Source organism: Arthrobacter oryzae (assembly GCF_031454875.1).
GTDB classification, from domain to species: domain Bacteria; phylum Actinomycetota; class Actinomycetes; order Actinomycetales; family Micrococcaceae; genus Arthrobacter; species Arthrobacter oryzae_D.
Window position 1 is genome coordinate 55,241 of sequence record NZ_JAVDRQ010000013.1, and the last position, 57,671, is coordinate 112,911.

51 protein-coding genes and 1 pseudogene are annotated in these 57,671 nt (G+C 62.7%); 21 read left to right on the forward strand and 31 right to left on the reverse strand.

Translation table 11 applies throughout. From position 1 onward, the window contains the following. Positions 1 to 128: 128 nt before the first annotated feature. Positions 129 to 1,073 (reverse strand): LysR family transcriptional regulator, encoded by a 945-nt coding sequence (locus J2805_RS20320; protein ID WP_309979508.1) that lies wholly within the window; start codon positions 1,071 to 1,073, stop codon positions 129 to 131. A 128-nt stretch (positions 1,074 to 1,201) separates the two neighbouring features. Here J2805_RS20320 and J2805_RS20325 point away from each other — a divergent pair, with 128 nt between their 5' ends. Both J2805_RS20325 and J2805_RS20330 read left to right on the forward strand, forming a co-directional pair. Further along, complete coding sequence (locus tag J2805_RS20325) at positions 1,202 to 2,554, forward strand: MFS transporter (RefSeq protein WP_309979509.1); 1,353 nt, start codon at positions 1,202 to 1,204, stop codon at positions 2,552 to 2,554. Between the two features lie 15 nt (positions 2,555 to 2,569). Beyond that, positions 2,570 to 4,030 carry an amidase gene (locus J2805_RS20330; RefSeq protein WP_309979512.1) on the forward strand — a complete coding sequence of 487 codons (1,461 nt, stop codon included), beginning with the start codon at positions 2,570 to 2,572 and terminating at the stop codon, positions 4,028 to 4,030. Positions 4,031 to 7,021: 2,991 nt separating this feature from the next. Here the strand turns inward: J2805_RS20330 and J2805_RS20335 are convergent. The 12 genes from J2805_RS20335 to J2805_RS20390 all read right to left on the reverse strand — a co-directional run bounded on the left by J2805_RS20335 (position 7,022) and on the right by J2805_RS20390 (position 17,058). Beyond that, entirely contained in the window at positions 7,022 to 7,453 is a 432-nt protein-coding gene (locus J2805_RS20335; RefSeq protein ID WP_309979514.1) for a hypothetical protein, read from the reverse strand. A gap of 5 nt (positions 7,454 to 7,458) precedes the next feature. Then, on the reverse strand, positions 7,459 to 7,716 hold the full coding sequence (locus J2805_RS20340; RefSeq protein ID WP_309979516.1) for a hypothetical protein: 258 nt from the start codon (positions 7,714 to 7,716) through the stop codon (positions 7,459 to 7,461). Positions 7,717 to 8,261: 545 nt separating this feature from the next. Next, the gene (locus J2805_RS20345) at positions 8,262 to 8,435 is read right to left on the reverse strand and encodes a hypothetical protein (protein ID WP_309979518.1); all 174 of its coding nucleotides are present in this window, start codon (positions 8,433 to 8,435) and stop codon (positions 8,262 to 8,264) included. Positions 8,436 to 8,512: 77 nt separating this feature from the next. After that, positions 8,513 to 8,791, reverse strand: a complete 279-nt coding sequence (locus tag J2805_RS20350) for a hypothetical protein (RefSeq protein ID WP_309979520.1) — start codon at positions 8,789 to 8,791, stop codon at positions 8,513 to 8,515. A gap of 103 nt (positions 8,792 to 8,894) precedes the next feature. Beyond that, the gene (locus J2805_RS20355; protein WP_309979522.1) at positions 8,895 to 9,044 is read right to left on the reverse strand and encodes a hypothetical protein; all 150 of its coding nucleotides are present in this window, start codon (positions 9,042 to 9,044) and stop codon (positions 8,895 to 8,897) included. 299 nt (positions 9,045 to 9,343) lie between these two features. Continuing rightward, positions 9,344 to 10,111 (reverse strand): SCO1664 family protein, encoded by a 768-nt coding sequence (locus J2805_RS20360; protein ID WP_309979525.1) that lies wholly within the window; start codon positions 10,109 to 10,111, stop codon positions 9,344 to 9,346. Continuing rightward, complete coding sequence (locus J2805_RS20365; RefSeq protein ID WP_309979526.1) at positions 10,111 to 10,665, reverse strand: DUF3090 domain-containing protein; 555 nt, start codon at positions 10,663 to 10,665, stop codon at positions 10,111 to 10,113. Before J2805_RS20365 ends, J2805_RS20360 begins: the two co-directional genes overlap by 1 nt. A 24-nt stretch (positions 10,666 to 10,689) precedes the next feature. Further along, complete coding sequence (locus J2805_RS20370; protein ID WP_309979528.1) at positions 10,690 to 11,382, reverse strand: histidine phosphatase family protein; 693 nt, start codon at positions 11,380 to 11,382, stop codon at positions 10,690 to 10,692. 963 nt (positions 11,383 to 12,345) lie between these two features. After that, positions 12,346 to 13,389: an alcohol dehydrogenase catalytic domain-containing protein gene (locus tag J2805_RS20375; protein ID WP_309979530.1), complete on the reverse strand. Its 1,044-nt coding sequence runs from the start codon at positions 13,387 to 13,389 to the stop codon at positions 12,346 to 12,348. A gap of 54 nt (positions 13,390 to 13,443) precedes the next feature. Beyond that, positions 13,444 to 14,742, reverse strand: a complete 1,299-nt coding sequence (locus tag J2805_RS20380; protein WP_309979532.1) for a four-carbon acid sugar kinase family protein — start codon at positions 14,740 to 14,742, stop codon at positions 13,444 to 13,446. 1 nt (position 14,743) lies between these two features. Beyond that, positions 14,744 to 16,039, reverse strand: a complete 1,296-nt coding sequence (locus J2805_RS20385) for a RuBisCO large subunit C-terminal-like domain-containing protein (protein WP_309979534.1) — start codon at positions 16,037 to 16,039, stop codon at positions 14,744 to 14,746. An 8-nt stretch (positions 16,040 to 16,047) separates the two neighbouring features. After that, positions 16,048 to 17,058 (reverse strand): 2-keto-3-deoxygluconate permease, encoded by a 1,011-nt coding sequence (locus J2805_RS20390; protein ID WP_309979536.1) that lies wholly within the window; start codon positions 17,056 to 17,058, stop codon positions 16,048 to 16,050. Positions 17,059 to 17,208: 150 nt separating this feature from the next. Here J2805_RS20390 and J2805_RS20395 point away from each other — a divergent pair, with 150 nt between their 5' ends. The 3 genes from J2805_RS20395 to J2805_RS20405 all read left to right on the forward strand — a co-directional run bounded on the left by J2805_RS20395 (position 17,209) and on the right by J2805_RS20405 (position 19,963). Continuing rightward, a complete protein-coding gene (locus tag J2805_RS20395; RefSeq protein ID WP_309979538.1) occupies positions 17,209 to 18,069 on the forward strand; it encodes a GntR family transcriptional regulator in 861 nt (286 codons plus the stop codon). Positions 18,070 to 18,514: 445 nt separating this feature from the next. Then, a complete protein-coding gene (locus J2805_RS20400; RefSeq protein ID WP_309979539.1) occupies positions 18,515 to 19,162 on the forward strand; it encodes a hypothetical protein in 648 nt (215 codons plus the stop codon). Positions 19,163 to 19,177: 15 nt separating this feature from the next. Then, positions 19,178 to 19,963: a substrate-binding domain-containing protein gene (locus J2805_RS20405; RefSeq protein ID WP_309979541.1), complete on the forward strand. Its 786-nt coding sequence runs from the start codon at positions 19,178 to 19,180 to the stop codon at positions 19,961 to 19,963. Between the two features lie 380 nt (positions 19,964 to 20,343). Here J2805_RS20405 and J2805_RS20410 read toward each other — a convergent pair whose 3' ends face one another. The 10 genes from J2805_RS20410 to J2805_RS20455 form a co-directional block, all read right to left on the reverse strand. After that, positions 20,344 to 20,916: a heme-degrading domain-containing protein gene (locus tag J2805_RS20410; protein WP_309979543.1), complete on the reverse strand. Its 573-nt coding sequence runs from the start codon at positions 20,914 to 20,916 to the stop codon at positions 20,344 to 20,346. A 64-nt stretch (positions 20,917 to 20,980) separates the two neighbouring features. Then, positions 20,981 to 22,003, reverse strand: a complete 1,023-nt coding sequence (locus J2805_RS20415) for a LacI family DNA-binding transcriptional regulator (protein WP_309979545.1) — start codon at positions 22,001 to 22,003, stop codon at positions 20,981 to 20,983. A gap of 61 nt (positions 22,004 to 22,064) precedes the next feature. Beyond that, positions 22,065 to 23,678 (reverse strand): GMC family oxidoreductase, encoded by a 1,614-nt coding sequence (locus tag J2805_RS20420; protein WP_309979546.1) that lies wholly within the window; start codon positions 23,676 to 23,678, stop codon positions 22,065 to 22,067. After that, positions 23,675 to 24,892: a glycoside hydrolase family 88 protein gene (locus tag J2805_RS20425; RefSeq protein ID WP_309979549.1), complete on the reverse strand. Its 1,218-nt coding sequence runs from the start codon at positions 24,890 to 24,892 to the stop codon at positions 23,675 to 23,677. The genes J2805_RS20420 and J2805_RS20425 overlap by 4 nt, the downstream gene beginning before the upstream one ends. 27 nt (positions 24,893 to 24,919) lie before the next feature. Continuing rightward, the gene (locus J2805_RS20430) at positions 24,920 to 26,437 is read right to left on the reverse strand and encodes an aldehyde dehydrogenase family protein (protein WP_309979551.1); all 1,518 of its coding nucleotides are present in this window, start codon (positions 26,435 to 26,437) and stop codon (positions 24,920 to 24,922) included. Positions 26,438 to 26,477: 40 nt separating this feature from the next. Continuing rightward, complete coding sequence (locus tag J2805_RS20435; protein WP_309979553.1) at positions 26,478 to 27,302, reverse strand: enoyl-CoA hydratase/isomerase family protein; 825 nt, start codon at positions 27,300 to 27,302, stop codon at positions 26,478 to 26,480. After that, positions 27,299 to 29,566, reverse strand: a complete 2,268-nt coding sequence (locus tag J2805_RS20440) for a GMC family oxidoreductase (protein ID WP_309979555.1) — start codon at positions 29,564 to 29,566, stop codon at positions 27,299 to 27,301. The genes J2805_RS20435 and J2805_RS20440 overlap by 4 nt, the downstream gene beginning before the upstream one ends. A 32-nt stretch (positions 29,567 to 29,598) precedes the next feature. Continuing rightward, entirely contained in the window at positions 29,599 to 31,233 is a 1,635-nt protein-coding gene (locus tag J2805_RS20445) for an acyl CoA:acetate/3-ketoacid CoA transferase (RefSeq protein WP_309979557.1), read from the reverse strand. Between the two features lie 17 nt (positions 31,234 to 31,250). After that, positions 31,251 to 32,261 (reverse strand): Gfo/Idh/MocA family protein, encoded by a 1,011-nt coding sequence (locus J2805_RS20450; protein ID WP_309979559.1) that lies wholly within the window; start codon positions 32,259 to 32,261, stop codon positions 31,251 to 31,253. 9 nt (positions 32,262 to 32,270) lie between these two features. Continuing rightward, positions 32,271 to 33,290, reverse strand: coding sequence for a LacI family DNA-binding transcriptional regulator (locus J2805_RS20455; RefSeq protein WP_309979561.1), 1,020 nt, complete (start codon positions 33,288 to 33,290; stop codon positions 32,271 to 32,273). A gap of 272 nt (positions 33,291 to 33,562) precedes the next feature. Here J2805_RS20455 and J2805_RS20460 point away from each other — a divergent pair, with 272 nt between their 5' ends. The 7 genes and pseudogenes from J2805_RS20460 to J2805_RS24070 form a co-directional block, all read left to right on the forward strand. Next, positions 33,563 to 34,855, forward strand: coding sequence for an ABC transporter substrate-binding protein (locus J2805_RS20460; protein ID WP_309979563.1), 1,293 nt, complete (start codon positions 33,563 to 33,565; stop codon positions 34,853 to 34,855). 80 nt (positions 34,856 to 34,935) lie between these two features. Continuing rightward, entirely contained in the window at positions 34,936 to 35,937 is a 1,002-nt protein-coding gene (locus tag J2805_RS20465) for a carbohydrate ABC transporter permease (RefSeq protein ID WP_309979565.1), read from the forward strand. 2 nt (positions 35,938 to 35,939) lie between these two features. Further along, a complete protein-coding gene (locus J2805_RS20470; protein WP_309979567.1) occupies positions 35,940 to 36,848 on the forward strand; it encodes a carbohydrate ABC transporter permease in 909 nt (302 codons plus the stop codon). Further along, positions 36,845 to 37,807: a sugar kinase gene (locus tag J2805_RS20475; RefSeq protein ID WP_309979569.1), complete on the forward strand. Its 963-nt coding sequence runs from the start codon at positions 36,845 to 36,847 to the stop codon at positions 37,805 to 37,807. The genes J2805_RS20470 and J2805_RS20475 overlap by 4 nt, the downstream gene beginning before the upstream one ends. A 55-nt stretch (positions 37,808 to 37,862) precedes the next feature. Then, positions 37,863 to 38,501 (forward strand): bifunctional 4-hydroxy-2-oxoglutarate aldolase/2-dehydro-3-deoxy-phosphogluconate aldolase, encoded by a 639-nt coding sequence (locus tag J2805_RS20480; protein WP_309979571.1) that lies wholly within the window; start codon positions 37,863 to 37,865, stop codon positions 38,499 to 38,501. Between the two features lie 72 nt (positions 38,502 to 38,573). Next, entirely contained in the window at positions 38,574 to 38,744 is a 171-nt protein-coding gene (locus J2805_RS20485) for a hypothetical protein (protein ID WP_309979573.1), read from the forward strand. 1,306 nt (positions 38,745 to 40,050) lie between these two features. Next, positions 40,051 to 40,251, forward strand: a pseudogene (locus tag J2805_RS24070) (IS1380 family transposase); the annotation flags it as partial. Positions 40,252 to 40,720: 469 nt separating this feature from the next. On the opposite strand, the gene J2805_RS20490 reads toward J2805_RS24070, so the two are convergent. The 5 genes from J2805_RS20490 to J2805_RS20510 form a co-directional block, all read right to left on the reverse strand. After that, positions 40,721 to 41,512, reverse strand: a complete 792-nt coding sequence (locus J2805_RS20490; RefSeq protein ID WP_309979575.1) for an SDR family NAD(P)-dependent oxidoreductase — start codon at positions 41,510 to 41,512, stop codon at positions 40,721 to 40,723. A 173-nt stretch (positions 41,513 to 41,685) separates the two neighbouring features. Continuing rightward, positions 41,686 to 42,507 (reverse strand): sugar phosphate isomerase/epimerase family protein, encoded by an 822-nt coding sequence (locus J2805_RS20495; RefSeq protein ID WP_309979577.1) that lies wholly within the window; start codon positions 42,505 to 42,507, stop codon positions 41,686 to 41,688. A 160-nt stretch (positions 42,508 to 42,667) separates the two neighbouring features. Continuing rightward, entirely contained in the window at positions 42,668 to 44,080 is a 1,413-nt protein-coding gene (locus tag J2805_RS20500) for an MFS transporter (RefSeq protein WP_309979579.1), read from the reverse strand. Between the two features lie 320 nt (positions 44,081 to 44,400). Continuing rightward, a complete protein-coding gene (locus J2805_RS20505; RefSeq protein ID WP_309979581.1) occupies positions 44,401 to 44,946 on the reverse strand; it encodes a P-loop nucleotide/nucleoside kinase family protein in 546 nt (181 codons plus the stop codon). Then, complete coding sequence (locus tag J2805_RS20510) at positions 44,943 to 45,590, reverse strand: bifunctional 4-hydroxy-2-oxoglutarate aldolase/2-dehydro-3-deoxy-phosphogluconate aldolase (protein WP_307051457.1); 648 nt, start codon at positions 45,588 to 45,590, stop codon at positions 44,943 to 44,945. The genes J2805_RS20505 and J2805_RS20510 overlap by 4 nt, the downstream gene beginning before the upstream one ends. Before the next feature lie 146 nt (positions 45,591 to 45,736). Here J2805_RS20510 and J2805_RS20515 point away from each other — a divergent pair, with 146 nt between their 5' ends. From J2805_RS20515 to J2805_RS20555, 9 genes are all read left to right on the forward strand, one after another. After that, positions 45,737 to 46,723, forward strand: a complete 987-nt coding sequence (locus J2805_RS20515; RefSeq protein ID WP_309979584.1) for a Gfo/Idh/MocA family protein — start codon at positions 45,737 to 45,739, stop codon at positions 46,721 to 46,723. After that, a complete protein-coding gene (locus J2805_RS20520; protein ID WP_307051459.1) occupies positions 46,716 to 47,711 on the forward strand; it encodes a LacI family DNA-binding transcriptional regulator in 996 nt (331 codons plus the stop codon). The genes J2805_RS20515 and J2805_RS20520 overlap by 8 nt, the downstream gene beginning before the upstream one ends. Beyond that, positions 47,708 to 48,274 (forward strand): VOC family protein, encoded by a 567-nt coding sequence (locus J2805_RS20525; protein ID WP_309979587.1) that lies wholly within the window; start codon positions 47,708 to 47,710, stop codon positions 48,272 to 48,274. Before J2805_RS20520 ends, J2805_RS20525 begins: the two co-directional genes overlap by 4 nt. 3 nt (positions 48,275 to 48,277) lie before the next feature. Continuing rightward, positions 48,278 to 49,177: a sugar phosphate isomerase/epimerase family protein gene (locus tag J2805_RS20530; protein WP_307051461.1), complete on the forward strand. Its 900-nt coding sequence runs from the start codon at positions 48,278 to 48,280 to the stop codon at positions 49,175 to 49,177. After that, complete coding sequence (locus J2805_RS20535) at positions 49,177 to 50,169, forward strand: Gfo/Idh/MocA family protein (RefSeq protein ID WP_309979589.1); 993 nt, start codon at positions 49,177 to 49,179, stop codon at positions 50,167 to 50,169. Before J2805_RS20530 ends, J2805_RS20535 begins: the two co-directional genes overlap by 1 nt. A gap of 196 nt (positions 50,170 to 50,365) precedes the next feature. Further along, the gene (locus tag J2805_RS20540; protein WP_309979689.1) at positions 50,366 to 51,646 is read left to right on the forward strand and encodes an MFS transporter; all 1,281 of its coding nucleotides are present in this window, start codon (positions 50,366 to 50,368) and stop codon (positions 51,644 to 51,646) included. A 74-nt stretch (positions 51,647 to 51,720) separates the two neighbouring features. Beyond that, positions 51,721 to 52,731, forward strand: coding sequence for a Gfo/Idh/MocA family protein (locus J2805_RS20545; protein ID WP_309979591.1), 1,011 nt, complete (start codon positions 51,721 to 51,723; stop codon positions 52,729 to 52,731). A gap of 34 nt (positions 52,732 to 52,765) precedes the next feature. Continuing rightward, complete coding sequence (locus J2805_RS20550; RefSeq protein ID WP_309979594.1) at positions 52,766 to 53,608, forward strand: SDR family NAD(P)-dependent oxidoreductase; 843 nt, start codon at positions 52,766 to 52,768, stop codon at positions 53,606 to 53,608. 224 nt (positions 53,609 to 53,832) lie between these two features. Beyond that, on the forward strand, positions 53,833 to 54,297 hold the full coding sequence (locus J2805_RS20555) for a VOC family protein (RefSeq protein ID WP_309979596.1): 465 nt from the start codon (positions 53,833 to 53,835) through the stop codon (positions 54,295 to 54,297). A 168-nt stretch (positions 54,298 to 54,465) separates the two neighbouring features. On the opposite strand, the gene J2805_RS20560 is transcribed toward J2805_RS20555, so the two are convergent. The 3 genes from J2805_RS20560 to J2805_RS20570 are packed head-to-tail and all read right to left on the reverse strand — an operon-like array spanning position 54,466 to position 57,467. After that, a complete protein-coding gene (locus J2805_RS20560; protein WP_309979598.1) occupies positions 54,466 to 55,326 on the reverse strand; it encodes a carbohydrate ABC transporter permease in 861 nt (286 codons plus the stop codon). Then, a complete protein-coding gene (locus tag J2805_RS20565; RefSeq protein WP_309979600.1) occupies positions 55,323 to 56,255 on the reverse strand; it encodes a carbohydrate ABC transporter permease in 933 nt (310 codons plus the stop codon). Before J2805_RS20565 ends, J2805_RS20560 begins: the two co-directional genes overlap by 4 nt. Before the next feature lie 54 nt (positions 56,256 to 56,309). Further along, on the reverse strand, positions 56,310 to 57,467 hold the full coding sequence (locus J2805_RS20570) for an ABC transporter substrate-binding protein (RefSeq protein WP_307051469.1): 1,158 nt from the start codon (positions 57,465 to 57,467) through the stop codon (positions 56,310 to 56,312). Positions 57,468 to 57,671: the final 204 nt, after the last annotated feature.

Genomic DNA, 57,671 nt, shown 5'->3' on the forward strand with positions numbered 1-57,671 from the left:
TGGTCAGGATTCCGCTGTCGTTGATCCTCATCATGGACGCCGAGGCCGACTCCGGCCAGGTGGCATTGTTCAGCAACGCCGGTGTTCGGGCGGGTGGAGCTGGTGCTGCTTAAGGGCGAGGTGCCGGCCTAGCTCCTCCCGGCATCCAGCAGACTGGCCGCGGCGTACTGTTCCACCACCCTGCCGAGAACCTCGATCAGGCGCACCGTTCGTGCCGGCGGTTGATCCCGGGCGGGGGTCACCGCGCACAGCAGCGAGGCAGGGACGTCCTCCTCGATCCGCAGCGGGACCAAACTTCGACCACAGTGTGTCTGGTGTGTCAGATGCTGGTGGTGCAGCAGTGAATATCCGAGCCCGGAAGCGACATAGGAGCGAATCACCTCGTAACTTGGCGAGGTGTATTTGATGCGCGGTGTGATGTTCAATGTGCGGAAGAAGCTCATATAGCGGCTGAAGGAATGGGGAATCGAGAGGAATGCCGCTGGCTCATCAGCCAGTTCGTGTAGTGATACCGAGGTTCGGCCCGCACGAACCAGCCGGTGGTCCTCGGAGACGACGACGTGGGGTGCGATGGCGCGGAGCGGTGTTGCCCCATACTCCTCTGTGAGCTCATCGGCATACATCAATGCCACGTCAAGCTGCCTTCGATGCAGCGCCTCCGGAAGCGCGTCCAGATCGCCCTCTATCAGCGTGAGTACGACACCGGGCATGAGGCGGGCAGCCTCCAACAAGATCGTCGATGAGTAGAACGGGGCCAGCGGAGCATAGATTCCCACGCTCAGCTCACCCTGCAGTGGATCATCCGTACCTCTTGCGATGGATCCCAAGCGCCCGACCGAATCCAGCAGTGGTTCCAGTGCCGCCAGGAGACGGCTACCCGCAAGCGTCGGTTCGACGCCCTTGCGGGGGATCCGGGTGAGAAGTTGGATGCGGTACTGCCGCTCAAGACGAGCGATTGCCGTCGACAGAGTGGGCTGGGTGACGCTGAGGGCTTCTGCCGCGCGCGTCACACTTCCAAGTCGGACCACTGTGCGGAAGTACTCCAGTTGGACGAGGGTTGCGTCGTCGATCACGGCCCCGATCTCCTTGTATTGATTTTGACTATGCTAGCGCGAGAAAGCATTGATTCGACGCACGTCCAATATCAGGGCAAGCTGTGAGCGTCATCACAGCAAGATACTGAGATACTTTGGAGGCTTTAGTGGGTCAATCACCCTCCCGATATGCCGATCCCCGGGCCGGCCGGGCCGGTTCGATGCAGAAGCGGGTCCTGGCTGGCGGCGCGGTCGGCCAGTTCATCGAGTTCTACGATTTCAGCCTGTACGGGCTAACCGCCCTGATTCTGGCGACGCATTTTTTCCCCTCGGGATCGACATTCACCGGACTGCTGGCCACCTTCGCCACCTTCGGCGTTGCCTTCCTGATCCGTCCTCTCGGCGGCCTGTTCTTCGGGGCGCTGGGCGACCGCATCGGCCGGAGGCCCGTCCTGTTCATCACCCTGATGGGCATCGGCCTGGCGACAGTCGGCATCGGCCTCATGCCCTCCTACTCCGCCATCGGGCTCGCCGCTCCAGTCCTGTTGGTCCTGTGTCGGCTCGTCCAGGGATTCTCTGCCGGCGGCGAATCCGTTGGGGCGCCGGCCTTCGTGCTGGAGCATGCGCCGCTGGAGCGGCGCGGACTATGGCTCTGCATCACCATTGCGGCGACGGCGCTGCCCGGCGTCTTCGCCAGCGGCCTGATCCTGTGGCTGAACATCGTCTTCGGTCCGGAGGGATATGAACAGTGGGCCTGGCGCGTCCCGTTCCTGCTGGCCCTGCCATTGTCGGTGTTCGGATTCTGGATCCGCAGCCGCACCGAGGAATCACCGGAGTTCCAGCAGGTGCTCCGGTCCGCCGAAGCCAAGGAGTACAGCCCCATCCGCGAGGCCTTCCGTACCAATGGGGGACGCATGGTGCAAGTAGCGCTGGTGTGCGGTATGACGGCACTGTCCTTCTACTACCTGGCCGGCTACTTCGTCTCCTTCCTCCAGACCGCCGGTGGACTGAGCCGCGGGGCTTCGCTGGGGCTGAACGCGGTGATCATGGCCATCTTGGCGTTATCCACCCCGCTAGCCGGTCTGATCAGCGACAAGGTCGGACGGCGGCCGATGCTGCTGTTCGGCTCATTGGGCATGGCCGTCCTGGTCATTCCCGCGTTCCTCCTGATCACCAGCGGCAACGTCTGGGCGGCTCTGCTCGGTCAGGTGGTATACATCCTGCCGCTAATCATCTTTAGCTCCGGCAGCGCCACGATCTTCGTGGAAATCTTCCAGACCAAAACCAGATTCACCTCCGCGGCAGTGAGCTACAACGTCGGCTATGCGCTTCTCGGCGGCACCGCCCCGATCATCGGCACCTGGCTGGTTGAGACCACCGGTTCACTGATATCGCCCGGCGTGTACCTGGCCATCTACGCCGCAATCGTCTTCCTGGTGGTCCGCTTCGGCGGGGTCCCCGAAACCCACCCGCTGCTCAGAAACCGCGACGCGGCAGTACCAACTCTCATCAATCAGTGAACGGAAATCTTCCTCATGACCACCCCAAGCACCGATACGACCGTATGTTTCGCAACCGCCAGTGACCTGTTGGATGGATACCGGCGCCGTGAATACAAGCCCAGCGAGGTCCTCACGGACCACTTCGCGCAGATTGACCGCACCAACCCGGCCACCGCGCTGGGGGTCAATGCACTCACACAGGAGATGCGGGAAACGTCCATGAACTCGGCCCTCGCGGCCGACGAGGCCTACGCCCGCGGCGGACAGTTACCTCCGCTGCTCGGCGTGCCACTGGTGACCAAGGAGAAGCACGCGATCACAGGGCTCCCTGTCACCCAAGGACTGGGCACCGAGCGGGCACAGGTACCCACAGCCAACCAGGCCATCGTCCAGCGCGTGCTGGACGCAGGAGTCGTGCTCCACGCACGAACCACCACCCCGGAATTCTCCTGCGCTTCTGTCACCCATTCCAAGCAGTGGGGTGTGACACGAACCCCGTGGAACCTCCAAGCCGGTCCCGGTGGCTCCTCTGGCGGTGCGGGTGCGGCACTTGCCGCCGGCATGAGCACGCTGGCCACGGCCAGCGATATCGGAGGCTCCACCCGCATTCCGGCGGGATTCAACGGACTGGTCGGCTACAAGGCCCCCTATGGCCGCGTTCCCGGGGCGGCGCCGTTGAGCGCCGACTGGTATCGCAGCGATGGGCCGATGGCACGCAGCGTCGCCGACGTGGCCCTGCTGCAATCGGTGATGGCCGGGCGCCATGCCTCTGACCATGCATCCTGGGGCGACCACGGATCCGACTACCTCAGTCATATCCTGGCCGGGAATGTAGAGTCGATCCGCGGCGTGCGCATCGCCTACAGCCCCACACTCGGAGGGTTCCCCGTTGCCGCAAGCATCCGCGCGAACACCGAGGCGCTTGTCGCGCGGCTGATGTCTGCAGGCGTCCACGTCGACTTGGTCGAGCCACAATGGAGCGTGGAACAGGTCCTTGACGCGATCTTCTCGCACTTCGGTGCCATCATGGGCAGGGCACTGCTCCAGCAGGTCGGGGGAGATCCGGAAGAGCTATCCGGATATGCGCAGCTGTTCGTGGCGCAGGCCGCGGATGCTGCCGGGCGTGGAACCCTGGTGGATTCACTGGCCAAGGACGCGGTGATTCAACAGGAGCTGGCGGGCATCATGGAAGGATACGACGTGCTGCTGACCCCGACCCAGGGCGCGGAGATGCTCCCGGCGGACGGAAACTTCACCGATGGCATCACGCTCGAGGGGCGCCACTTTGAGAACTACATGGCCGCCCACATGACGATGCCGTTCAACGTGGCCAACCGCTGCCCGGTCATGGCGCTGCCCACCGGCTTGTCGGGCGTGGGCGTGCCCACCAGCGTCCAAGTCGTCGGACACCCCTTCGACGAGGCCATGGTCTTCAGGATCTCTGCGGCGATCGAGGCGATCAGCGAGCCACTGGGGCGCCCGGACGGATTCTGACACCCAGTTCTGGCCCTTCAGCACCGTCATGAACTCGATGCCCCTGACGCTTGGGATGGGGATGTTCGGTATCCAGGCCGTCGCCAGCACCGGGGCGCTGAGTTTACAGTCGCGCATGGTGGCACCGAGGACACCGAATTCGCCCCCGTTTCCTCCCCATATATCTCCCCTTATATATAACCCATATATAAGGAGAAGAAACCGGGCCTATGCCAGCGCCCGAGCCACGTCGTGGCCGGCAGACTTCGTCGGCTTGTGCCGTGATCTGTCATAGCGTGTGGTGGTCCGGGATCCGCTCCTGAAAGTCGTCGACGTTTGCTTTCCAAAACCGGCGACGGGGGGTTTTGGAGATGTCTTCCACGACAGTTCGGGCAGAGGTTCAGGTGCGTCGGGTTTTAGCGCCTTTCATTGTTCTCTAGTGAAGGGATGCCCGGCCGTGATGCGGACCAAGAGAGGCATGGTACAAGTGGCATGCCACATTGGCCGGATCGGTGCGGGTGGCTTTCGGAACTGCGATGCCGGCGCGCCTGGACCATCGCCTGGCTGCTTTTAACCAGTCCTTTGGTGGCACAAAAAAGCCGGACAACGGTGACTGACGCAGCCTCTTCTGCGGGCCCCCTGCCGAGTTTCAAACGCCGATAACGGATGTTTTGTCACAACGGGGAAGCCCCTCCTGACGCCCGCTTTCTGGAGCTGGAATATGGCAAAAAGAAAGTGTGGACAATGTCCACACTTTTAGCTTCGGACTGGGCCGTACATCGGTCGGATCGGGTCGGATTCCGCATGTTTCCGCCGGATCCCCATGATGGCAAGGGCTGGAAGGTAGTTGGAGTCCCACCTCGGGCACGCATGACCCCTCGTCAGAGGGGTTTTTGCTTTAATGTGTGGACATTGACCCTCGGCGGGTCCCTCTGACGTTGGCCGCGGTATGTGCCTGGCGCCGCGGGGGCTGTTCGGTTGTGTGTGGGGGCGGGGTCAGGGCTTGGCTGGTGGCCCTTCCGCCTGCTGGAATCTAGGGTGTGTGTCGTCCCTTGGTGCTGTTTCCGGTGGCCAGTCGTTGGCCGTCACTCATTCATGGCCCAAGAGTTGTGGTGACGACATGACGAAGCTGAATTTTCTTCGAGGATTTTCCTCGGATAGCTGCTTGCGGCGGACCAGGCAGAGGAAGCTCACCGGGTATTTGTCCGGCCAAAGCGGGCGTGCACATTGTGCACACGTTTGTGCACGGGCAGCTTTTCGAACTGCATTTTGGTCCCTTCCGCCTGGCTCTGCCTTCACTACTTCGTGAAGTCCTTTGTTTCAGGCGACGTGATTTTGCGCCTGGATCATCGGCGTCGTTGGACGTTCCTGTCAGGGGGAACCTCTATCTGTGGCCGGCGTGCGAGCCATCGACAGCGTGAAGGTGTGTGGGATCCGGACTCTTCTTCCGGGCAGCCCTGGTTTGGTTGATCCGCCTTACTTTGGCGCCCCGAGGGCAACGCTGCTTACTTTCCCATCCGCGGAGCACATGCAGGCGTGCAATTCCGATCCGGGCGGACGGGACGCGGCGGTGGAGAACTGGCTCCGAAACGAGCCCGCCGTCGTCGTCCCTATCCCTAAGACCGCGGGCCTATGACGTTTCGAGGCCCAGGGCCTGAGGGCCCGGCCCTTGTCCATGTTCCAGCCGGCGACCATTCCGGAGCCGATCATTAGGTCGCTGAGCCTGGCCAGTTGGTCGGCCCCGGACGTGTCTGTCAGATTTGTGCGTCGTTCTGATAGCGGAGCCACCGCTGGGTTTGAGGGTCCGGAATGCAACTTGGGGAACCGGGAGCGATCCAGAGTTTCGGGAGGAAATAAGCGACGGAGGAGCGCCGAACGAAACTCTGGATCGAGGTCGGCGCGGAGCGCCCTGGTTGCGTGGAGGACCGGCCCAGCGATGATGGGGATCAGAAAAGACAAACAGCGAAGTTGCTTCAGGTGGGGGGAAGCCTCTCACATACTGGTCTCTGAGCCCGAGGGTTATGAAACGATGAAGGCCACTTCAAGCACCAGCAGTAAGCGATCGGCCATGGAGGAGTGGCCGCGCCGGGAGGCACCGGAGCGGCCAGGGGGCTCAGCGTCTGGGCATGGGCGCCGTCGTTGATCACTCTTTCGTAGCTCAGACCGCCGGGCTCAGATGGATCACTCCAGGCGCGTATAAGACTACTGGGGAAGAAGCCAAATCGTATGCTTCTTGGGGAGCCCTCTTACGACTCGTCAAGGCGACAATCTCTTGTTCGATCGAGTGCCCTTATCCTCCACTCGGACCTACCCATGCGCTGAAGTCGCCCCTCCTTCCTTCGCCGCGTTCGTCGTCATCCTTGCCACATCGACGACAGCGTCTATAGACCGTTCCGTCGTCGGCATGTTCGAGATGCCATTCGTGTCGAATGTTGAGTTTGCACAGCAGGGCCTGGATCATGGCGGCCTCCGATTCGAATCGCAGGGCTCTGTACTCCTAATGATGGCCTTCCCGCCCGCCCGGGGGAATTGGCACATGTTTCTTGACCGGCACACGACGATCATCAGCCAGCCCCCAAAGCGCTGCAACGGTTCAGGGGTGCACCGCCGTGCAGCGGTCGGGCTATGTTTCTCGGATCACCGGCGGTGACCCAGATGGACTCACCATGAGGTGCCGCGTCGAGCCTTTCGGACTACCGACGCAGTTGCTGCGTCTGTATCATGGCGTTCACATTCGACCTCGACACCAACGCGATCATCGCGTATTCCCTCGACGGCAAGGTCTTGGCAGACGACTGCGCTGTGTTGGCAGGAGAAACTAGGTCGAAGGCCCCTGCAGCGTCACATACCGGACTGACATCTCGTCATGAAGGGTGTTCCAGTTCCTAGGAACTTCGTGGCCACACTCTCGCACTGGGCCAGCCATTTGCCGCCCGTAGCACTCCTATGACCGAACTACGGCCGTACGGTGCGGACACCGCAAGACTCTTTGGACGTCCCGCGAACCGACCGTCATTCGGGCAGTTCCATTTGGAATCCGCAGGCACATCTGAGGACTCGGGTGGAGAGATAGACCTCCAGCTCGTCTTCGGCTGTATCTTCGGTGGACAGGGGTGCTGCCAGCCGGCGGAGTTCCGAGTGCCTTCGTTCCATCGGTTGCCCGCAGTGCATGTAGTGGCCGCCCAGTATGAGCACGTCGTCTGTTTGTCCCAAGCGGGCCAGGACGAGGGACAGTTCAGCCACCCATGCGGGATGCTCACTGAATTGCCCGCACCGGCTGCAGGTGTGGGACACCACGACGACGTCGGCCGGTTGGTCCGGAGGGTGTGTCACCGAGGTAATGGTGAGGTGGCGGTCGGTGTTGCAGGCGGTGCACATTACCGGGAGCGCGCGCGGGGGCAGGTCCGCGCCGTCCGGGCGGAAGGCTGAAAGGTCGAGTGACATGATGATCAGCTGGTGTACGGGTAGCTGGCGAGGATGTAGTCCGCGGCTGCCCGTCCTTTCGTTTTCAGCCGACTGTGGTGGACATTGATCCCGCAGAGGCGCATGCCAACCCGGAAGGAGGCACTGGTTTTGGGCGCCATTCCTTGGAGCAGGCACCAGCTCGTGTACAGCCCGTAGAGGCAGTCGGCCCCCAGCGGGATGTCGGTATCGGGAGCTGGGGAGGTGGCATCGTTCAGGAACTGCTGAAAATGCGAGGTGGCCATGGCAGGCTCTTTCCTCAGGGTGCATGGAGGGCTGCCGCGAGGCAACAGCAGCGTTGCCGCCCGGCCGCGCACAAGGCCGGGAGGAGTTCATTCCTAGGGTTAGGGTCGGGAAGTAGCGTTTCCTGCATCGAATTTACCCCCGCGGAGGAGCGGCCGTAAACGCCTTGCCGGTCACGATCGAGACTCAATTGCCGGGCCTCACCCACGCTTGGCGAGGTGGGCGTCCTCGGTCCCCGGGCGTTGTTGGACGGCAGGAGCCGTAGCCGGGTGATCATTTCGCCGTCACGTCGGGAGGGGAGCCTGGGCAGTAGTCTCGTATGGCGTCCAATGCAGCGGGAGCTGGGGAGTTAGGTCGTATTTGTCCCTGAGGAGGTCGTCGATCGACAGTTGACCGGCAAGGGGATGAATGCCTCCCGGCTCAATTTCCGTTCGTCCCCGTGGCATGCCTTGACAGTACGAACATTGCCCACGGAAAACGGGGCAGACACGCTGAACCGGGTGTGAGGAGCGGCATTAGTTCTGCAGTCCGGGTGGGTTGAGAGTTCCTACGTCCGGCGCCATCCCGTAATGATGCGACCGGTCCATGCCAGAAGGCTGAGGGACCCGGCGAGGACCAGCAGAGTGGCGAATACGACGGCCTGTCCGAGGAATATCAGCAGGGCCACCCCAAGAGTGCCTGCATAGGTCAGGGACAAGCTCAGCGTCGAGAGGTCGTTCACGGCTGTTCTTCTTCTTCCTGACCGGCATAGGATTCGTGCGCGGGTTGCGGGCTGTCAAAGTCCCTGGCGTGCGGTCGTCACGGTGTGAAGAATGCTTTCGGATCCTCGGAGCCCAGAAGGTCCCGGTGGAATGTGATGGCGTCGACCGGATCGGTGTCGACGAAAAGGATGGCCACTGCCATGGAGTGCACCACCGTGTACCTGGTCGGGCCCTCCACCCAGGACGACATCCCGGTGTACTCTCCGACGTCCAGACCTTCGCCGAGCAGGCCCCTGCCCGCAAGCAGTTCGTACACTGCGTGCCACGCCCAGTCCAAAAGGTCGTTGATCGCTGCATCCACGGTAGGAGCGCTCATATATTGATGGTGGCACTGCCCGCCCCGTTCGGGTGCGCACACGCCGCGCGTGTCGGGCACGGCCAAGGTAAATGTCATATAGGTCCCGTCTTTTTGGATTCGATCAGGCGTCCCGGGCAGGCTTGCGGCAGACGAGGCGGCTGGCGCGGCTCTCAGAGACGGGCCCGTCACCGACGGTCATTCCGCTGAACACGGCGACGAGCACACTGGCGGTGCTGGCGTCGTGGACGAGGTAGTCGGGGCTGGCCGGCACGGGATGTGTCTGTCAGATGTGTGCGTCGTTCTGATACATGGAGTCACCGCTGGGTTTGAGGGTCCGGAGTGCAACTTGGGGAACCGGGAGCGGTTCAAAGTTTCGCGAGGAAATAAGCGACGGAGGAGCGCCCGCCCAGATGCATTTCTGAAGCGTCCTGTGTACGGTGCGGCTGTTCATTTCGAGCTGTCCAGCTACGCCAACAATTCTCCGGGCTCTGGGATGACGAGCTCCGTCGCTACCGTTAGATCCATACCATCAACGTGACACAGCCTGCGAAGCCCGTAGCCGTAATTCCCTTAGAACAGCGGCCAGGGCACCGCCGACATCTCACCGCTCGGAGCCGGAAACCGCCCTGCCAAGCGCAACCGGGCGCACCGCGCGGCGAGCGATGCGATTTCTTCGGCGCTGAGCAAGTCCGCCAGGTCTCGACCCAGCCCACCGTGCAGTCCGTCGCTGACACGATCGATGCCGTCGCGTTCCTCGGCGGTCAGAGCGTCTCCCAGCCATCCCCACAACACCGTGCGCAGCTTGTGGTCACGGTGAAAGGTGAGCCCATGGTCCACACCGTGCCGGTGTCCGTCCGTCATGGCAAGAATGTGGTCGCCTTTGCGGTCGGCGTTGTTGACGACAATGTCGAACACCGCCATGCGTCTGAGCGCTGGGGAGTCTTCGTGAACGAGGGCGAGCATCCGTCCGTTCTCATCTCGTCCCTCGAGAACGTGTTTCCAGCCCGTCTCCGGCACGTGGTCCGCCGCGACCAGGTTCACGGCGCTTTGGGCGGGGTCCTGCTCCTGCCAGAGCTGGACCATTCCTTCGCCCAGCGGACCATCGCGCAGCCAAGTCTGCGGCACGACGTCCCAGCCGAGGACCTGCGAGACCAGGTAGGCGGCCACCTCCCGCTGAGCCAGGGCGCCGTGCGGAAAATCCCACAGCGGACTTTCGCCTGCTATCGGCTTATAGACGACCACCACGTCGCCGATGCTGCCCAGAAATGTAGCGTTTGAAGCCGTAGTGATGCGGCCGGTGAGCGTCAGCTCGGCGGTCACTAGGTCCGGCGCTGGCATCAGACCTCGGGAAGCGTGCAGATGTGCCCGTCGGCGTCTATGGGGTAACCGCAGAGCGAGCACGTCGGACGCCCGGCGCCCACGATCTCACGGGTGCGCATGGCGAATGCGCGGGCGGTGCCGACCGGCATGCGCACCAGCAGCATTTCGGGCTCGTCAGCGCCGTCCTCATCAAGTGATTCGTCGTCGTCATCAGCATTGACATCGGTGATGGGGTAGGCCTCTACTACGACCTGGGCCGTGGTCGGGTCCCAACCTAAGCTCATGGCTCCGGCGCGAAACTGCTCCTGAACGGCCTCGAGCTGATCATTGTCGACAAGTTCAATGGGAGTACTCGTGGGAACGCTGAAGGGGTTGCCCTCGACGGTAATGAGCTGGTCGAGAATTTCGTCGATCTTCTCCGCGAGCAGAGCCGACTGCTGCTTCTCCAGGGCAATACTCACGATCTGCGTCCCTGCCCGCACCTGCAGGTAGAAAGTGCGCGCCCCCGGAAGACCAATGGTGCCAACGACGACCCGATCAGGCCAGGCAAACTCGTGAACACGTGTAGGCATGTCAGTATTCTAGGCACATGAGGTTCATGGCGCCTTTTGCCCTGCACCGCCGCCCACCGGCGCATCGCCAGAATGGATGCCGTTCGACAGCCACGACAGATCACCCGCGTCGGTGTTGGTGGCGTAAACGCTCGGCCGACTAGCGCCGTAGCGCACGATCGATACGGAGGCGGGGCCTACGTTAATTCGCTGGAACAGGTCAAGGTGCATGCCGAGCGCGTCGGCAAGGATTGACTTGATGATGTCACCGTGACTCACCGCCACCCACACGGCCCCTGGCCCGTACTCGGCTTCGAAGGCCGCATCATGGCGCCGAATCGCTGCCACCGACCGAGCCTGCATCGCGGCCATGGATTCACCGCCGGGAAAGACGACGGCCGACGGTTGCGACTGCACAACCGGCCACAAATCCTCGGTCGCGAGATCACTGAGCATGCGGCCCTGCCACTGGCCGTAATCGCACTCGGTCAGACCGAGATCGACCGGCGCGTACGGCGAGCCAGCCTGGCGATCGAGGATGAGCTGGGCGGTCTCCTGACAACGCTCAAGAGGGCTCGACACCACCCCGACTACAGGCACGGCCGCGAGCCGCTCTCCGGTCAGAGCCGCCTGGTCGCGCCCGACCTGGTCCAAACTGACTCCGGCCACCCGACCCGCCAGCAGTCCAGTGGCATTGGCTGTGGTGCGGCCGTGCCGCACGAGAAGAACTGTCGCCATCCACCCAGCCTAACCACCCCGCTCGATGTCGGTTGAACTGTACCGGGTCGCGCGTCGAACAGGCAGATAAAGCACTGGCGGAACCCTTCAAGCACGCCGACGCGCTCAAAGCCGCCCAGACGGACCCGGCACGCATTGACCAGCTCATGGCCGGCGCAGCAAAACGGGAAGAATCCCCGGTTGAACTCGACCCCCCGCATGGAGGATGTCCTGTACCGGGCTTGAGGCCTTCATCGATTTCGCCGGCATCAGTACCACCAGTGCAGCCATCGCCGCCGCAGGCTACGCCGCACGCATGGTCCAGGTGGGTGCCCGCCGAGCGCAGTCGGGGTTCGTGCTCACTGACCTGATACGAAAGGAGTTGGAACTCCTCGGGTCCTCCGGAACGTCGCTGGACGACGCGGTTGGGGTGTTCGGGTGCCTGAGGGCGAATCCAAATGTCGATATATCGCATGACACCGCCCCAGATTGCGACAAGTCGGCAGCGGCCTATCTTCTGCCGGCAACATCTTCCCTGCGATGTTAAGAGAGAAATCCGTAAGTCACTGTACCGTCACCATGAAAAATCAAGATTCGACTTGGGCCGTTAATCCAAACCCAGAAGTATGTCGCGTCCTCGCTGACGTTGTCCACAGGGCCGTGATTCGGTTCGAAACCGTTGCCTGTGACGGTAACCCGGTCGCCCGGATCCAGGTGGACCCAATAGTGATAGTCAATGGGTCGAGCTTGGGCCGCAAGCGGTCCCGGGGTTGCCAGAGTGTCCCCGTTCATGTGATTCCTACCGATTGGCAGCTTTCAGCGTTCCCTGGGGATTGCTTTAGCGGCGTATTGCGCCTTGGCCGGAGGGACACCAGCGTCGGCCGTTACAGGTGGCGTCCGTATATGAAGAGAAAGCGGGGGTGTGCACACCCCCGCTTGATCACCTTGCCCGGCCCTGTAGAGCAGGTGCGATTTGGGTATCGGTCAGCCGAGGTCCGGGATCAGCAGTACCTTGGAGGCATCCCCGGTGAGCAGCTCTACGGCTTCGTCGATCTGGCTGAGTTTCATGCGGTGCGTGATGAGCCAGTCGAGTTCCAGTTTTCCGGAGTCAAGCAGCAGCAGGCTTTGTTCCCAGGTTTCCCAGAGCCGGCGGCCGAAGATGCCGCGCAGGGTGATGCCCTTTTTGTTGATGTATGCCGCGATATCGACTTCCGCCGGCCGGCCGGGGTGTCCGACGGTGATGACGGTGGCTTCGCGGCGGACTGCTTCGAAGAGTGTCGTCAGGGTGCCGGGTGCTCCGGAGCATTCGAAGCCGACGTCGAAGCCACCGCGACGGCCAGTCAGCTCGCGGCAGCGATCAACGATGCCGTCGTTGGGGTGCAGTGCGATCGCGCCGAGTTTCTCGGCCTGGGCACGTCGGTAGGGGTTGGGGTCCACGGCGATGACGTGGGAGGCTCCCATGAGCAGTGCCAGGTTTACGACCACCAGGCCGACGGGTCCGGCACCACTGACGAGCACGGCCCGTCCTGCGACGGAGTAGTTGGCGCGCTGGATGGCGTGGACTGCGACGCCGGCTGCTTCGAGCAGGGCACCGGATTCGAGGGACAGGCCGGTGGGGAGTTTGACGCAGATGTCCTGGGGAACGGCGGCGTATTGGGCGAAGACGCCGTCGATGTGCATGCCCAGGATGCCGGTGCGTTCGCAGGTGTGGGCGTCCCCGGTGCGGCAGGGGAAACACTGCCCGCAGGTGAGGTGGCTTTCAAGCGCCACCTGGTCGCCCACGCGCAGCCCGGTGACACCGGCGCCGACCTCGACGACGGTGCCTGCGCCTTCGTGGCCCAGGATTACCGGGAGGTTGAGGTTGAAGGCCTGCGCGGAGGGGGTCCATTCATACAGTTCCCGGTCGGTGCCGCAGAGGGATGCGGCGCCTACTTCGATGACGACTGTGCCTTCTGTTGCTTTGGGGTCTCCGGCGTCGGTGACGTATGTAACGCCTCGTTCGGCCGCTGTTTTGACTACTGCCCGCATTGGGGGCCGCCTTTCATTGGTTCTGGTGATGCGTGGGGAATGTCTGGATGGGTATCAGTCGGGGAGTTGGCCGGCGAAGCGGCGCAGGATGTTGGTGGGGCCGACCTGCCCGCCCTTGAGCAGCAGACGACATCCGGCGACGGCGGAGGCGCCGTCGGCTTGCAGGATCGGCCCTGCCGTGACGAACTGGTCCGAGACGCGCAGTTCGCGCACGCCCATGGCGATGAGTGCGTGGCTGGAGGTGTCTCCGCCGCACACGGCGATGTCCCGGGTGAGGCCGGCTGTGGCCATGCGGGCGGCGATGCCTCCGATCAATGCTCCGACGTAGCCGGCATCAGCCGGTTTGGCGGCTCCATAGCGAGGATCCCCAGGTCCCCGGGTGGTGTGGACGATGACGTTCCGGCCCTTTTGAAGGGCTGCTGAAACCTTTCTGTCCAGGGCGGCTACGGCCGCGGCGTCGTGTCCTTGCAGCAGCTCGGAGGATACGGGCACATCCTCCCAACCCTGGGAGATGGCGTCGTTGATTTGCTCTGCCGTTGTGCTGGAAGCAGATGCGCTGATGGCCAGTACGGGTCCTGATGGCTGCTGCGGCCCGGGTGTGCGCGGAGCCTGGTCCGAGATGGACCGTGCCAGTGCTGCCATGATGCCGCCGGAGCCAACAACGACGGAAGGACCGTGCCCGTGTTCCTCCCGCGTCAGCGCTTCGGCGACGGCATCCATGTGCCGTTCGTCCACGGCATCCACGACGAAGGCCCGTGCTCCCAGTTCCCGCCGACGCTCGGCCCAGGCGTCCTTGAAGGTGCCGTCCTCGTAGGCGGGCAGGTGGATGGAGCCGGGAACTTCCCCGGTGCCGAGCTGTTCAGCCACAACCTGGCGCAGGTCCGCCTCGGCCATGGGGGTGGACGGGTGGCCCGACATGACCGGGTGGCGGTCCAGCCGGTAAGTCTGGCCGGCATGGGTCGCGTAGTGGTTACTGAAAGCGGTGTAGCGGCCGAAGGCCGGCTGGGCCGGGACCACGGCGATTGGGCCGTGCAGGGGAAATTGCTCATGGAGAAGCTGGATTCCGCGGCCGATGCTGCCGACCGTGGTGGAACTGTCGAAGGTGGAGCACACCTTGTACAGCAGTACCTCAAGGTTCAGTGGCGCGATGCCGGCCAGATCTCTGCGTACCAGGGCGTCGAATGCTTCCCCGGCCAGGGACCTGGAGGGTCCGGCGATTCCGACGACGTCAGCATCGGCGGGCAGGGGCGCGTCGCCAATGACGAGGACCGCTTCCAGGCCGTAGCGGTGGGACTGGGCCAGGACGTCGGCGGCTCCGGTGAGGTCGTCTGCGACGAAACCGAAAGCGGGCATGTCAGGCACCTTTTCCGAAGGTTTGGACTGCGTGCAGGAGTGCATCGTCCCCGGTGTGGGACTGCTTTTCCGCTGCCGCCTGGAGGGGCACGCCGGCCACGGCCGCTTCCCAGGCCTGACGCAGGCTTCGCACCCCGGCGCCGGGACCGTCCGGATGGGCGGCGACGCCGCCGCCGGCGAGCATCATCAGGTCCGTGGATCCAACCGCGTCGAAGGTGGGTCCGGGGGTGGTGACGTTCTGCCCGGAGGACAGGACGGGCAGCGGTGCGGTGGTCTGTCCGAGGGGTTCGAGGAGGCTGCGGATGTTCGCGGCGACCTCTTCGTCCAGTTCGTAGAACTTGCTGCCGAGTCCGCTGGCGTGCAGGTGGTCGGCGCCGGCGAGGCGGGCCATCTGCTGCCAGACCCGGTAGTCCATGCCCAGTGCCTTGGACCGCATCGAGGCCGCCAGGCCCGCCCGGTGGCCGTGGATCGGTACCTCGGCGAAGCTGCGCAGCAGGGCCAGGGCGGGCAGACCCATCACCGGGATGTTCAGCATCACACACGTGCCGCCGGCTTCAACGACCAGGTCGTGGCGCTTGCGCAATCCGGCGAGGTCACCGGTGATGTTGAAGGCGTACATAGTGGAGTGGCCGGTGACCTGCTCGGCCGCGCGGATTTCTTCGGTGGCGACCGCGACCCTGCGCTCCAGGGGCAGGTACGCGGGGTCGGTCATCAGTTCGTCGTCCTTGATCAGGTCGATGGAGGCCATCGCCAGGTCCCGGACGACCAGCCGGAATTCCTCTTCCGAGAGTCCGACGTTGGGCTTGACGATGGTGCCGACCATGACGCCCTGAACGTCGCTGATGAGTTTGCGCGTCCCCTCGATGCCGAAGGCCGGTCCGGGGTGGGCGGCGATAAAGTCTTCGGGCAGGGCTATGTCCTGGAGGCGGCAGGCGTAGAGGTCGCCCAGTTCGAAGAGGTTCCCGGCGATGGCGGTCTGCAGGGTGGCCAGGTCCGTGCCGACGTTCTCCATGGGAAAATCGACGGTGACAAGGGCAGCCCGGACCTTTTCCGGGTTGGTCCGGGAGGGCAGGGAGGGCCGGCAAAAGCCGAGCTCCTGAACATTCGAGATGCGCGCGGCGTGCCGCTCCCGGATGCGGGCTGATTCGCCGGGGACCGGCAGGAAGGTTCCGCTGGACTGCTCGCCCGCCATGATGGCTGCGGCTTTTGCAGGGTCGATTTCGGACTCTAGGTAGTAGGTGCATCGCACCGAGCGCGGGTCGCGCATGAGTTCTCCGTCCAGGAAGGGGATGTACAAGGAAAGGTTCAGACTGCGGTGGGGACCGGGTCGGCCGGCTGGAGGCCTCCGGCCCGCTTCAGTGCCCAGGATGCAACGATCGGGGCGAGTAGCGCTGTCACGAGGACGGCTGTGGCGGCCTGGGCTGAGGCGGAGGCGACAAAGGGTTCGAACCGCGGGTCGGCGACGGCTACTACCGCGGGTACGGCGACGGCGTTGCCGGCGGTGGTGCCGGCGGCGAACCCGATGCCGCTCTTGGAGCCGCGCTTGAGGACGAACCGGTACCCCAGGTAGGTCAGGCCTCCGGTGAAGATGACTACTATCAGCCCGAGGAAGATCCCGGCGAATCCGCCGGTGAGCACGGTCTTCAGGTTGATGCCGGTGCCAACAGCGAAGGACATGAACGGGATCACGATGTTCGGCACGTGGTCCAGGGCCTTCGTCCACTCGCGGTCCACTGCCCCGATGATGAGGCCGATGATGAACGGAATCAGTGCCGCGGCAAAGGCCAGTACGGGGATATCGCCCAGTCCGGAAGCGCCCAGGAAGATCAGTGCCAGGAACGGTCCGTCATCGAAGGCGCTGGCGACGTAGGCGCCGGTGTCCCGTTCGTCACCGTACTGGCCCGCGAATGCCAGCCAGAGGGCGCCGTTGCTATTGCCAAAGATGGCCAGCATCGCCAGGATCGATACCCCTGCGATGCCTTCGATGCCGACCACCAGGCCAAGGATCACCGCAATCGTGGCGGGGATCAGGGTCTTGCAGACCAGGACAACGGTGGTGGTGGAGGCGGCGGCCTTGCCGCTGTGGCTTCCGGTGATCTGCGCGCCGGTGGCGAGGATCAGCACCGCGATCAGAGTCAGGGCCCCCTCCTTGAAGAGTGCCGTGGTGAAGCCGCCGATTTTCAGGGCTTCGGGCGCAAAGGTGTTCATGAGCACGCCCAGCATCAGCGGGATCAGCATCATGCCTGCGGGGACCTTTTGGAGGAAGGCAAACATCGGTAGGCGTGAGCGCCCAGTCCTCAAATGCAGCTGCGTCATTACATCGACCTTTCCTACGTCATTGTATGTTTCAGTCGTCGGAACTAGTCCGTACAATTAGTACGTACATTACCTGTGGTTTGGATCACCCGTCAAGTAGGAGGCGTCACACCTGCGGGCTAAGATGTGTCAAGCGGCAAAGGAGTCAGTGTGAGTGTTCAACCATCCGGGGCAGAGCCCCGGGAGCGGGCCAACAGCCTGAACCGGGAGGAGGGCCCGCCCCTTCATGCGCAGATCCGGGACATCCTGCACCGGCAGATCCTCGAACGGCCGCTGCTCCCCGGCTCCCCCCTTCCCACCGAAGAGGAACTCCAAAAACAGTTCGGTGTCTCCCGCAGCGTCGTACGCCAGGCATTGTCCGGGCTGTCCGACCTCGGGCTGATCCGCCGCCAGCGCGGCCGCGGCAGCGTCGTGGCCGCCGCACCGGTCCTCCGCCGGCATCTCCAGCGCGCCGGCGGGCTGGACGAACAGGCCGCCGCGCACGGCCAGCGCCTGCGCACCCATGTCATCGCCGTCGAACATGCAGCCCCGCCCGAGTCGGCCATAGAGGCGCTGAACACCACCAACACGTGGAAAATTGAACGGATCCGCTATTTGGAAGAGGTCCCGGTAGCCTTCATGCGCACCTGGGTGCCCCGCGACCTCTTCCCGCACTTCACCAAGGAACTTCTGGAAAACGCCTCACTGCTCGGTCTCATGCGGGAGCACGGCTACCATCCGGCAGGCGGACCCAGACAGGTCCAAGCCGTGGCCGCAGATGCCGATCTGGCTCACAAACTCCATACCAGCACCCGAGAACCCCTGCTCCTGCTTCAAGGCGTGACCCGCGACGCGCTCGGCCATGGCCTTGAGTGGTTCAACGTCTGGCACAGCCCCAACACCGTCTTCGACGTCGACGCGCAGGTGACATCACAACCCGGAGGCGTATCCCAAGAAAACATCCGGCGCCTGCGGAACCTGACGCAGCAGCTTGAATCCGAACTAGCGGATCTTGAACGAGGCGCACGATAAAGGAAATCCCAAGCAGTGCAGATGACTTCTGACACTGAGTGTAGGTGGCTTCTGAAAACGACAGAAGAATTCTGAAGAATGCCGATTTCTAGGGATGCATATGGGAGTCTGAGACCACTCTTGGTTCCTAGAAGTGGTCAGAACTCGCGTCCGCAATCAACGAGCGTCAAAACTCCACGCGGACGGTTATTGGAAGATGAGGAACTGGCCGCTCGGGAGCCTGTTGCTGATTGCAAAATTGGTGGCAAATGTGTTTCGTACCCAAGGATTTACCACACTCAACAATCGCCACTGCACTCACGTTCAACGTTGACCGAATGTACATTGCGGCGGATCAAGTACTCGGGAGCCGCAATCTGTTGGATCTCATAGCCAATATCTTCATGGTTGTCGGTATCACTTCCTGTCCCGTGCGATCCTGCGCGCCGCCGATGTCAGCGAGGCGGTGGACAATCACAACAGAGCAGGGCTTTCGGTGCTCGGGATCGTCGTTGTGGCCTTGATAGTCAGCTTCGGCATGGTTGATGCTCCACGGACTTCGACTTCCTTCATGAGGGATTTTGGAAGCCAGTGGCCAGCGGCCGTGTACTCAAGTGTTCAGTTCCTCTACATCGGCGCGGTGGTGGCCATCACCGGCTTTACCTGTTTCAGATTCCGCGGCGAGATGGCAAAGCCGTACTTTCGCGTCGCCTTCGTGTTCATCGGCCTCGGGTGCGCGCTGGCTGTGGTGTTGGTCCTTGCGGTGCTGGGGATGGACGTTCTTCATCTCATGGGTGAGCTCGAGGCAATGAGGCGTCTCTCCTACGTCTACGACGCCGCCGAAGTGGGCGCCATGGTTTTCCTCTGCGTGGGCCTGGCCTTGCCGCCCGTCGCACGTCGGCTAGAGCGTAGGTCTGATGCCCGGGCCGCAGCTGTACTTGTCGAACGACTGGCTGGTCCCTGGGACCGAATCACGTCTGAGCGATCCGAGATCCGACTAAATTTGGCTCAACTGCGATCGACCGCCACGATGCCCCCAAGCGCCGACTGCATCGGATGTTGGTGGAGATCCAGGACGCCCTGTTCGTGGACCCGCACCTTGCCCAAGTACTGAGTCAAGATGATTTGAATGTTCTCAGAGAAGCGGAGCAGCATCTCGGAGCCCGGTTGGCAGGATCCGGACATCGACGACCGAGGTTGTCACGGAAAGGGGACACGACGCCGTGACCGACAGCGACGCTGGGTTCCCCGAACAGCCGCAGGCGAAATCGCAACACTTCCGGGAGCCAACGAGGCCATCGACCTGGGCGGCCCAGCCGAGTTCCTGACCGCCAAGCTGCTGCCCCACACGCCGGAACTCACTACGGCGATCGGGGCCCGGTTGCGGATCCGTTTCGGCCTGGTTGATGGCTTGCTCGAAGACCTCCGGACCGGCGACTTGGACCTTGTCATCAGCTCGGTCCGGCCACGCGTTCAGGGCGTCACGGGAATGCCCCTTTATGACGAGGAATTTGTCCTGGTCGCGGCACCGTCGTGGCGATCGAGGTTGCCGGGAGATGCTCCCGACGATGTCGAGTTGGCAGCCATCCCTGTGGTCGCCTATGCCGAAAATCTGCCCATCATCCGGCGCTACTGGCGCAGCGTGTTCGAACGACGCCCTGACGATCTGCGGACGATCTGCATCGTTCCTGATCTTCGCGGTGTGCGTTCTGCAGTCGTTGCAGGCGCTGGGATGTCGGTGCTGCCCCGCTACTTCGCGGAAGACGATCTGGCGTCCGGAGCCCTCGTCGCGCTGCACACGCCGGAGGTTGCTCCCCTGAACACCGTGTACCTGGCCACGCGCACCGGGGACCTCGACCGCAACCACCGGCTGCGCGCCCTCGCTTCCGCCATCCAGCGGCTGGCCGGTACCTGAAGGCCATCCCGCGGGTAACTATGAACGACTGCAACGTTCACGTTGTCCGGTTGTTTCCTCACGACACCGCCCGTTCCTTCCAGCTTGCCTTTTCGTTTCCCTGCTCCTTCATGCAGTCTGCCGGGGATCGGACATGACTGGTGGGCTGGCAAATGGATCGTTAAGCAAGGAAAGCGCATGAGATCCGACCGTACTCGGTGGCATCCTCATCACCAGCTGACCGGGGCTTAGGTACGGCCGCCATCGGTGGTGAGCCGGTGGTGACATTGTCAGCGGATTCGTGGGCATGCCGAGTGCATTCCTTCATGCTGCGGGTTGGGGACACGCAGGCTAGCTGTCCTCGACGGCGTACATGCCAGACGTACACCTCTGTCAGCCGCTTAACGAACGCCCGGAACGCTTTCTGACTCGTGCCCAAGGAACGCGGTCAGCGCCTCGACGACGAAGTCGTGATCATCCTTCTGCGGCAAGCCGGACACCGTTACGGTTGCCACGTGCCCGGTGCCTTTCACATACACAGGGAATGCCCCGCCGTGAGGTGCATAGCGAGTCTGGTCGAACCAGCCGTTGTCTTCAATGCTTCCTCCGCCGACGCGGCTCTTGAGGCCGACCAGAAGCGACGGTTCGGCATACCGCTCCGCCGTTCTGCTCTTTTTCTCCACCCAGATTTCGTTGTCCGGTGTGGCGCCGGGCAGGGAGACGTGGAAGAGGACGTGCTCGTTCCGGCGGATGTCGATGGCGACCGGGAGCTTCCGCCCTGTGGCCATCTCCACCAGCAACAGGCCAAGGGTGAGGGCGTCGGACTGGTTGAAACTGCCAAGCTGCAAAGTGCGGACTTCGTCTTCGATGCGTGCGATCAGCGAATGCAGGGCAGATTCGGATTGTTCGGCCTGTGAGTCCGGGTCGAATTCTGCCTCTGATGCGGCCGAAGGAGCAGCGGGTTCGGGATCCATAAAATCATTTCCTGTCTGTTAGCTGTCCCGGGCGGTTCCCAGAGGGACTTACCGCACGGTGTGGTTACGTCCGGGGCCGCCAGGTGGCCGTGGAGGACCGGATCTTGAGCTGGGGCTGAATGAGGGTCAGTTGCGTTGGCATGTTCGCGTTCCCGTCGGAGAGGCGGGTCATCAGCATCTCGGTGCCCTTTGCCCCGATCTCCTGGGGGAATCCGGCCACGGATGTCATGGGAGGAACCTGGCTTGCGGCGATGCGGGTGTCATCGAAGGATGCCACCGCGAGGTCACGGCCCGGTTCCAGCCCGCGGCGGCGCATCTCGTCGTAGACGCCCTGGGCGACGGCGTCGTTATAGGCAATGATCGCATCGGGCAGTTTTCCCTGGTCGAAGAGCCGGCCGACAGCGGCGGCGCCGCCTTCCGGGGTGATGGGACTGCGGAACTCGTCCATGCTCCACACTTCGCAGCCATTGGGTTCCAGCGACGTCCGTAGGCCTTCCTCCCGTTCGGCGAGGGATGACGCCGCCAGGCCGCCGAGGAACGCCACGCTCCGGCAACCCAACGCCGAGAGGTGCCCGCCGAGCATGGTTGCGCCCTTGACGTTCTCACTCCCAACGTAATCGAAGCCGGCGAACCGGCGTGCGAGCAGCACCACCGGGACACCGGCGGCATTGACCTGCTTCGCGAGTTTCTCCGGGTCTGTGTCCGGCGCCGGAAGCAGGAGGATCCCGTCGACCTGGCGTTCGATCATTGAGGAGATGATTTCGTGCTGGCGATCAGCATGGTCTCGGCTGTAGCCGATGAAGATGGTGTAGCCGGAGTCGTGGGTCATCTCGTCGACAGCCATCGCCAGTTCGGCGAAGTAGGGGTTGATGATCTCAGTGACGATGAGCCCGATGGTCATGGACCGGCTCTGCCGCAGGTTGGCGGCCTGCCGGTTGTACACGTAGCCCAGCTCGTTCATGGCTTCGCGTACCTTCGCCGCCGTGGACTCCGGGATACGGGAGCTGCCGCGAACGACGAGCGAAGCCGTGGAGCGGGAGACGCCGGCAGCCTTGCTCACGTCTTCGAGGGTGATGCGCGGGGCCATGCTGTAATCCTGCCGGTGGGTCGATAGGCGGAGAAGCGACGCTCCCCGCGTCTCGACTTTATCAATCCTTTCCCGCGGGCAGGCGTTGGAGGCCCGGGTCGCGGGTGGCGAGGATGGTGTCTGCGACCCGGAGGGCGTTGGCCGCGATGGTCAGGGCCGGATTGAGGGCAGCGGATGAGGGGAAGAAGGAACTGTCCACGATCCAGAGGTTGTCCAGATCATGGGTGCGGCAGTCCGGCCGGAGAACGCTGCTGGCGGGATCATGTCCTGCCACAGCTGTTCCGCATTGGTGGGAGTTGGTTTCGATGCCCATGCGCTCGCTGAAGATGACCGGATACCCGGCCTTCCGGACGGCCTTGCGGATCCGGCGAACCAGTTCCTTGTGGGGCTCGAGGTTGTTCGGCTCCCACCAGACGTGGATGTTTCCGTTGACCAAGCTGATGCGGTTGCTCTGTCGCGGCAGGTCCTCGGTGGTCAGGTAGATGTCGATGCTGCGGTCGGACAAGGCCTTTAGCAGCCAGGTTGGCGCCCAGGGTTTGGCCATCTTGAGCATGCTGGCGCGCAGCTTTCCGAGCATCTGCAGGTTCCCCAGCGGGTATTTGTTGGTGGGTCCGGCTTCATACCAGTCGTTGAGCCCGAGCGTCTTTTGCCATAGGGTCCGGTTGACCCTGAACGGGTTGATGCCGATGAAAAAGGTGCTGTTGTGCACCATGTAGTTCCGGCCCACGAGTCCGGAGGAGTTCGCCAGGCCGCGGGGAAACTCCGGCGTGGCCGAGCCCAGCAGAAGTGCTGCCGAGTTCACGGCCCCGGCGGCGAGGATGAACTTATCGGCTTCGATGCGGATGAGGCGGTCGTCCCGTTCGGCTAGGGCTGCGACGATGGTCCGCCCGTCCGGTCCCGCGATGAGGCGGATGACCTTGGCGCCCGTCATGAGATCTACCCCAGCCGCGAGTGCCGGGTCGATGGCGATCTTTTCGGCATCGGACTTCAGCCCGGCTTGGTTCGGGGCGCCGTCGCTGGTGGCGCAGAGGGCGCGCTTCTGAGGAGTGTCGGCGTCGAGGCCGTTGGCCATCCGGAATGGGTGCAGGCCTTGCCGGCGGAAGGAGGCGGCGAGGTCCTGGATGACCGGTTCGTGGTCCAGGGCCGGGAAGGGGTAGGCCTCGGAGTGGGCGGGTTCCGTAGGGTCTTCGCCGATCTGGCCACGGACCCGGAACAGCTTCTCGGCCTTCGCGTAGTAGGGCTCGAGGTCCTCGTAGCTGAACGGCCATGCCGGGGATGTCCCGTCCTGGTGTGTCGTTTCCTTGAAGTCGCTGGCGCGGAAGCGCGGCAGGCAGGCACCGTAGACCTTGGTGCAGCCTCCCACCCAGTAGTAGACGCCGGGCTTGAAGGCTTCGCCGGTGCGGCCGTTGTACCACTTGTCGGCATTCTTGTATCGGCCTTTGAGGTACACCTCGTCCAGGTCGGAGTTCTGCGGCTCCGCGGGCAGGCGGTGGCCGCGTTCGATGATCAGGACCTCGGCGCCGGAGTCTTTGAGGGCGTACGCCATGGTGCCGCCGCCCATGCCTGATCCGATGATGGCGATGTCAGTCCGGATCACCTCGTCCGGAAGCACCGGTTCTGCCGGTGCTTCCGGACGGGGTGCCACGTCGATGGTTTTCCGCGACTCGGTGGTCACCGGCCCCTCCGGGCTTCGTCGAACTGCTGGATCTGGTCGATGGTGTCCAGGAACCAGTAGTCGCCCCACATCACGGATTCGTCGACGCCCAGGTCCTTGCCCTCATGGTAGCTGCCGTGCTTGAGCACACCTTCCCAGTCCTCGCCCGGACCGGCAAGGAAGTCGTCCTCGGTCAGGCGGCGCAGGATGCTCACGGCGTAGTCAGCATAGACCTGCGCTTTGGTCCGGTCCTGGACGAGGCCGGCCAGTTGCCAGAAGCCTCCGGCCGCGGCGGCAGCTGCGGACGTTTCGTAGTGGCGGGCGGGGTTGGGTTCGTCCCAGTCGTTGGGCGGGACGAGGCTATCGCCGGTTTTTTCGATGTAGAAGTCGGCGGCGGCAATGGCTGTTTCGAGGAAGCGCCGTTCGCCTGTGAAGCGGTAGACGGTGCCGAAGCCGTAGAGGGCCCAGGCCTGTCCGCGGGCCCAGGATCCTTCGTCGGAGAATCCCTGCTGTGTGGTCTGCTTCAGGAAGGCGCCGGTTTCCAGGTCGAACATGCCTTCGTGGGAGGCGGAGCCGTCGCCGCGCATGAGGAACCGGCGGGTGGTCAGGCAGTGGGCCACGGCTTTGCCGGCCATGTCCTGGTCGCCGATCTGCTGCGCGGCGTAGAGGGCCATGTGGATGTTCATCATGATGTCGATGAACAGGCTGTCGGGCTGGCGGAAGCTGGGCATGTACCGGCCGGTTTCCCGGTAGCGGCTGGCGGTGGTGCGTCCGGCCTCGATGACGACGTCACGCTTGGTGGTGTCGCCCGTGGCTTCGTACCAGCGCCGGTAGGTGGACCAGAACAGGAAGCCCAGGTCATGGACTGTGTCGTCGCTCTTCCGTTCTTCGATGAGCTCCGAGTAGTGCTCGGCGGCGCTGCGGAAGCGGGCGCGGTCGGCGTCGCCGGCCCGGCGGGAGAGCATCCAGAGCTGGCCGCCGAGGAAGCCTTCGCACCAGTTGGTCCATGCCTCGCCGTCGACCACCCATTTGCCTTCCTCGGTGTACAGCGGGAACCGGTCCGGGTGCCGGGTGATCAGTCCGTCCAGTTTCGCTGAGGCGGTTTTCCAGGCCTTGGCGGCTGCCTCACGAAACGCTGCCGGCACTTCATACCCGGCCGGGAGCGTGAGGGGGAGCATCGTCGGCAGCACTGCCGCGGTGGCGTTCGAGGGGGCTGCGGTGGTGGTGGTTGTCATGTTCGTTTCTTTCAGGGGTTTCGGGTCTTAGCGGCGGGCGGCGTCGGGTGCGTCGACCCAGCGGTTTTCACGGATGCCGACCTGGAGCTGGATGGTTTTCAGCTCGCTGAACTCTGCGAGCGCCTGGCGCCCCAGTTCGCGGCCGATGCCGCTGTGTCCGTAGCCGCCGAACGGCACTTCGGGGTATCCGTCCATCCAGCGGTTGACCCAGACGGTCCCGGCGCGCAGATCGCGGGCAGCGGTCAGGGCTTCGTTGATGTCGCTACTCCAGATTCCTGCGGAGAGGCCGAACGAGGTGGAGTTTGCGATCCCGATGGCCTCTTCCAGGGTGTCGTAGGGCAGGACGGACAGGACGGGGCCGAAGATCTCCTCGGTGGCGATGGACATCCGGGCGGTCACGTCCGTGAAGACGGTGGGCTGGAAGAAGCGGCCGTTGAGCCCGGTATCGAGGCGGTCGCCGCCGGTGAGCAGGTGGGCCCCGGCGTCGCGGCCTTCAGCCACGTAGCGTTCGACGACGGCGAGCTGGGCGTCGTTGACAAGGGAACCGACGAGGGTGTCGGCCTTGAGCGGGTCGCCCACGCGCATGTGCTTGGCCCGCTCGACGACGGCGGCGGCGAATTCGTCGGCCATGGAGCGGTGCACGATGAGGCGGCTGCCGGAATTGCAGCACTGGCCGACATTGAAGTAGCCGCCGAAGACGCCGGCGTCGACCGCAGCGGTGAAGTCAGCGTTGGGCGTGATGATCTGCGGGTTCTTCCCGCCGAGTTCGAGTTCCACCTTCTTCAGGTCCCGGCCCGCCGCGGCGGCAATGCCCTTGCCCACACCGGTGGAGCCGGTGAAGCTGATCATGTCGATGCCGGGGTGATCCGCGATGGCCGCCCCGACAACGCGGTCGCCAGTGACAATGTTGACGACGCCGGCCGGGAAGCCCGCTTCGCGGATAAGCTGGCCCAGCATGACGGTGGTGGCTGACGTGCTTTCACTGGGTTTGATCACGGCAGTGTTGCCCGCGGCCAAAGCGAACGGTAGTTTCTGGCTGATGATCAGCAGCGGGAAGTTCCATGGCGTGATCATGCCGACCACACCAATGGGTTCGTGGACCACCATGGCCAGCGTGTCCCGTCCGAGGGCGTTGTGGGCGTCGCCTTGGGTGTTGCGGGCCAGGCTGGCGGCGTATTCCCACAGCTCGGCGGTGCCGGCGACTTCATTGCGGGACTGTGTGATCGGTTTGCCGGTCTCCAGGGTTTCGGCCAGCGCCAGCGCTTCGGCGTCGCGGCGGACGAAGTCGGCGACTTTCAGGAGCAGCTTGGACCTCTCGGATCCGCTGGACTGGCGCCAGCCGCGGTCCAGGGCTGTGCGGGCGGCGGTGACCGCACGGTCAACGTCCTCCTGGCCGCCGTGCGGGAAGGAGGTGACCTGGACTTCATGGGCCGGGCTAAGCCGGGTGAAGGTCCGGCCGCTTTGTGCCTGGGCGTCTTCGCCGTCGATGATCATCGGGCGGTAGGTGGGCTCGACGTCGTCGAGCGTGTAGCTCTTGGTTTCCATGTCTGGTGTCCTTAGAAAGAGTTCTGTGTGCCGGGCTGTGTCAGTTGTCCGTGAAGTGCGCCGGGCGCTTTTCCCGGAAGGCGGCGACGCCCTCGGCGAGGTCGTCGGTGGCGGCGGCGAGGCCGCCGGCCAGGGCTTCGAGCACCCGGGACGGGGCGCCGTCGGCGGCTGCGTCGATCAGTTGCTTGCCCAGCTGCACCGCCAGCGGCGCCCCCGCCAGCAGGTCGGCGCTGAGCCGCGCCACCGCGCCTTCCAGCTCGTCTTTGGGTGCGACGGCGGTGGCCAGTCCCCAGGCGACGGCTTCCTCGCCGGAGAGCTGACGGCGGGTCAGGACGAGTTCCTTGGCCCGCGCCCTGCCGGCAAGTTCAGTGGCCCGTTCGGTGCCGCCCCACCCCGGAACCGTGCCCAGGCCCGTTTCGGGCAGTGCCACCCGTGCGTCGGCGGCGATCACGCGGAAGTCGCAGGCCAGGGCAAGCTCCAGCCCGCCACCGAAGGCGAGGCCGTCGATAACGGCGATGCTGGGCTGCCGCAGCCCGGCGAGGGCATCGAAGGCACGGTGCCCGGTGGCGATCCAGTCCCGCCACATCCCTGCCGCGCCGAGACCTGCGAAGTGGTTGATGTCCGCACCGACGCAAAAGACCTTCTCACCCCCGGTGCGGACGACGACTAGCCGGGCCGACGACGCGGCAACCTCCCGGGCGGCAGCGGCAAGGTCGTCGAGGAGTCCAAGGGTCAGTGCGTTCAGCTTCGATGACCTGTCGATCAGGATGGTTGCCGTGTGGCCGTCAGCGGAGTAGCCGACGGTGACCTGTTCGGTGGTTTCACTGATGGGCTGTTCTGTCACGGGGGTGGTTCGGGTGCTCATGGCTGGTCCTTTCGGTGTCCGCCGAGCTCACCGGCGAGATGTTCCGCGGCGCGCATGACGATGGCCCAGATGGTCAGGGTGGGGTTGATGCCGGGGCAGCTGGGAAAAGCGGCACCGGAGTACATGTACAGGTTGGGGGTGTCGTGCACAGCGAGGTGCTCGTCCAGCACCGTGGCCTTCGGGTCGTGGCCGAAGCGTGCGCCGCCGAGGTCGTGGCTGGAGCCGACGCCGGTGAAGTATGGGCCCTGCCAGGTCCTGGTGGCGCCCATATCCCGGAGCAGGCCAGTTGCCTTATCCGCCATCCAGGACGCCAGGCGCCGCTCGTTGTCGCGGAGCCGGTAGGTCACGCGCACCAGCGGCATGCCAAGCCCGGAGGAGTCGCGGTGCCGCGGATCGATCTCCAGCCGGTGCGACGCGTAGGGCAGCGCGTCGGGCTGAATCCGGATAACGCCCTGCTGGGACCAGAGCTTCAGGTGGTCGCGGTAGCCGGCACCCCAGCGGGGGACGTCCCCGGGCAGGGTTTCGCGGGCGATCTGCAGCGGCAGGGCCTGCTGTTCGGCGCCGAGGGTGGCGCCGCCGATGAAGCCGTGGTCCAAGGAGCGGAACCCGGGTGAGAGGTAGTCATCCAGGACGACGCCCTGCGCGGCGGGACCGGTGTGGCGGTTGAACTCAGTGCCGGGAAAGAGGGCGTCGACGTGGCCGAACATTTTGGTCATGTAGTGCATGCCCAGCTGGCCGGTGTTGTTACCGAGCCCGTTCTCGTGCCGGGAGTCGGCCGAGAGGTACATCAGGCGCAGGTTCTCGTAGGTATAGGCCGACAGGATGACGGCGCGGGCGTACTGGCGGCGGACGCGGCCGAGGGGATCGACCCATTCGACGCCGCGGGCGGCACCGGCGTCATCCATGATGATCCGGGTGACGCGGGAGTGGGTGCGCAGCTCAAAGTTCCCGGTTTCGATGGCGGCCGGCACAGGTCCCAGTCCCGGGTGCCAGCGGTCTCCCCGGAAGGAGCCAAGGCCGTTGTTCCAGGCGCTGTAGCCGGTAGCTGGCCTACCGCCGTAGGACTCCGTGGTGAACCCGACGGGGACAGGGTGCGGGTGCAGCCCAGCAGCTTTGGTCGTTTCGGTGAATTTGTTGCCCAGGATGAACGGGCGGGTCGGCGGCAGCGGGAGGGGCTTGCTGCGCTTGACGAAGGGGTTGGTCTCGTCGCCGGCGATGCCGATCAGCTGTTCAAGCTTGGTGTAGAACGGTTCCAGCTCCTCATAACTGACAGGCCAGTCCGCCAAGGTGCAGTCCTCGGGCAGCGCGTCAGGTCCGTACAGGCCGTCGTAGTGGCTCTTGGGGGCGAACTGCCACGGGTGGAAGCGGCGAAGCCAGGAACCGTAATGTCCGGCGGAACCGCCGACGCCGTTGACCATGCGGCCCAGCGAGAAGGTTGCCTCCCGGCTGTCCTCCTCGTCCGCGGTTTCGCGCCAGCGGGGGGTCTCCTGCTGGAATTTCGGGCCAAGCCCGCCCCGGGTGTAGTAGGCGTGTTCGAGTTCGTCGGGGAGGAACTCATCGAGGGGACGGAAGGGGCCCGCTTCGAGGCCGACGACACTCAGGCCGGCCTCGGCGAAGACCTGGGCGCTGAGTCCGCCCATGGCGCCTACCCCCACGAGCAGGACGTCCACTTCATCAGTCATCTGGGGGTTGACGGCGTTTTCGTAGCCGAGCTGCTTGAGCCGGTGGCCGTCGGCGTCGCGGGGGATTTCCTGCATCGCGTCGGCAAGGGTCTTGGTGACCCCGCCCTTGGTCACATGCTCGGCGCTGAGGTTTTCTTCGGCCGAGTTTTCCAGCCAGACGCCGGGGTGCTTGAGGAACTTCCAGCCGACAGTGTCCTTGTTCCCGCCGTGGGCAGGGTCCGCGAAGAGACCTTCCTGCAGATGGGAGACAACCAGCCCGAAGAGACCCCGCTGTTCCGCCGCAGGGAGTTGTTCGGTCAGTTCCCCCTGCTCGAGCAGGATGAGCGTGTCCGTCCGTTCATCAAGGGTGAGGGCCGCGAAGTTCCTGCCGTACTTGTTGTCCGCATAGCGGTCCAGGGCGCCGAACAGCCACTGGTAGCGGGGGAGGTCCTTGCGTCCGTAGCCCTCCAGGGTGAGGTCCAGATAGGCGGTGACTCCCGCGTCGCGGACGTCGGGACTGTCACCGTCGGTGGGGAACATCGCCTCAAACAGGGCATCGGCGAGTTCAGATTCGTAGGGAGTGAGGATGCGGAGGCTGCTCATTGGAGGGTCCTTTCAGGCGTTTCGGCCGCGCGTCAGTGCGCGGCCAGCGAGGCTGTGCGCTGTTCGATCCGTTCGTGCAGCGGCAGCGTTGGAAGGTGGAGGCCGACGGGGTCGTCGGCGAACAGGGCGAGGTCCATGGTGCGCAGGTCCGCGGAGACGATGAGCGGGAATTCACAGCGGTCCAGGACGTCCTTTTGCAGGTCGACCCCGGGGGCAATTTCAGTGACGACGAGGCCGTCGGCGGTCAGTTCCAGCACCGCGCGTTCGGTGATGTATTTGACCTTCTGGCCGCGGGCCAGGGCCCGGGGTCCCGAGAATGTCACGGCCGAGACATCGTTGACGAGCTTCGTGAAGGGCCCGTCGGCCCGGATGTCCAGGCCGTTCGCGCCGGCGGTGATGTCCCGGCGTCCGGCAGTGAAGGCGCCCATAAAGATGATCTCCGGGGCCGACGAGGTGATGTCGGCGAAGCCGCCGACGCCTGCGGTAACGTGGCGCTTTTTGGGCAGGTGATGGACGTTGACGTTGCCGTGCCGGTCGATTTCCAGGAAGGAAAGCAGCGAACGGTGGAAGCCGCCGCCCTGCAGAAGGGTGAACTGGTCGATGCTGGGCATGATCGCGTCGGGGTTCTGGGCGCAGCCGAACGCGAAGTCCAGCAGGGGGACGCCGCCGACCGCGCCCTGTTCGATGACCCAGCTGACTTCCCGCCCCTGGTTTTCTTCGACCAGGACGTGCGGGACGAGGGCGGAGACACCGAAGCCGAGGTTGACGATCTCGCCGGCTTTGAGCTCCTGGGCGGCGCGGCGGGCAGTGATTTTCTCCAGGGAGAAACCGATGTGGGGGAGCGAGCTCAGGGGCCTGCGCAGCTGACCCGAGATCGCGGGATCGTTGGGGGTCAGCGTGGTCTGCAGCTGGTCTTCGGCGATCACGACGGCGTCTACGAGGATGCCGGGGACCCTCACGTGCTGCGGGTGGAGGCTGCCGGCCTCAGCCAGGCGCTTGACCTGGGCGATGACGACTCCGCCGTTGTTGTGGGCGGCGTAGGCCAGGTCCAGGGCGCCGAGCGGGGATCCTTCGTCCTCGAAGGTCAGGTTGCCGTATTCATCGGCGGTGGTGGCACGGATGATGGCGACGTTGGGGATAATGGTCGGGAAGAACAGCCATTCCTTCCCGGCCAGGGTGGCCGTTTCCACATGGCTTGCGGGTGTGGTGCCGTTCATCCGTCCGCCCTGGAGGCGCGGGTCGATGAAGGTGTCCAGGCCCACCTGGGTGAAGACGCCAGGCTGCTTCGCCGCCGCGGTGCGGTGCATCTGGTAGATGACGCCGGACGGGAAGTTGTACGCCTCCACTTCGTCGCGCTCGATCATCTGCCAGATCAGCGGCGGCTCCGCGCTGGAGGGGCCGGAGGGGTAGGACCCGGCGATGACCTTGCGGAGCAGTCCCGGCCGGGCGATGTGGTCGATGCCCTTGACGCCGTACATGTCGCCGGCGGCGATCGGGTGCACGGAAGTCAGGTTGACCGGGTGGGAGGTTTCCTCGAACCGCTGGCCGATTCCAGCCAGGACGCTGTCCGGACAACCTAGGGCGCTGGAGGAGCTGACGGTGATGACGTCGTCGTCGTTGATGAGGTCCGCTGCTTCGCGGGCGGTGAGGATCTGTACCTTCTGCATGGCGTTCTTTCTGGCTGTTAATTGATGTGGACGGTGCGTCCGGAGTTTGCGGATTCCTGGGCGGCGAGGGCGACCTTGAGGGCCATCAGGCCGTCCCGGCCGGTCGCCGTTGGGCGGCCCGTGCCATCCACTGCTGCGGTGAAGGCTCGCAGGCCGATGAGGTAGAGGTCTTCTGAGCAGTCGACGTCGACCGTCTGGCTGCCTGACCCAGTGGTCAGGACGACCTGGCCCGCGGTGTCCTGCGTCATGGCGTCGGTGACCCGGATGGTGCCTTCCGTACCGTGAACTTCCAGGGAGGTCCCGGCGTATCCGACGGTGAACGAGTCATGGGTCTGGGCGAGAACCGGTGGCTGGCCGTCCCGCTCGTAGCGGATGACGGTCATGGCGGCATCTTCCTGTCCGCCGGTGTTCCAGCCGGCCTGTCGGACGGCCAGGGCGCTGACTGCCACCGGCGTGCCCAGCAGCGGGTTCAGCACCGAAGCGTCGTGGCAGGTGATGTCCAGGATCACACCGCTCCCGGGGGTGCCTTTCCCGAGCCGCCAGCCGCGGAGCCGTTCCGGCAGGAGCACCGCGTGGGCGATCTTGGCTGAGAGGACTGTGCCGATGGCGCCGGCCGCGACGAGATCGCGCACTGTGGCATGCAGCGGGCTGCCGGGAAGGTGGTGGTTTGCGGCGAGCACCAGGCCCCTCTCCTCTGCCAGTTCCACCATGGCCTCGGCCTGGCCGGCTTCAAGGGCGAGTGGCTTCTCGCAGAGGACATGCTTTCCGGCGTTGAGCGCGCTGGTTGCCTGCTCGAAGTGCAAGGCGTTCGTGGAGGAGATGTAGACGGCGTCGATGTCCCAGCCCAGCAGACCCTCCAGTTCTGCGGTGAAGTTGGGCAGCCCGTGGACCGCGGCGAAGTCCCTGGCCCGGTCTGCCGACCCGCTGAAGACGCCAACGGTGTCACCGCCGCTGGCCCGGATAGCGCCGATGACCCGGGTGGCAGCGATGTCGCTGGCGCCGATCAGGCCCCATTTCAGTGCTGGCATTGTGTTCTCCTACGTTCGGGGTCGCCATTGGGCGGTGGAGGCTCTGACTTTCAGGGCCGGTTCAATGAGGGAGCGCTGTGGTTGCAGTGCCGGGTCGCGGATACGGTTCAGCAGCAGCTCGGCTGCCCTGCGTCCGATCAGTTCGGGGTAGGTGGACACCGAGGTCAACGGCGGCAGCAGCAGTTCGGCCATGGCGATGTCGTCAAAGCTGGCCACCGAGACGTCGCGGCCCGGGTCGAGGTTTCGCCGGCGCAGCTCTGCGTAGATTCCAAGGGCGACCGCGTCACTGTAGGCGATGATGCAGTCAGGCCAGATCCCCTGGTCAAGGACGCGGGCCACGCCTTCGGACCCGCCCGCAGCGTTGTTCGTTGTCGCGGCCGACAGGGAAGCATCGAACGCCACGGCACTTCCCGTAAACCCGGTTTCCAGGCCCTTGATCCGTTCGGTACGTGCCGAAGAATGCTCCGGGCCGCCGACCAATACCGCCGTTGACGCCCCCAGGGAGGACACGTGCTGTGCCAGTTGCTGGCCGGCAGCGACGTTGTCGGGGCCCACATAGTCCAGTTCCTCGGAGAAGTACCGGGCCAGCTGGACAACCGGAACAGAGGAACGGTCAATGATGCCGCAGACCGGGGCCAGCTCGGACCCCGTGGCCGGAAGCAGGAAAATGCCGTCGACCTGCTGTTGGACCATGGTCTCCAGCTGCATGTACTGCCGCTCCACTTCGTCCCTGCTGTACCCGACGAAGAGGGTGTATCCGGCGTCGTGCGCGGCCTCCTCGATGGTCATGGTGAGGCCCGCAAAATAGGGGTTGCGGATGTCCGTCACGATCAGGCCCAAGGTCATGGATTCGCTTCGGCGCATGTTCGCGGCCTGCCGGTTGTAGACATAGCCGAGTTCGGCCATGGCCAGCCGCACGCGGTCTGACGTCGCCTCCGGAATCCGCGGGTCTCCCCGCAGCACGAGCGATGCAGTAGATCGCGATACTCCTGCGGCCCTGCTGACATCATGCAGAGTGACTTTCTTCATTGCTTGTCCACCTCCCTTCAGGCTCGGTCTAATATTTCTACCACGTTTCTCACTTAGTTGGTAGACCGATCTAATAGAAATTTGCCAGACAAAGCCACCGGCATCTAGCACTATAGCGCCGGGGCGTCCTCAGCTCGAGGTGAATTCAAGAAGTGAACCAGGAGGGTTTTGAGATATCTATTGCATCGATCTACTTAACTATGTAATCTGAACCACAACGCAGGCTCCAGCCGGGCATCATCCGGCGTCTGACAACCCAAAGGAGAGTAGTCATGCGTGCACCCAACAAACTCAGGATTTCGCTGGCCGCAACGGCAGCAGCAAGCCTCATTGCAATAACCGGATGCTCCGCCAATGCCCCCGCCGGAAGCTCCGCAGGGGGAGGCTCGGACAAGCTCGAAATCACGTCCTGGTGGACCTCCGGTTCGGAGGCGGACGCGCTCAACGTGCTGATCGACGGCGTGAAGAAAAACTCATCCGGGTTGTCCGTGGACAACGCGGCGGTTTCCGGCGGCGGCGGCTCCAACGCGCGGCAGGCCCTGGCCGCGAGGCTGCAGGCCGGCAGTCCGCCGGATGCCTGGCAGGTACATCCCGCCGGGCAGCTGAAGAGCTACGTCGACGGCGGGCAGGTCGCCGATCTGACGGATCTGTGGACCGAGGGAAACTGGGCGTCCCAGATGCCCGAGGACGTGGCCGACGCCCAGCGGGTCGACGGCAAATACTACACCGTTCCGATCGGTGTCCACCGCGGCAACGTCTTGTGGACCAACCCGACCGTGCTCTCCAAGGCCAACGTCAAGATCGACCCCGTTGCCGGCGTCGACGGACTCATCAGCAGCCTCAAGCAGGTCCAGGCGAGCGGAACCACGCCGGTCTGCCTCGGCGACAAGGACATCTTCGCCTCGGCCCAGCTGCTGGAGTCCCTCATCATGTCCCGGGCAGGTGCCGACAACTGGACGAAGCTGTTCACCAACGAGTATTCCTTCGATGCCCCCGAGGTGAAGCAGGCCCTGGAGGACTACAAGGCCATCCTGTCCCTTGCCAACAAGGACCATTCGGCCATCACCTGGGATGAAGCCGCCAAGAAGATGGCCGACGGCGACTGCGCCGTCAACCTCATGGGGGACTGGGCGTACGGTGAGCTGCTCAACGCCGGAAAGAAGCCCGGCCAGGACTTCGCCTGGGTGAGCTTCCCCGGCAAGGAGGACATCTTCGACTACGTCGGCGACGGGTTCTCCATCCCGGCCAACAATATTCCGCATGCCGAAGCCGCGCGGGCTTGGTTGAAGACTTTGATGGACCCGAAAATCCAGACTGAATTCGCCGCCAAGAAGGGCTCCATCCCGGCGCTGACTTCCGCCGACATCTCCGGACTGTCCACGTACCAGCAGGAAGCTGCGAAGAGCCTCGCCTCAGGGGCAGTCGTGTCCTCCCTGGCCCACGCCCAGGCAGCCGGAGCCGAATTCGCCCAGACGTACGCCGACGCCGTGTCCACCTTCAACGGCAGCAGCAACATCGATGCCTTCATCGCCAGCATGGCGCAGGCCCAGAAGACCCAGCTGTAACAGCCGGTCAGCCAACCAAGTCGGAAAGGGTGCGGCTGCAGGCCAATGCAGCCGCACCCCCGGACAGGAACAGTTCACTCATGACAACCTCAACAGCTCTGCCACCGGCACCGGCCGGCCCCCGGACGAAGAAACAAGTGCCCCACAACGTCAAGACATCCCGCCGGGCCGCCTGGATCTTCGCACCCAGCCTGCTCGTCAGCTTCCTCTTCGTCTACGTCTTCATCGGCATCACGGTCTACATCTCCCTGTCGAACTGGAAGATCGGAACCAGCCCGAACCTGGCACTGCGCCAGCCGTTCGGAGGCACCTACGCCGAAATCGTCCAGGAACAGCGGTTCCAGGCTGATATCCGCAATGTGGTGATTTTCACGATCATCTTCCTGGTCCTGGCCATCCTCGGCGGACTGATCGCCGCCTTGTTCATCCACCACGTCTCGGTCGGCAAGGGCCTGTTCCGGACAGTCTTCCTCCTGCCGTACGCGCTGTCCTTCATCGTCACCGGTGTTGCCTGGCGCTGGATCTTCGCTCCTTCCACCGGAGTCAACGAGATCCTGCGGAGCATGGGAATCGAGAATCCTCCGGGATGGACCACCGACACCACGATCCTCGGAGCCCTGAACGACCCCTCCGGAACGGACTTCCTCAAAGTCCAGTTCGGCATTCCGGTGGCGCTGCTGCCCATTATCTTCGCGGCCGCATGGCAGCTCGTCGGCTTCGCCATGGCCATGTACCTTGCCGGGCTGGCCTCCATCCCGGAAGAACACCTCGAAGCGGCCAACGTTGATGGAGCAAACGTGTGGCAGCGCCTCCGCTACATCGTGCTTCCCCAGCTGTGGCCCTCCACCATCACCTGTTTTGTACTGCTGCTTCACGTGGCACTGAAGATCTTCGACCTCGTCGTCGCCATGTCAGGCTCCGGCCCCGGATTCGTCACCGACGTGCCCGGCATTTACATCTACAACTACCTCACCAGCCGTTACGACAAAGCCTCGGCAATGGCGATCATCCTACTCCTGCTGACCCTCGTGGTGATCGTCCCCTACCTCGTACGCGGATACCGGAAAGAGCGAAAGGCATAGAAATGGCCGTCGAAACCCTCGAACCGACACCGTCCCGAACAGCCCAGGTGCCACGCCGGCGCCCCGGCAAGCTGGCCCCCAAGCCGCGGTCCTGGAGCATCCCCAAGACTCCGGGCGGCTGGATTGTCCTGGCTGTCTGTACTCTCGCGACGCTCGGCATGCTCGTGCCCGTCTACGTCATCATCACCACTGCGCTTTCAGGAAGCACCGGGGCGCCGAACTTCTTCCTCGCCTTCCCGGATGCGCCGAGCCTGGATGCCTTCAAAGGCGCCTGGACGAAACTGCATGGATCGCTGGCAAACTCGCTGCAGATCACCGTCCCTGCTGCACTGATCTCCTGCCTTCTGGGCTCGATCAACGGCTACGTCCTGTCCAAGTTCCCGTTCCGGGGATCCAACGCCCTCTTCACCGTTCTGCTCGTGGGCATGTTCATCCCGTTCCAGGCCGTCATCATCCCCGTTTTCCAGTTCCTGAACGTGCTGCATCTGCAAGGCAGCATCATCGGCCTGATTCTGGTCCACATCATCTACGGCATCCCGATCACCACCCTGATCTTCCGCAACTACTACGAGGGCATCCCCAGCGCAATCATCGAAGCTGCCTCCATTGACGGGGCAGGGATCTGGGAGACCTACGTCCGGGTGATGCTCCCGCTCTCCGTGCCGGGCTTCGTGGTCGCCGGAATTTTCCAGTGCACGAACATCTGGAACGACTTCCTGTTCGGCTTCATCCTGGCCTCCCCGGCAGCGTGGCCCGCCACAGTGACGCTGAACAACCTCATCGGTACCACCACCGTTGACTACTCCGAGCTGATGGCCGGCGCAGTGCTCGTCGCCGCGCCAACCGTCCTGCTCTACCTTGTCCTGGGCAGGTTCTTCGTCAGCGGCCTTACCGCAGGGGCCGTGAAATGACCTTCCTGGACGTGCTCTGCGTCGGTGAAACCATGGCTGTGGTCACCCCCGCCAGGTCCGAGTCACTCAGCGAGGCGGACGAATGCCTGCTCGGCTTCGGGGGAGCGGAATCCAACGTCGCAGCACACCTTGCCGAATTCGGCTACCGGACCGGCTGGGCCAGCCGCGTCGGACAAGACCCGTTCGGAGACCGCATCACCGACGGCCTTGCCGCCCGCGGAGTGGACGTCAACTTCGTCACCCGTGACGGTACATGCCCCACCGGGGTGTACTTCAAGGAGCCGGACCTGGGCCACGGAGCCACGACGCTCTACTACCGGGCCGGGTCCGCGGCCTCCCGCATGGCACCGGCCGATTCCGATGCCTGGTCACTGGAACAGACCGGCTGGGTCCATACCAGCGGCATCAACGCCGCGCTGTCAGCGAGCTGCTCGGCACTGGCAGAGCATCTTCTCGTGCACGCACAGGCGAAGGGATTCAGGGTTTCCTTCGACGTCAACTACCGCCCGGCCCTGTGGAACGTCGACGTCGCGGGACCCCGACTACAGAAACTGGCTGACAGGGCGACGGTGGTCCTCGTTGGCCTCGACGAAGCTGAAACCCTATGGGGCTGCACAACTGCTGAAGCAGTTGCAGCTCTCCTGCCCTCTCCGCGTCACCTCGTCGTCAAGGACGCGGCAACGGAAGCAGTGGAATTCGTCCGGGAAAAAAACCAGACCGAACGTGTCTACAGGGTGCCCGCCCACCAGGTCGAGGTCGTCGAGCCTGTCGGCGCGGGGGACGCCTTTGCTGCCGGCTACCTGGCCGGGCTTCTCCGCGGAGACAAGCCGGAGGACCGACTCGCCCTGGGCCACTCCTTTGCCGCCTGGACGCTGGGTACGCGAGCCGATTTCCGCCCCGGCCACGGCACCAGACCCCGCATCTACGAACACGGCAACCACCAGGCAGCGCTCAGCTGACAGCACTACTGCTGCAGGACACCGACCCGCAGCACAACACCTGAAAGAGAAGACCTTGGCACACACACAGCTCAACGACTGGTTCGACGACGACTTCTTCCGCGTCCCCGTCATCGCCGTGCTCCGCGGTCTCACCCCCGCCGAAGCAGTCCGGTCCGCCAGGAGGGCCTGGGACGCCGGTGTCCAACACGTCGAAGTCACCATCGAAACCGCGGAAGCCATCCCAACGCTGGCTGCGGTGGCCAGCGCCGCCGCCGAACGCGGCGTGGCGGTCGGCGCCGGCACCATCATTAGGATCGAGCAATTGGACGCCGCGGCCTCCGCCAACGCCTCGTTCACCGTTTCCCCGGGACTGGACGACGGCATCCTCAAGGAAAGCATCCGCCGCGGAATCCCACATCTGCCAGGCGTCGCCACTGCCAGCGAAATCCTCCGGGCCAAGGCATTCGGACTCTCCTGGCTCAAAGCGTTCCCGGCCTCCGTACTGGGCCCCGACTGGATCAAAGCCATGAAGGGCCCCTTCCCGGACGTCCGCTTCATCGCCACCGGCGGCATGAGGGCAGCGACAACCAATTTGTATCTGGACGCAGGCGTCAGCGTCGTGGGACTCAGTTCAGACTTCGCATCCGACAACGGAGCCGCAGCAGTGCGGGACCTTCTGGCAACAGTTTCAGGCAGGCCACTGGCTCCTTAGTCAGAGCAGAACGCCCGACAATGCTGCTGATCCCAAATAGTTATCTGGGATGCCGAAAGAGCCCGTGCCACGGTGGGACAGGCGATCCCCGTTGCTGCATCCATCTTCCAAAAGCACGGCGAGGACCTTCCCGGCGAAGACATCATCAATGACCTATTCGAACACGTCGTGAAGAAGAGTTTGAGCAGGTTGAGGCAGCCGGCCATCAGCTTCCACGTCGGGATGCCGTTTGGGTCCGCGTAACAGGACATGGTTGCCGTGCCGGGTGTTGATCTGTCTGAAGAGCGATTCCACGATGGCATTGCGCGTGGCGTAGACCGCCCGGTCCTTCTTCGTTTTCAGTTCATGGCAATCCGCTCGACAGGAGTCGCATCCGCCGGAACCTGCACTGGGCGACTCCGGCGCCAGGCGGCACGCCGAGCGGGTAAATTCGGGAGGCCACAATGCCAGTCAAGGCTTGCGCCAGGCTCGGAACTGCTGTTAGTTCCGATCGTGCAGCACTAGACTCGCCGGACAACTGGGTGGACGAGAAATGTTGGGGGACAGAATGGTCCAGGGCGTCCAGGTACTGCGGCAGTATGGCATCCGGCCCGAGGTCTGGCATTGGTACCGGGCACACGGCCGGGTACGCCCGGAGCCGACTCCGCAGTACTGTGCTGCGACGCGGCGGGCCGCTCGTAGGTCGGTGGGACTGATCGTGTTGGTTGTGGTAGCTGTGATGGTGGCCATGCCACCGCGCAGTTCCCCCATCTCTCCTGAATAGACACTCGGCGACATAGGGAAGACCTGTAATCAGCCTGCACGGGTTGGCATGCCGAACTGTGCCTTCGAGAAGTCGAACGGCACAGTCGAACACTGGACCAGGCACCAATAGGAAACGCTCATATCCTGCCAGGTGTCGCGCTGTCGACAGTGATGCGTCAGGTGTCAGGTTGCGCTCTAAGAGCTTGTCTACTCATCGTCAGAAAAGAAGCATTTGATCCTATTTAGACGATACTTTGCCATCTGCCTGACGTCAGCTTGGGTGTGGTCTATCCCCGAGGCACAGCCGATTTACACAACGGCGGCGAGGCTGTTTGCTGGAACATGCAACCATGAAATTCGTGAATGTGAGGGTCACCCGCCGGCGGTGTGCGCGCCTGCAGCCCCATTGTGGCGTCTTGGTCCTGCCAGGTATTCGAAAGCGCTCCATGTTGGCGAAACCAGCTGGCAGTCATGTCGGTGACGGGCAGCGAATGACGGCCGACGCTTTTGTCCTGCTCGAAATACCGCGGGGCCGTCACAGGACAGGCATGTCAATTCCTGCCGGGCTACTTTCCGCTTTTCTGGTTGGAGTCCCGCGAATTCTGTGGCGGTCCATTCCGTGCCATCCAGAACACTTTTTGCCATGTACAAGGTGCCTCCTCGTGTAGATGTCTGGGAATGAGGACCAGGGTGACCGTCGATGCGTTCTAGGCAGCCTGCCGCTTCCCGCGAAGCCTCTGACTCTAGGTTTCCCCACAAACCACCGGTGCCAGTGCTGGCCGACAAGGTGATGCCCCCTCTGGAGACTCTGTTCGACGCCGCCGGCACCACGTGTTCTCCATTACCGTGCCGGCCGAGGTCCTGGACACCGCAGCGGCGAGTAGACCCACCGCCGGTACGCCATCATCGAACAGATCAATGCCGACCTCAAAGACAGTGCCCTGGCCCATCTGCCGTCGGTGTTTTGGCCGCGAACTCTGTCTGGCGCGTTGCCGGGGTCGTGGCACGGTCTTGCTCCGCGATTATTGCCCGTGGGCGGCACTTTAAGTTCGAGGCGGTGCTTTGCAGCCCGTTCGCCGGCCTTGAGATCCGATCCGCTGTCCAACACCCTTGGCCGGCCGTCGGCTTCTGGGGGGCAATGCCAGATAGGCGTTCATCTGGTCCCTGCGCAGTGTGGGTACCGGAGCTACCGTAGACGTAGGTCAATTACCACCACTCGGTGACCGCAATCGATGCGCTTTAGAGTTTCGTCAATGGTTCGACAGCTCCGAACGGTATCGGCACTGTCGAGCCGGCGCGACGAAGGAACGGCCGGGTGGGACCGCCCCCCAACGCAAGGGTCCTCTGCCCGCCACGGCAGGGCCAAGGCAATTGCCTGGGTCTGGCGTCGCCGGTGGTGAGCTTTGCGGTGGGGGCCGCCGCTGTTCCGGGACGGCGGCTACGCCACTTTCCGGGGTACCGTTATAGATTGAGTGTCAAGATTTGGAGCTAGGTCGACCAGGAATATGGCTAAGAATAGACTTAGAGAATCCACCATCAACACAGATGTCTTGCCCGGTGACATAGCCCGCCAGAGGGCTTACAAGAAACTCGATCACGTTCGCAATGTCCGTGGGGTCCCCGATTCGTGCCAACGGGATAATATCTTCCCTTGCTTTCTTGATTTGGGGATCTTCATACATTTTTTCAGTCATCCGTGTATGCGTCATACCCGGGGATACCACATTTACACGAATTCCTTCAGGTGCCCATTCCAGCGCAAGTGTCTGGGCCAGCATTGTTAACGCAGCCTTGCTGGGGCTGTAGGCGCCTGATCCGGCATGTGGGAGCTGGCCAGACATTGAAGAGGTAAAACAAGCGGAACCGCGGCTCTCCCTCAAATGCGGGTGGCTTGCTTTGGCAAGAAGCCACGGGCCGCGGAGGTTAACGGAGAACATGCTGTCCCATCCCTCAACAGATAGGTCACAGATGGCAGCGGGGCTGGCGATTCCGGCATTCGCCACCAACGCGTCCAGGCCGCCGAATTCAGCTACCGCAGCTTCTACCAGTTTGCTTGGCACCTCTGGGTCGGCGAGGTCGCCTGCCAATGCGATGGCGGTACCTCCCATTGACTGGATGGAACGAACAACTTGCTCTTGGCTACTGTTCGTTTCGTGTCCACACACCGCAATCATCGGCTGAACGCCCCGAGCCAGAGCCGCCTCTGCGATTCTGAGGCAGGTAGCCGCGCCTATTCCGCTACTTCCGCCACTTACCAACACTCTCATCGCACACTCTCCTTTTAAAAGAAATTCACATGGGAATCATTTGAATACCAAAAGATGATGAAATCATAGGCTGCAAAACGCAGGTCGATGTGCAGTTCAGTTCGCAAATCTATTCCGGTTTGATAATTTTACAAGAGCAACCGGCTGACGTTTTGCAGTCTCCAATGCTGGAATTAATTTCCTAGTTCCCAGCCTCGATTTTTGAGATCCTGCATCGCCTTTTTGAACTCATGCACCGGGTTCTCGTCGCGAATGATCTCAAGAACAACGTTATTGACTCCACAGGTTGCTTTGACGGCATTGCCTAATCCATTCCAGTCGATCACTCCAGTGCCGATTGGGTCATGCCCCCAGCTTTCCGTGCCCGTATCGGAAATATGCACTAGTCCAATTGATTCGTGATAGGAGAGCAAGCTGTCGACGGGATCCTCTCCAATGTAAGCCGCATTGGCGACGTCGTATACGATCTTGACTGAGTCGTCGTTGACCGTGCTTACGACGCCTGCCAGGTCCTCAATGGTAGGGGTGAAGCAATAGGGAGTGTTTTCGAAAAGTAGTCGTGTGCCGGCCTGCTTGGCCAGCGGAATGAGATTCTCCAGACTCTCGTACATCCACCCGTAGGTCTTCTCGAGTGGAGGTGAGATCATTGGGCGCCTTGTGCCGGGGGATATCACAACTTCGGGGACGCCCCAGGCTTCGGCCAGGTCGATTACCGACTTGATGTGCTCGGTACTTTTGCGGCGCATGTTGGCGCCGGGGCTGGCCAGGTTGATGTCATAGCCGCCCGCGTTCAGCGACCTGATTTTTGCGCCGTATTCATTGAGCCTCGCATAGCTTGCTGAACGCTCCGAGTTGGATATTTCATCAGGCCAACAATGCGGAGAGCTGACCGGAACTTCGAAGGTCTGATAGCCATTCTCGACCAGTTCCGCTATCGCATCAATAGCAGTAGATGACCATAGATAGGAAAAGGTGTTAATAATCATTTGGTTCATTTAGAACATCCTCGCGGTTCTGCGTCTACGGAGAAGATTGTGAATTTCGATCCTGCGGAGGGAATTGCGCTGGAGGGCTCGGCGGCTCAACGGGGCCCGGGGCTGGAGCACCCCCGTCTTGCCCGGTCGAGCCGCCACGGCTTCCTGTGGACAAGTGTGCCTACCGGGAACGCGTCGCTTCGTCTGCGGCCTGCTGAGTGCTCAGGAGCAGGCGTTCGCCTTCGAGTACCTCGGGGTCGGCGGGAGCTACGGTGGCTCGGGCGGCGCGGCTGCCGGTCTCCGGGAGGGTGAAGTAGACGATGAGGCTGAGGGTGACAATGGCGATCATGTAGACCGCGACGAGCATTGGCTGTCCGGCGCCGACGAAAGCAGCGGCGATCAGCGGCGCGGTGCCACCGAAGACTGCAATCACGATTTGGTGTGCGAAGCCGATGCCCGATACCCGTACCGAAGCTGGGAACAGCTCGGCCTGGATGGTCGGATATACCGACTGCCAGACACCGAGAACCACCCACCCGGACGCCGATACCAGAACGTAAACACCGAAGCCCGGCTGGTTCAGCAGCAGGAGCATGGGGTAGAAGAGAACGATCATGCCGATGGCGCCGATGATGGGGAAGATTTTGCGTCGGCCGAGTCGATCAGAAAGCGCGCCGCAGACCGGCACGATGATCACGAGCAAGGCCAGTCCGATAACGCTCCCGGCCAGGGTGGAGGACAGGTCCCGGCCGGTGGTCAGCTTGGCGTAGGTGGGAAGGAAGGTGGCCCAGGTGTAGTAGGCAACGGCCGGGGCAGAGAGCGCTGCTGCCTGCAGCAGTGCCTTCGGGTGTTCGCGAAGGAGTTCCATCAGGCGGGCCGCGGCGGACTTGTGATCGACGAGGGACTCTGCCTCAAACTCAGGGGTCTCCTCTGCCCGGGCCCTTAAGATAAGGCCGACGATGCCGAGGATGCCTCCCACAACGAATGGGATGCGCCAGCCCCAGGCGGCGAGGTCGGCGGGTGAAAAGGATGATGTCACCAGTGCCGCGGCGCCAGTCGCTACGAGGGTCGCAAGGCCGCTCGCCATGTTGGTGAAGGAACCGAACAGGCCCCTCCGGTTCGCTGGAGCGTGCTCAACCATGAATGCGATGGCGCTTTGTCCCTCGCTACCGGCCGAGATGCCTTGGATGATGCGTGCAACCAGAAAGAGAACGGGCGCAGCGTAGCCGATGGTCGCAAACGACGGCGTGAGGCCGATGATGAGCGATCCTAGCGCCATCCCGGAGACGGACAGTGTCAGGATGAGCCTTCGGCCGAAACGGTCGGCCAGTGGAGAGATGATGATGCCGCTGAGCGGGCGTACAACAAACCCGACGGCGTAGGCGAGCAGTGCCGCGATCAAGGAGGCGAACGGGGAATCGCTTGGAAATATCTGGGATGAGAACACCGCTGCCAGGAGCCCGTAGATGTACCAGTCGTACCACTCCACGAAGTGGCCGATCGTGCCTGCAACGATGTTGTGGCGGCTGCGGCCGGGCGCCTTGAGCTGATCGGAAGGGTCCGGGCTGCGGAGGGCGTCTTGCGAGGTCTTCATTGAACTCTCCATATTTTCACGGTTGTTGCGGAGGGATATTGGACGATTTCCCGGACACCTGAAAGGGGTGTGCGGGTCTCGCCCGGCTGTAACTCGGCTCAACGGACAATCGACCGCCAAGACCAACAGCCAGAGCAGCTTGTAGCGGGACAGAAGCTGATCCAAGCTCCCCATATTTCATAAATGAGATCGGTTGCTGAGATCGGTTGCAAGCAACGATACGGATGAGATGTGATCCTTGTCAACGTCTCGTGTGCTCGCGGCGCAGATTTCGAAGATAGGCCTCCGACCCAGTGACTAATCGCCCGACACGGTTCACGTCAATCGACCGGAAGGGGCGCCTGATTGTTGAAGTCCTGGAAATGCACTCCGGCCCAAGCGCACTCCAAGCTGCCGTACGCCGACCAGTATTCATCCCAGTGGGCAAGTTTCCACTGGTCTCGTTCCAGTCCGCGCAGGGTGAGCCGCGTACGTAGAACGTCTTGGGGCACCCTGACCCGTATCACGGTGACCGCGGGTGACGGCCATTGGAATTCTTCTGCCACACGACTCAGATAGTCTGGTTCCCCGAAATAGGCTCCAAAGGGAGCATCAAGGACCACTGATCGGCCGAGACGCAGGTTTATCCCGGCCACATCCATGAGAGTCTCGTACTCGAGGGGCAGCAAATTGCGGCGATAGTAGTCGTTGGACTCGCGGTCGGTGGGATCATGGCCGGTGGCGGTTAGTGCGAATTCGACGAAGCGGCCACTGACCCGGTCCTTATCCAGGTACGCAGCCCCGTGCTCTTGTGCTGTTTGCTGGGCAATTGTTGTTTTCCCTGAGCCGGCAGGACCGATAACAATGAAGACTTTGGGGGCGTTCATTGGCGGGCCTCTGCTACAGCTGACAGGAACTCCTTGGCGGCCTCGGTGACGCGGGAGAAGTCGCCATCGGGTTGCCATGCTTTCGTCACGTAGCTGCCCACGCCGACGCCTGCCACGCCCGCCGCGAACCACTCGCCTACGTTGTCCAGGGTTACGCCGCCGGCGGGCATGATCGGCAGATGCGCCAGCGGAGCCAGCACGGATTTGGCGTAGGCGACGCCGCCGGCTTCGGTGGGGAAGAGCTTGAGGATGTCGGCGCCTGCCTCGGCGGATTCAACCAGCTCGGTCGGTGTGTAGGCCCCGCTGATGGTTGGTATCTGGTAGCGGTTCGCCGTGCGGATCATCGCGGGGTTCAGCTGCGGACTGACCAGGAACTGAGCCCCGGCGCGGATGCATTCGTACGCTGAATGCTCGTCGAGTACTGTTCCGGCACCGACCGCTACGCCGGCGGACCCATGCTTGGCGGCGAGCCGACGGATGACGTCTACGGCGCCGGGAATTGAAAGAGTGATCTCGAGCGCCCGGAAGCCTCCTTCGATGGCAGCTTCCGCGACGCGCTCGGCAAGCTCCGCGTTCTCCAGTCGCACGATGAGGACGGCCCCGGACTCGTCGATGGTTTGCAGGGTGCGAAGTTTCTTATACATGCTGGCCTTTCTCTGGGCGGGTATCTCAATCTTTCTGAGTGCCCCGACCCTTGTTCGTGTTTGGTTCCGTTGACAAACTCTCCCACCATCCATAGTGTTATTGCAACCGATCTCAGCAACCGATCTCATCCAAGGGGGTATTGCGGTTGACGCACGTACGCACAATCATTCTGGGCGCTTCCCATTGGCATGTTCCGCTCTGTGCGCAGGCCATTGCCGAAGAGCACGAGGTCATCGGAGTCAGTGACGACGATGTATCTCGCGTGCAGGTGCAGGAGCTGGCCAAAGGCTGGCGGTCGCCGGTTGACGCCGACTGGCAGAAGCTGGTTGATCTCCCCGACGTCGGACTCGCATATGTCTTCGGCCCCCATGAGGGGATGGCTGAAAAGTGTCTCGCCCTGATCGCGCGCGGCATTCCGTTCGTCGTGGAAAAGCCATTGGGCACTTCCCTTGACGAGCTTTCTGCCGTGCGGCAGGCCGCCGAGGCAGCTGGCGTGCCTGCCACTGTCCCCCTGATCCAGCGCGGCGGACCAACAGATCAATGGCTTGCCAAGGCAGGACGGCCCGCTTACCAGCGAACCTCATTTATTGCTGGTCCACCATCCCGGTATCTCGACAATGCCAATCCCTGGATGCTCGACCCGCTCAAGGCAGGCGGGGGTTGCCTGGCCAATCTGGGTCCGCATTTTGTCGATCTGTTCCTCAGGGGCAGTGGCGAGACTGCAGCACATGTGGACTCCCGGCTCTCATCGGTTCTTCACAGCCAGGCTGTTGAGGATCATGCCAGCCTCATCATCACGACACCGGACGGCCGCGAAGCCATCGTGGAAGTTGGCTACGCATTCCCTGGCTCGCCGCTCAAGCGCTACTGCAGCTTCACCTCGGTCGGTGAGGCAGGATTCGCCTCCGTTGATTCGGACGGTACAGCTACGTTCACGGCATTGGATGGCACCACGGAGGTCGACAAGATCAATGTGGATAGCGACCCTCTTTACGATCCGTTTGTGCGGAGCGTCGCCCGGACGCTGGATGATGGATTCCGTGGCCTGCCGACGCTGGCCCAGCTCGAAAATGTCATGCGCCCGATTTGGCGGGCCTATGACGACCAGCACGGAGGAAGAGAACATGCCTGATCTGAGTATCGACGTCGTCGCGAAGGCTGCCGGCGTCCACCGGTCCACCGTCTCCCGGGCATTCTCCCGGCCGGAAGCGGTGAAAAGGGAAACACGCGAACACATCCTCAGGGTGGCCGAGGGGCTCGGCTACACGATGAGTCCACTCGCCCAGGCTCTTCGGACAAAGACCAGCACGTTCATCCCCTTGATCGTGCCTGACATCACGAACCCGTTCTTTGCAGAACTTGCCAAGACGATGACGCAGGCGGCGGATGAGCGCGGATACCAGCTACTGCTCTGCGTCACCAACGGGGACCCGGCCAAAACCGACGGATACTTCACCGCAATGCAGGCCATGTATGCCCCCTTCGGCATCGTCGCGCCGTCTACAAAGGTCGATACCGAGGCCATGAAACGCTTCGACTTCGGCCACAAGGTCGTGGTGATCGACCGGGTTGAAGGGGACGATGCCGTCCCAACGGTCACCGTCGACAGCCGCCGCGGAATCATGATCGCCCTGGAGCACCTGCACTCCCTGGGGCACACCTCGATCGGCTACGTATCCGGCATCGCCGGAACGCACACCGCCCAGGACCGGATGGACGCGTATTTGGAGCTGTCCGCCGAGAGCGGCAGTGCACCTGTCGTGCTGGACAGCGGGTCGGATCTGGATGCGGGCACGCGCGGGGCAGAACATTACCTCGAGATGGACAATCCTCCAACGGCAATCATCGCGGCCAATGACATGGTGGCCTTTGCGGTCATCTCGGCACTCGGCCAACGTGGCGTACGGGTACCGGAGGACGTGTCGGTCATCGGCTTCGATGGTCTCGCTCTCGGCGCCCGGTTTAACCCTCCTCTGACCACGGTTCGCCAGCCGATCGCCGACATGGGACACATCGCCATCGAACTGGCTGAGAAGCAGAACATTGACGGCTCCGTGGACCACATCGTCCTCGAACCTCAGCTTCTGGTCCGCGGCTCCACCTCTGGACCACGCAAATGACCAGGGGACAGAAGTCAACGCTCCGGCGTCTGCCAGGGCTTCAGCACACAGACCACGTCGGCCTGACAGTGCCAAACCTTGAGGAAGGCATCCGCTTCTTCGTTGAAGTCCTCGGAGCTGAGGAGCTGTACCGCTCCGAACGCGGGCCCGACGAGGAATTCATGCCCACAAACTTCGAAGTCCCGGCAGATGCCAGGCTCACGCTCGCAATGTTGCGCCTGCCACCAAACCTCAACATCGAGCTTTTCGAATGGAGCAGCGCTGAGCGGCGTGATACCCCGCCGCGGCACTGCGACGCCGGCGGCCACCACCTGTGCTTCGTCGTGGACGACGTCGACGAAGCGATCGTAGTACTGCAGGCAACACCTGGAGTACGCGTGCTCGGTGAGCGCAAAGAAGTCGCTGGCGACAGCCCCCGAGTAGCCGGCAATCGCTGGACATACTTCGTCACCCCTTGGGGATTGCTGATGGAAATCGTGGATCGATCCCGCGTCGCAGCCCCGCCCCGGCTGGTCGGTCCCACGGACTGGGCAGCACCTCCAAACACTTCAGAAAGGACATAAACAATGCGGCTAGCCGGTCACACACTAGGCACCCCGGACCACACGGTTCCCCAAGCACTTGATCTATTCCGAGCCGCAGGGCTCGATGCCGCCGAAGTCATCTACCAGAATGACTACAAATCAGGATTGCCATTAGGTGACCGGCGTGCCGCGATGGAGGCAATGAGAGCGGCCGAAACCGCAGGGATTCCCATCGTAGGTCTGACGCCTTACACGACCGCCATCAACTCACTGGACGACGCGGAATGGCGCACAGCAGTCGATGAATTCCGCGGCGCCATAGAAACCGCACACCTGCTGGGCGCTGACCGGGTCCGTGTCTATGCTGGTTCGTGGCACCCCGGCGATGAGGACCATGCGGCGCATTGGGCAAAACTGCGTGAAGCATTGGAGGCCCTCGCGCCCGAAGCAGACCAGGCCGGGGTTCGCCTTTGCGTGGAAAACCACTTCGGCACGATGACCCAGACCGCGGCGGACACCGCTGCCCTGGTCCGGGAAATTGCCCATCCGGCCGTCCGCGTTCTTTACGACCAGGCGAACCTGACATTCACGCACGATGAAAAGTACGAACAGGCCCTTGCTGTTCAAGGTGACCTGATCGGTCACGTCCACGTGAAGGACCTCGTCTTCACGGATCCCAACGCGGCCTTCCGCGCCACTGAAACGGCCCGGGTCAATGCTTCCGAGCGGGCGGTCCGGTCCCGCGTCGTCGGAGGCGGCGTCGTTCCATGGCCTCAAATCCTCGCCGGGTTGCTGAAGCACGGCTACGACGATGTGCTCAGCATCGAGCTTGAGTACCGTTGGCACCCGCAAGACCTGCCTGCGCCCGAGGACGGATTCCGGGAATCCGCCGCCGTCCTGCGCTCAATGCTCTCTGACCTGGCTGAAGTGAGGAACGCCTAATGAACACCACCCGTCTCCGCGTCGGAGTTGTCGGCGCAGGCAACATCGCCACCATCGCCCAATTGCCCACCCTCGTCCAACGCGATGACGTTGACCTGGCAGCCTTGGTGTCCCGGCGTGAGGATCCAAGCAGCCTGGTCCGGCGCTGGGGGTTCAACGCCGCCTACAAAACGGTGGAGGACATGCTGGATTCGCAGGAACTGGATGCAGTCTTCGTGCTCACGCCACGATCGGAGCACGCCCACGCCGTTCAACTGTGCCTGAGCCGTGATGTTGACGTGTTCTGTGAGAAGCCGTTGGCTCCGGCAAGTGATGAAGCAGAACGTCTGGCAGATCTCGCCGACGAGCGGGGCCGGATCCTGATGGTGGACTTCAACCGCCGCTATGCACCCGTCTATACGGCCGGTCGGGAAGTCTTTGGCGACAAAGGCGCCACTTTCTGCGTCGCCCAGAAAAACCGCCCTGGATCGGAATACCGTGCGACATTCGAGAACGCCATTCACATGGTCGATCTCCTCCGCTGGTACTGCGGTGGCGAACCGGTGGACGTCGCCGCCCACGCCGCCGGTGACGACCCTTGGGAAGAAGACGGTGTTGCAGCAACCATCCGCTTTAGTACCGGGAACACGGGCGTGCTCATGGCAGCCCGCACGGCAGGTGCATGGAACGAAAAACTGGACGCCTATGGCGACGGAAAGACCGTCGAAGTCAGGGCACCGGAGACATTTTCGACCACGGTCAAGGGTGTCACCACATCGCGGGAACTTAGCGCCGAGGCCTATGGCTGGGCTACTGCGACAGAAACTCTGGGCTTTGCGGCCGCCGTTCATCATTTCCTGGACCGGGTTGCTGACAGGGCGCAGCCACTGACTTCAGGCCGGGAAGCTGTCCACACCCAACGCTTGCTCGACCGGATTCTCGCTGCCTCCGGTTTGCCCACAGAAGAGCAAGCCGGCCGGGAATGGGCCAGCCACGCAGTAAACGGAAGCTAACAACCACCACGGGGCCCGCCCTTCTCCACGGCACTCGCAGCCCTTGAGCACTGTGGAACCGTGGCACGAACAAACCTGCTGAAAATAGGGAGGTGCAGACATAGCTCTACTTCGCCTCCGTCAGGGCAGACCACAAACCGGGGGAGCGGGGAGACAACCATTACGCGGCCGGCTCACCGCGCTTGCCGGCATCCTGCTGGTCGCGTTCAGCGCCAGAGAAGCGGTTTCGGCGGTGTCCCCACTACTTGGTCCGATCAGCGGGGATCTTCCCCTCGACGCGGTGACGACAGGGATCCTTGGGATGCTTCCGACCGCGGGCTTCGCAGTGATGGGCTTTCTGGCTCTGCCGCTCCTCCGGCGAATCCGACTGGAACACCTGCTACTGGTTTCGATCCTGCTGACAACACTTGGTCAGGTCGGCCGCGCACTGGGATGGAACATCCCGGCGTTTTTGGTGTTCACCTGGGTCGCCATGCTCGGGATCGGGCTGGTCAATGTCGTGATTCCGCCGTTGCTGGTGAAGTACTTTCCCGACAAAATCGGGATGCTCGCAGCGCTCCACGTAACTCTCCTGGGCGTCAGCACGGCTGTGGCCGCCCAAGCTGCCATACCCTTGGCACATCTTTATGGCTGGCGGTTCTCCATCGGCATCTGGGCGGCCTTCAGCGCGGTCGCTGCGATACCGTGGCTGATTGTTCTCACGGGCAAGCGGGCTGTGACCCGATCCAGGACATCACCAGCCAGCGATGGGCCGTCTGCCCCTACGAGTGCGATCAAACCCTGGAGATCATCGATTGGCTGGGGTGTAGCACTAGTCTTCGCAGGGTGCTCAAGCAATACTTTCGCTGCGCTCACTTGGCTTCCCGCTGTTCTTATCGACAGAGGAATGAGTCAGGAAACCGCTGGATCCATGCTGGCGCTCTATTCAATCCTCGCCCTGCCAGTCGCCCTAGTTGTGCCTCTGGTAGTGGTGAGAACGCCCCGTCCGCTACCCGTCGCAATCGTCTTTGTCGTCGCCTTCGCCATCGGCTACGGGGGCATAATCTTTGCTCCACCAGCCTCTGCAGTGGTCTGGGTCGCCATTGCCGGACTTGGCCAGGGCGTGTACTCCTTCGCGTTCACGATGATCAACAAGCGAACACGAACGCAATCCGGCTCAGGGATCCTCTCCGGGTTCGCCCAAGGAGTCGGCTACACCCTGGCAAGCGTTGGCCCGTTCCTTTTTGGTCTGCTGCACCATCCGGGGGACGGCTGGCTGCCCTCGTTCGGCATGCTCGGAGCCTGGCTCCTGGTGCTTTCGGCAGGAGCCATGATGGTCAACAAGCCACGCTTTCTCGAGGATGCCTTCCACGTGGTACGGCCAGGCACTAAAGAAACTGCTGCAGAGCCCGACTGCAGAAGATCACAAGGCCGAAATATTTTTCGCCGAAAGCGGAGAACGCCGGGCCCCGAATACACGAACCGAATAGACCCCTGACAGACCCTTCCTGCAACCGACCTTTATTGCAACCGATCTCGAAGGAGAGATGTGATGATCAACTGGTTCCTTCCTTGCCGGACCTTTGGCGGCGCTACATGATGCCCGCGGCGGGACATGCTCGCGTCGCTGTCGTAGGAGCGGGCGGCTGGGCCGGATCAAGGCACGCACGGGCATTTGCCGCGGCAGGTGCCAAGGTCACCGTCCTTGTGGAGAAGGACGGGCGCGGGGTCGCCCTCGCGCAGGAGCTCGGGGCACAGTTGATGCCCACTACGGCGGAACTCCACCCCGAACATTTGGACCTTGTGGTCGTAGCATTACCCACCACGGTGCAACCGGTCATATGCGCAGATCTGCTGAACCGGGGATTCCGGGTGCTGACTGAAAAGCCGGTGGCCGCAGATGCCGAAGGTGCTGCCGTCCTCGCTGCCGCTTCCGGGGTGAACGAGAGACTCATGGTCGGGTATACGCTCCACCAGCATCCCGCCGCCGCACAGGTCACTCAATGGATCAGGGACAAGAACGTGATCGCCGTTTCCGTCCGTTCGGTCGCCCATAAACAGAACGTCAATTCATGGCGCGCTGATCCCAAGGAGGGCGGCGTCGCTGTCGTGAATGGCATTCACGCCATCGAATTAGTCTCATCATGGTTTGACGGCGACCCGAAAGTACTTGGTACCAGCGCCAGCAGCAGCCTGTACGGGTCGCCGGTACCGGAGCACGTCGTGTCCACCCTCGAGTTTCCTGAGGGCGTCGTATTCACCTTGCAGAGCTACTGGTCTCCCTGGCAGGAACCTCAAGGTCTCAATCAGGGCGACTGGAGCCTCACCATCGATGTCCTGGCCAGTGAAGGCCGGATGCTCTGGACCAACGACTCCCTTCACGTGTGGGAGCGGCACGGCGGCCATTACGAAAAGACCTTCGAGCCCTCCGACCTCTTCCTGCGGCAAGCAGACACGGCGCTGAAGTTCTGCGCCGGTGAAACCCCTCCAGTCACGTTCGCCCAGGCACTCCGCGCCACGCAAATCGCCGATGCAGTCCTGGCAGCGGCGACATCCAGCGCTGAAACCACGGTCGCCCCGTAGCATCACCAAAACCTGAACAACAGTCCACCGTCCATTGAACAACCTTAACGAAGGAATTAAACATGAAACCCGCAACCCACGTTTCGACCGCAGGAGAACCGCGCGGCGTCCAGAGCGGAGGGAACCGATGAGCCTCAAAGATCAGGTGGTTCTGATAACCGGATCAAGCGGAGGTATAGGCGATGCTGCCGTCAGCGCATTCAAGGCTGCCGGCGCCACTATCATCGGCGCTGATCGTTCCGCTAAAGACGACCAAACCTTGGACGCCTTCTACCCCCTCGACATCACCTCGGAACAACAGTGCGCAACAGTCGTGCAGGACATCGCGGCCCAGTATGGCCGCATCGATGTCCTCGTCCATGCAGCCGGAGTGCTCGGTACAACTCCCGACATCATGGAGACAACTACAGAGGAATTCGATTCCATTCTGAGGATCAATGCCTCTGCAACGTTCTCGATGGTGCGAGAGACAGCAAAATCAATGCTCGGGTCCGGCACGGCCGGCGCAATCGTGGTCTTATCCTCCGTTGCGGCCAAGGAAGCACGCCTCAACTACCTGCCCTACAACGCGAGCAAACTCGCAGTCCTGCATATCATGTGGTCATTCGCAGAACTGCTTGGACCTCAAGGCATCTCCGTCAACGCCATCGTCCCGGGCCCGGTGAACACACCCATGCGGGCGCAGTTTGACAACGATTCGAGCCCGGACGCGGCAGCCAGCCGCGCGAAGAGGGCAGCGCAACTGCCGATGCGCCGGTTTGCCGAACCCGACGAAGTCGCCCGCGCCATCCTTTTCCTGACCGATCCCGACAACCGCTACATCACCGGAGTGTCTCTGGATGTGGCCGGCGGAGCACACCTGGGAATAGGAACCTGAACCCCCTGTGCCGTGCCTCGTGCCTCGCAATCGTAGAGGCCCCGTGCCACACCTTTTTGGAGAGTGGCACCACGCATGCCTGTATGCCAGACAAACCAGTACGGACCCCTCAAGGCTGTGTCTGAGCAACCCCGGCGGAGTTTAAGTCCAAAACTACGAGGAGAAGACCTTATGTCCGTTCTTTTGGTCCAGTTCAAGCCTTCGGGAATGTTTAGGCGGGAGAAATGAAAACTGCAATTCGACATCATCACACTGCCCTGCACGTTACGGACATGGAGCGCAGCGCGCGGTTCTACGTGGAAGGGCTTGGCCTTACCCGCGTACAAGCGTGGACGTCGGGCCCCTACGTCGGCGAACTTTACGGCCGTCCCAACGTCAAGGTTAAAGCCCTAATGCTCTCAACGGGTGACGGGCCCTTCAACCTGGAGCTGGTCCAGGTTGAGGATCCGCCACCGGCCGTAAATCCATCAGAGGCGCAGCCGGGGACTGCACATCTTGCCTTCACCAATATTGACCTGCGCAAGGTTTACGCCAGAATGACAGCGCTCGGCTACAGGGCTTTGTCCGAACCGGTCGCACCCACGTCGGGCCCGGTTTCAGGAGGCCTGCTGATCTACCTGCTCGATCCAGACGGAAACCGTGTGGAGCTAATTCAGCCACCCGGCTGGCAGCCAGGCGACCGCTCTTGAGCTTTCCGCGTCCGGAAGAGATGACAAGTGACGCGGGCTGAGTGGCCTGTCAGGGTTTAGAGATTGCAGATGCGGTGAGCTGGTCTAAACAGGCACGCCACATGACCGCTTGGAAGCGGTCATGTGGCGTGCTTTCTAGTTGGGCTCGGGGTAGAACTCTTGCTTCGGTTATCCCTTGACACCGCCGGACGTCATCCCGGCAACAAACCAGCGCTGGAACGCCAGGAAGATTGAGAGAACGGGGATGAAGGCAACGACGATGAATGCAGCGAAGAGTCCCCAGAAGCTACCGAAGCCAGTGGTTATATAACGCACGATGCCGTTCTGGACGGTCTTCATATCTTCCGTGGTGGCCAGTACGGTTCCTACAAGGAAGTCGTTCCAAACGAATACGAAGATGAAAATTGCTACAGCAGCGATACCGGGGCGGATGAGCGGCAGAATGATGCGCAACAGGATCTGCACCCGCGAGCAGCCATCGATGGCGGCCGCTTCCTCAATCTCAGCAGGAATGTTCTCGATGAAGTTGCGCAGAAACAGGATGGTCTGTCCACAAATAATGGCCGTGTAGACAACAATCAGCAGCGGGTAGGTGTTGATCAAGGCCGTTCTGACGAACATGGAGTACAGGGCGATGAAGACCACGATCGCGGGAACCATCGAAAGCACCAGGATCCCTGTCATCAGAGTTTCCATGCGCCGGCTTCGGTACCTGGTGGCAACATATGCCGCAGGAATGGAAATCGCCAACGCGAGGACGATAGAGCCCACAGCGTAAATCAGGGAGTTTATGAAGAACCGGCTGTTCGTTGAGGTAAGCAGGCCAAGATAGCCCTCGAATGAAAGCGGGTCCGGGATCCACCGTGGCGGGAACTCAAGGGTATCCGAGGCGGTTTTCAGCGAGGTGGAGAAGATCCATGCGACAGGCGGTAGAACGACTGCGGCTGAGAGGATGACGTATGCCCAGGCCGGAACCGCCCGAAGGACTGAGCCGAGCCGGCCTTGGCGACGCGAGGTGGTGGTGCTCACAGGCTTTCCTTCCGTCGGAAGCGAATCGCGACAAGGGTGAGGACAATGTTTACGGCAAAAAGGAGGATGGCCGTCGCTGATGCCCCGGAAAGATCGAACTTGTCGAACATCTGGTTGTATACCCGCATTGACAGCGTCTCGGTCGATCCGATGGGACCGCCTCGTGTGGTCACCAGGATGATGGTGACCATCTGTACATAGAGCATGAGTAGAACGATCACCACGGAGACGATCGTGTTGCGCAGGTGAGGCAATGTGACATTGAGAAATGCGTGCCGAATGCCACCGCCGTCCACTTTGAGGCTTTCATACAATTCCACTGGAATGGTCTGAAGGGCGCCGAGAAAGAGAAGCATGGCCTGCGGGTAGGACCACCACGCCGTCATCAGAGTCACGGCAACGAGCGCACTGTTTGGAGACGAGAAGACATCAGTAGGCCCGAACCCAAGGGCCTGGGTGATAGCTGAGGCCGGTCCGTAATTGGGGTTGAGAAACCAAAGCCAGATTGTTCCTGCTGTGGCCTGGGACAAAAGCCACGGCAACAAAAAGAGGCTCCGGATGGAGCGCTTGAACCGATGCAGGTTGTTCAGCACAATCGCAGACAAGAGTCCCGCGGGCAAGGCGATGACCAGCGCCCCGATCGAAAATACAAGCGTTGTCCAGATGCGGGCGGGCAGCTCCGAGTCCGCGAACAGCTCCGCAAAAGAGTTCAGACCAGAAAATTTGCCAATCTGGTAATACGAAGTCTCGTGGAGCGCTGTCCAGGCCGTGTAGATGAGCGGTCCAACGAAGACAAAGAGAAACACGGCAGTGACGGGGACGACGTACAACCAGACCATGCGGTCATTACGAGCCCGGCGGAAAGCCTGGACTCCTGTCGGCGGAGTGGACGTCTGAGATGAAGTGCGGGTGCGACTGTTTGTTGACATTATCTCTCCCTTCCGGAGGGAACCTGATGTTCAGGCTCCCCCGGACGTTGGGGACTATTTCTTGTTGGCCGCATCCTGGGCGGAACGGATAAATTCGCTGCCCGACAGATTGTTGAGGGTTAGTCGCTGCCCGGCCTGGGAGAGCCCGGTGGCCAGCGAGGTCCAGTTATCGGCGTATGTGCGGGGTTCGCTGTTGCTCTTGACGTAGGCGGCGATGTCGTTCACCGTCTTCGCTTCGGGCGTGGAGAAGAATGGCTGCTCATACGTGGCCGCACGCGTGGGCACCTCACCGCCGGTGGCCATCTTCGCGCCTGCTTCGGGACCGGTCATGTACTCGATGAACTTCCAGGCCGCCTCTGTATTCTTGCTTCCTGAGCCTATTCCCAGAGTCCACCCAATGGTGGTGCCGGTGGTGTCCCCAGTAGATGCCTTTGGCAAGGAGGTCCACTTGACGTCCGGATTCTGCGAGGCGAACGAGACGATTCGTTCGGTGCCCAAGACCGACATTGCGACAGTGCCGCTGGCCATGCCGTCCGCTACGGTGCCGTACGTGTCGGAAACGACATTGCTACCCAGTGCCTTCGCATCCCGGAGCTCGGCGAGGAAGTTGCCAAACTCCTCGGCCTTTTCGGTGGCGAAATCCGCCTGTCCGTCCTCAGTCCATATGTCCTGATCAACTTGCGACATGAAGCAATTGAAGAAAGTGCTGATGATGGCTGAGTTGTCAGTGTCCGAGAACCCGGTTCCGAACCCGGTGAATCCAGCTGCCGCAGCTTTCTGCGCAACGTCAACGACTTCCTCGTAAGTAGTTGGAGCGGTCGCACCGATTTGAGACAGAATTTTTTCGTTGTAGTACAGCGCGCAGGTGCGGTATTCATAGGGCACTGCGACCTGCTTGCCGTCAGGACCCGCAAAAGTGTCGGTAGGACGGAGCCAGTCGGTGACCCCCGACGCAGCATCAGGCAACGGCGAGTAAACGCCGGCAGAGGCCATCTGGGGGACGAGAGGGGTGAACATCTTAAACACATCCGGCGCCTGCCCGGCCGCTGCTGACTGCGGCAGCCTATTCAACATGTCGCCCAGCGAAACCACCGAGAGGTTGATCTTGATGTCAGGGTTTGCCGCCTCGAAGTTGGCGATGTTTTCCTTCAACGCCTTTGATCGCGGATTGTCCTGGCTGGGATCGAGGAAGTCCCAGTAACTGAGCGTCACCGGCCCCTCGGGGTCCGATGTTGAGGGGGAGCAGCCGCTGAGGGCAAGGCTGGCTACGACGGCTGAGACGAGTGCCAGGCCCCATCGCTTTCTGGTCATGAGTTTCTCCTGTGGACTGGATTGCTAATGCGGGAGCATGCCGTATTCAAAACGACGCCTGCTGAACGCGGGGCTACCGAAAGTCCAGAAGTGAGCGACTTGATC

Excerpts from the sequence above, each read along its gene's own strand:
- J2805_RS20505 (WP_309979581.1), bottom strand. The coding sequence starts at position 44,946 with ATGAACGCCCCCAAAGTCTTCATTGTTATCGGTCCTGCCGGCTCAGGG.
- J2805_RS20465 (WP_309979565.1), top strand. The coding sequence starts at position 34,936 with ATGACAACCTCAACAGCTCTGCCACCGGCACCGGCCGGCCCCCGGACG.
- J2805_RS20360 (WP_309979525.1), bottom strand. The coding sequence starts at position 10,111 with ATGCCAGCGCCGGACCTAGTGACCGCCGAGCTGACGCTCACCGGCCGC.
- J2805_RS20450 (WP_309979559.1), bottom strand. The coding sequence starts at position 32,261 with ATGCCAGCACTGAAATGGGGCCTGATCGGCGCCAGCGACATCGCTGCC.
- J2805_RS20530 (WP_307051461.1), top strand. The coding sequence starts at position 48,278 with ATGCGGCTAGCCGGTCACACACTAGGCACCCCGGACCACACGGTTCCC.
- J2805_RS20380 (WP_309979532.1), bottom strand. The coding sequence starts at position 14,742 with ATGCCCGCTTTCGGTTTCGTCGCAGACGACCTCACCGGAGCCGCCGAC.
- J2805_RS20555 (WP_309979596.1), top strand. The coding sequence starts at position 53,833 with ATGAAAACTGCAATTCGACATCATCACACTGCCCTGCACGTTACGGAC.
- J2805_RS20330 (WP_309979512.1), top strand. The coding sequence starts at position 2,570 with ATGACCACCCCAAGCACCGATACGACCGTATGTTTCGCAACCGCCAGT.
- J2805_RS20500 (WP_309979579.1), bottom strand. The coding sequence starts at position 44,080 with ATGAAGACCTCGCAAGACGCCCTCCGCAGCCCGGACCCTTCCGATCAG.
- J2805_RS20425 (WP_309979549.1), bottom strand. The coding sequence starts at position 24,892 with ATGACAACCACCACCACCGCAGCCCCCTCGAACGCCACCGCGGCAGTG.
- J2805_RS20440 (WP_309979555.1), bottom strand. The coding sequence starts at position 29,566 with ATGAGCAGCCTCCGCATCCTCACTCCCTACGAATCTGAACTCGCCGAT.
- J2805_RS20335 (WP_309979514.1), bottom strand. The coding sequence starts at position 7,453 with ATGTCACTCGACCTTTCAGCCTTCCGCCCGGACGGCGCGGACCTGCCC.
- J2805_RS20405 (WP_309979541.1), top strand. The coding sequence starts at position 19,178 with ATGTTCTCAGAGAAGCGGAGCAGCATCTCGGAGCCCGGTTGGCAGGAT.
- J2805_RS20365 (WP_309979526.1), bottom strand. The coding sequence starts at position 10,665 with ATGCCTACACGTGTTCACGAGTTTGCCTGGCCTGATCGGGTCGTCGTT.
- J2805_RS20490 (WP_309979575.1), bottom strand. The coding sequence starts at position 41,512 with ATGAGAGTGTTGGTAAGTGGCGGAAGTAGCGGAATAGGCGCGGCTACC.
- J2805_RS20470 (WP_309979567.1), top strand. The coding sequence starts at position 35,940 with ATGGCCGTCGAAACCCTCGAACCGACACCGTCCCGAACAGCCCAGGTG.
- J2805_RS20445 (WP_309979557.1), bottom strand. The coding sequence starts at position 31,233 with ATGCAGAAGGTACAGATCCTCACCGCCCGCGAAGCAGCGGACCTCATC.
- J2805_RS20415 (WP_309979545.1), bottom strand. The coding sequence starts at position 22,003 with ATGGCCCCGCGCATCACCCTCGAAGACGTGAGCAAGGCTGCCGGCGTC.
- J2805_RS20520 (WP_307051459.1), top strand. The coding sequence starts at position 46,716 with ATGCCTGATCTGAGTATCGACGTCGTCGCGAAGGCTGCCGGCGTCCAC.
- J2805_RS20375 (WP_309979530.1), bottom strand. The coding sequence starts at position 13,389 with ATGCGGGCAGTAGTCAAAACAGCGGCCGAACGAGGCGTTACATACGTC.
- J2805_RS20565 (WP_309979600.1), bottom strand. The coding sequence starts at position 56,255 with ATGTCAACAAACAGTCGCACCCGCACTTCATCTCAGACGTCCACTCCG.
- J2805_RS20510 (WP_307051457.1), bottom strand. The coding sequence starts at position 45,590 with ATGTATAAGAAACTTCGCACCCTGCAAACCATCGACGAGTCCGGGGCC.
- J2805_RS20350 (WP_309979520.1), bottom strand. The coding sequence starts at position 8,791 with ATGAGCGCTCCTACCGTGGATGCAGCGATCAACGACCTTTTGGACTGG.
- J2805_RS20435 (WP_309979553.1), bottom strand. The coding sequence starts at position 27,302 with ATGAGCACCCGAACCACCCCCGTGACAGAACAGCCCATCAGTGAAACC.
- J2805_RS20340 (WP_309979516.1), bottom strand. The coding sequence starts at position 7,716 with ATGGCCACCTCGCATTTTCAGCAGTTCCTGAACGATGCCACCTCCCCA.
- J2805_RS20475 (WP_309979569.1), top strand. The coding sequence starts at position 36,845 with ATGACCTTCCTGGACGTGCTCTGCGTCGGTGAAACCATGGCTGTGGTC.
- J2805_RS20535 (WP_309979589.1), top strand. The coding sequence starts at position 49,177 with ATGAACACCACCCGTCTCCGCGTCGGAGTTGTCGGCGCAGGCAACATC.
- J2805_RS20455 (WP_309979561.1), bottom strand. The coding sequence starts at position 33,290 with ATGAAGAAAGTCACTCTGCATGATGTCAGCAGGGCCGCAGGAGTATCG.
- J2805_RS20460 (WP_309979563.1), top strand. The coding sequence starts at position 33,563 with ATGCGTGCACCCAACAAACTCAGGATTTCGCTGGCCGCAACGGCAGCA.
- J2805_RS20525 (WP_309979587.1), top strand. The coding sequence starts at position 47,708 with ATGACCAGGGGACAGAAGTCAACGCTCCGGCGTCTGCCAGGGCTTCAG.
- J2805_RS20430 (WP_309979551.1), bottom strand. The coding sequence starts at position 26,437 with ATGGAAACCAAGAGCTACACGCTCGACGACGTCGAGCCCACCTACCGC.
- J2805_RS20370 (WP_309979528.1), bottom strand. The coding sequence starts at position 11,382 with ATGGCGACAGTTCTTCTCGTGCGGCACGGCCGCACCACAGCCAATGCC.
- J2805_RS20390 (WP_309979536.1), bottom strand. The coding sequence starts at position 17,058 with ATGACGCAGCTGCATTTGAGGACTGGGCGCTCACGCCTACCGATGTTT.
- J2805_RS20495 (WP_309979577.1), bottom strand. The coding sequence starts at position 42,507 with ATGAACCAAATGATTATTAACACCTTTTCCTATCTATGGTCATCTACT.
- J2805_RS20410 (WP_309979543.1), bottom strand. The coding sequence starts at position 20,916 with ATGGATCCCGAACCCGCTGCTCCTTCGGCCGCATCAGAGGCAGAATTC.